The organism is Mycolicibacterium stellerae, assembly GCF_003719305.1.
GTDB classification, from domain to species: Bacteria; Actinomycetota; Actinomycetes; order Mycobacteriales; family Mycobacteriaceae; genus Mycobacterium; species Mycobacterium stellerae.
This window is the reverse complement of the sequence record NZ_RARC01000005.1, coordinates 225,971-277,166: the sequence shown is the minus strand read 5'-3', so window position 1 is coordinate 277,166 and position 51,196 is coordinate 225,971. Positions and strand designations below refer to the sequence as shown.

The 51,196-nt window shown below is 66.5% G+C and carries 56 protein-coding genes (1 of these 56 only partly in view); 29 read left to right on the top strand and 27 right to left on the bottom strand.

Annotation, left to right across the window (positions count from 1 at the left end):
• Nucleotides 1–162: 162 nt before the first annotated feature.
• On the bottom strand, nucleotides 163–1,044 hold the full coding sequence (locus D6M19_RS10010; RefSeq protein WP_164478416.1) for an alpha/beta fold hydrolase: 882 nt from the start codon (nucleotides 1,042–1,044) through the stop codon (nucleotides 163–165).
• Nucleotides 1,045–1,189: 145 nt separating this feature from the next.
• Here D6M19_RS10010 and D6M19_RS10005 point away from each other — a divergent pair, with 145 nt between their 5' ends.
• The gene (locus D6M19_RS10005; RefSeq protein ID WP_123025021.1) at nucleotides 1,190–1,834 is read left to right on the top strand and encodes a TetR/AcrR family transcriptional regulator; all 645 of its coding nucleotides are present in this window, start codon (nucleotides 1,190–1,192) and stop codon (nucleotides 1,832–1,834) included.
• Here D6M19_RS10005 and D6M19_RS10000 read toward each other — a convergent pair.
• Nucleotides 1,823–2,335, bottom strand: a complete 513-nt coding sequence (locus tag D6M19_RS10000) for a MarR family winged helix-turn-helix transcriptional regulator (RefSeq protein WP_123025020.1) — start codon at nucleotides 2,333–2,335, stop codon at nucleotides 1,823–1,825. The two genes, D6M19_RS10005 and D6M19_RS10000, sit on opposite strands and share 12 nt — an antisense overlap.
• A 77-nt stretch (nucleotides 2,336–2,412) precedes the next feature.
• Between D6M19_RS10000 and D6M19_RS09995 the strand changes: the two genes are divergently transcribed.
• Complete coding sequence (locus D6M19_RS09995; protein WP_123025019.1) at nucleotides 2,413–3,279, top strand: DMT family transporter; 867 nt, start codon at nucleotides 2,413–2,415, stop codon at nucleotides 3,277–3,279.
• A gap of 31 nt (nucleotides 3,280–3,310) precedes the next feature.
• Here D6M19_RS09995 and D6M19_RS09990 read toward each other — a convergent pair whose 3' ends face one another.
• The 7 genes from D6M19_RS09990 to chvE are packed head-to-tail and all read right to left on the bottom strand — an operon-like array spanning nucleotide 3,311 to nucleotide 10,558.
• Nucleotides 3,311–4,243 carry an aldose 1-epimerase family protein gene (locus D6M19_RS09990; protein ID WP_234834797.1) on the bottom strand — a complete coding sequence of 311 codons (933 nt, stop codon included), beginning with the start codon at nucleotides 4,241–4,243 and terminating at the stop codon, nucleotides 3,311–3,313.
• A 4-nt stretch (nucleotides 4,244–4,247) separates the two neighbouring features.
• Nucleotides 4,248–5,348 carry a galactokinase gene (locus tag D6M19_RS09985; protein WP_123025017.1) on the bottom strand — a complete coding sequence of 367 codons (1,101 nt, stop codon included), beginning with the start codon at nucleotides 5,346–5,348 and terminating at the stop codon, nucleotides 4,248–4,250.
• Between the two features lie 2 nt (nucleotides 5,349–5,350).
• On the bottom strand, nucleotides 5,351–6,436 hold the full coding sequence (gene galT / locus D6M19_RS09980; RefSeq protein WP_234834796.1) for a galactose-1-phosphate uridylyltransferase: 1,086 nt from the start codon (nucleotides 6,434–6,436) through the stop codon (nucleotides 5,351–5,353).
• A gap of 7 nt (nucleotides 6,437–6,443) precedes the next feature.
• Nucleotides 6,444–6,683, bottom strand: coding sequence for a DUF3263 domain-containing protein (locus D6M19_RS09975; protein ID WP_123025015.1), 240 nt, complete (start codon nucleotides 6,681–6,683; stop codon nucleotides 6,444–6,446).
• A 3-nt stretch (nucleotides 6,684–6,686) separates the two neighbouring features.
• The gene (gene mmsB / locus D6M19_RS09970; RefSeq protein WP_123025014.1) at nucleotides 6,687–7,922 is read right to left on the bottom strand and encodes a multiple monosaccharide ABC transporter permease; all 1,236 of its coding nucleotides are present in this window, start codon (nucleotides 7,920–7,922) and stop codon (nucleotides 6,687–6,689) included.
• Nucleotides 7,923–9,458 carry a multiple monosaccharide ABC transporter ATP-binding protein gene (gene mmsA, locus D6M19_RS09965; RefSeq protein WP_407665319.1) on the bottom strand — a complete coding sequence of 512 codons (1,536 nt, stop codon included), beginning with the start codon at nucleotides 9,456–9,458 and terminating at the stop codon, nucleotides 7,923–7,925.
• Nucleotides 9,459–9,460: 2 nt separating this feature from the next.
• Nucleotides 9,461–10,558: a multiple monosaccharide ABC transporter substrate-binding protein gene (gene chvE, locus D6M19_RS09960; protein WP_123025068.1), complete on the bottom strand. Its 1,098-nt coding sequence runs from the start codon at nucleotides 10,556–10,558 to the stop codon at nucleotides 9,461–9,463.
• A 269-nt stretch (nucleotides 10,559–10,827) separates the two neighbouring features.
• On the opposite strand from chvE, the gene D6M19_RS09955 reads away from it, so the two are divergent.
• From D6M19_RS09955 to D6M19_RS09910, 10 genes are all read left to right on the top strand, one after another.
• The gene (locus D6M19_RS09955) at nucleotides 10,828–11,814 is read left to right on the top strand and encodes an ABC transporter substrate-binding protein (RefSeq protein ID WP_123025013.1); all 987 of its coding nucleotides are present in this window, start codon (nucleotides 10,828–10,830) and stop codon (nucleotides 11,812–11,814) included.
• 78 nt (nucleotides 11,815–11,892) lie between these two features.
• A complete protein-coding gene (locus D6M19_RS09950; protein WP_164478415.1) occupies nucleotides 11,893–13,425 on the top strand; it encodes a sugar ABC transporter ATP-binding protein in 1,533 nt (510 codons plus the stop codon).
• A complete protein-coding gene (locus tag D6M19_RS09945) occupies nucleotides 13,422–14,540 on the top strand; it encodes an ABC transporter permease (RefSeq protein WP_123025012.1) in 1,119 nt (372 codons plus the stop codon). Before D6M19_RS09950 ends, D6M19_RS09945 begins: the two co-directional genes overlap by 4 nt.
• Nucleotides 14,537–15,538, top strand: a complete 1,002-nt coding sequence (locus D6M19_RS09940) for an ABC transporter permease subunit (RefSeq protein WP_123025011.1) — start codon at nucleotides 14,537–14,539, stop codon at nucleotides 15,536–15,538. Before D6M19_RS09945 ends, D6M19_RS09940 begins: the two co-directional genes overlap by 4 nt.
• Complete coding sequence (locus D6M19_RS09935) at nucleotides 15,535–16,563, top strand: LacI family DNA-binding transcriptional regulator (RefSeq protein WP_234834795.1); 1,029 nt, start codon at nucleotides 15,535–15,537, stop codon at nucleotides 16,561–16,563. The genes D6M19_RS09940 and D6M19_RS09935 overlap by 4 nt, the downstream gene beginning before the upstream one ends.
• Complete coding sequence (gene araB, locus D6M19_RS09930; RefSeq protein WP_123025010.1) at nucleotides 16,560–18,227, top strand: ribulokinase; 1,668 nt, start codon at nucleotides 16,560–16,562, stop codon at nucleotides 18,225–18,227. The genes D6M19_RS09935 and araB overlap by 4 nt, the downstream gene beginning before the upstream one ends.
• A complete protein-coding gene (locus D6M19_RS09925) occupies nucleotides 18,224–18,937 on the top strand; it encodes an L-ribulose-5-phosphate 4-epimerase (protein WP_123025009.1) in 714 nt (237 codons plus the stop codon). The genes araB and D6M19_RS09925 overlap by 4 nt, the downstream gene beginning before the upstream one ends.
• Complete coding sequence (araA, locus tag D6M19_RS09920) at nucleotides 18,934–20,445, top strand: L-arabinose isomerase (protein WP_123025008.1); 1,512 nt, start codon at nucleotides 18,934–18,936, stop codon at nucleotides 20,443–20,445. Before D6M19_RS09925 ends, araA begins: the two co-directional genes overlap by 4 nt.
• 15 nt (nucleotides 20,446–20,460) lie before the next feature.
• Nucleotides 20,461–21,471, top strand: coding sequence for a zinc-dependent alcohol dehydrogenase (locus tag D6M19_RS09915; protein WP_234834794.1), 1,011 nt, complete (start codon nucleotides 20,461–20,463; stop codon nucleotides 21,469–21,471).
• A gap of 158 nt (nucleotides 21,472–21,629) precedes the next feature.
• Entirely contained in the window at nucleotides 21,630–22,373 is a 744-nt protein-coding gene (locus tag D6M19_RS09910; protein WP_164478414.1) for a cutinase family protein, read from the top strand.
• A gap of 13 nt (nucleotides 22,374–22,386) precedes the next feature.
• Here the strand turns inward: D6M19_RS09910 and D6M19_RS09905 are convergent, their stop codons facing one another.
• Nucleotides 22,387–23,121, bottom strand: coding sequence for a carbon-nitrogen hydrolase family protein (locus tag D6M19_RS09905; RefSeq protein WP_123025064.1), 735 nt, complete (start codon nucleotides 23,119–23,121; stop codon nucleotides 22,387–22,389).
• Between the two features lie 123 nt (nucleotides 23,122–23,244).
• Between D6M19_RS09905 and D6M19_RS09900 the strand changes: the two genes are divergently transcribed.
• Both D6M19_RS09900 and D6M19_RS09895 read left to right on the top strand, forming a co-directional pair.
• Complete coding sequence (locus D6M19_RS09900) at nucleotides 23,245–23,499, top strand: antitoxin (RefSeq protein ID WP_123025006.1); 255 nt, start codon at nucleotides 23,245–23,247, stop codon at nucleotides 23,497–23,499.
• On the top strand, nucleotides 23,496–23,933 hold the full coding sequence (locus D6M19_RS09895; RefSeq protein ID WP_123025005.1) for a type II toxin-antitoxin system VapC family toxin: 438 nt from the start codon (nucleotides 23,496–23,498) through the stop codon (nucleotides 23,931–23,933). Before D6M19_RS09900 ends, D6M19_RS09895 begins: the two co-directional genes overlap by 4 nt.
• Nucleotides 23,934–23,937: 4 nt before the next feature.
• Here D6M19_RS09895 and D6M19_RS09890 read toward each other — a convergent pair whose 3' ends face one another.
• Genes D6M19_RS09890 through D6M19_RS09870 form a run of 5 tightly spaced genes read right to left on the bottom strand, consistent with a single transcriptional unit; the run spans nucleotide 23,938 to nucleotide 27,878 of the window.
• A complete protein-coding gene (locus D6M19_RS09890) occupies nucleotides 23,938–24,873 on the bottom strand; it encodes an SDR family NAD(P)-dependent oxidoreductase (RefSeq protein ID WP_123025004.1) in 936 nt (311 codons plus the stop codon).
• A gap of 23 nt (nucleotides 24,874–24,896) precedes the next feature.
• Nucleotides 24,897–25,553: a cysteine hydrolase family protein gene (locus tag D6M19_RS09885; RefSeq protein ID WP_123025003.1), complete on the bottom strand. Its 657-nt coding sequence runs from the start codon at nucleotides 25,551–25,553 to the stop codon at nucleotides 24,897–24,899.
• 57 nt (nucleotides 25,554–25,610) lie between these two features.
• A complete protein-coding gene (locus D6M19_RS09880; RefSeq protein WP_123025002.1) occupies nucleotides 25,611–26,597 on the bottom strand; it encodes a zinc-dependent alcohol dehydrogenase family protein in 987 nt (328 codons plus the stop codon).
• A 28-nt stretch (nucleotides 26,598–26,625) separates the two neighbouring features.
• Nucleotides 26,626–26,898, bottom strand: coding sequence for a hypothetical protein (locus tag D6M19_RS09875; protein WP_234834792.1), 273 nt, complete (start codon nucleotides 26,896–26,898; stop codon nucleotides 26,626–26,628).
• 11 nt (nucleotides 26,899–26,909) lie between these two features.
• Nucleotides 26,910–27,878, bottom strand: coding sequence for an NADP-dependent oxidoreductase (locus tag D6M19_RS09870; protein ID WP_123025001.1), 969 nt, complete (start codon nucleotides 27,876–27,878; stop codon nucleotides 26,910–26,912).
• A 101-nt stretch (nucleotides 27,879–27,979) separates the two neighbouring features.
• On the opposite strand from D6M19_RS09870, the gene D6M19_RS09865 reads away from it, so the two are divergent.
• Nucleotides 27,980–28,588 carry a TetR/AcrR family transcriptional regulator gene (locus D6M19_RS09865; protein WP_164478413.1) on the top strand — a complete coding sequence of 203 codons (609 nt, stop codon included), beginning with the start codon at nucleotides 27,980–27,982 and terminating at the stop codon, nucleotides 28,586–28,588.
• Nucleotides 28,589–28,615: 27 nt separating this feature from the next.
• Here the strand turns inward: D6M19_RS09865 and D6M19_RS09860 are convergent, their stop codons facing one another.
• The 5 genes from D6M19_RS09860 to D6M19_RS09840 form a co-directional block, all read right to left on the bottom strand.
• Entirely contained in the window at nucleotides 28,616–29,641 is a 1,026-nt protein-coding gene (locus tag D6M19_RS09860; RefSeq protein ID WP_123025063.1) for a fused (3R)-hydroxyacyl-ACP dehydratase subunits HadA/HadB, read from the bottom strand.
• A 97-nt stretch (nucleotides 29,642–29,738) separates the two neighbouring features.
• Nucleotides 29,739–30,173, bottom strand: coding sequence for a hypothetical protein (locus tag D6M19_RS09855; RefSeq protein WP_123024999.1), 435 nt, complete (start codon nucleotides 30,171–30,173; stop codon nucleotides 29,739–29,741).
• A gap of 189 nt (nucleotides 30,174–30,362) precedes the next feature.
• On the bottom strand, nucleotides 30,363–30,737 hold the full coding sequence (locus D6M19_RS09850; RefSeq protein ID WP_123024998.1) for a hypothetical protein: 375 nt from the start codon (nucleotides 30,735–30,737) through the stop codon (nucleotides 30,363–30,365).
• Nucleotides 30,738–30,751: 14 nt separating this feature from the next.
• Nucleotides 30,752–31,174: a nitroreductase family deazaflavin-dependent oxidoreductase gene (locus D6M19_RS09845; RefSeq protein WP_123024997.1), complete on the bottom strand. Its 423-nt coding sequence runs from the start codon at nucleotides 31,172–31,174 to the stop codon at nucleotides 30,752–30,754.
• A 35-nt stretch (nucleotides 31,175–31,209) separates the two neighbouring features.
• A complete protein-coding gene (locus tag D6M19_RS09840) occupies nucleotides 31,210–32,205 on the bottom strand; it encodes a glycoside hydrolase family 6 protein (protein ID WP_164478419.1) in 996 nt (331 codons plus the stop codon).
• Between the two features lie 138 nt (nucleotides 32,206–32,343).
• Here D6M19_RS09840 and D6M19_RS09835 point away from each other — a divergent pair, with 138 nt between their 5' ends.
• The 9 genes from D6M19_RS09835 (at nucleotide 32,344) to D6M19_RS09795 (ending at nucleotide 38,795) form a co-directional block, all read left to right on the top strand.
• On the top strand, nucleotides 32,344–33,558 hold the full coding sequence (locus D6M19_RS09835; RefSeq protein ID WP_123024995.1) for a metallophosphoesterase: 1,215 nt from the start codon (nucleotides 32,344–32,346) through the stop codon (nucleotides 33,556–33,558).
• Between the two features lie 46 nt (nucleotides 33,559–33,604).
• Entirely contained in the window at nucleotides 33,605–34,450 is an 846-nt protein-coding gene (locus D6M19_RS09830; protein WP_407665318.1) for an alpha/beta fold hydrolase, read from the top strand.
• A gap of 316 nt (nucleotides 34,451–34,766) precedes the next feature.
• A complete protein-coding gene (locus D6M19_RS09825; RefSeq protein ID WP_123024994.1) occupies nucleotides 34,767–35,174 on the top strand; it encodes a YciI family protein in 408 nt (135 codons plus the stop codon).
• Nucleotides 35,174–36,343 (top strand): RNA polymerase sigma factor, encoded by a 1,170-nt coding sequence (locus D6M19_RS09820; RefSeq protein ID WP_123024993.1) that lies wholly within the window; start codon nucleotides 35,174–35,176, stop codon nucleotides 36,341–36,343. The genes D6M19_RS09825 and D6M19_RS09820 overlap by 1 nt, the downstream gene beginning before the upstream one ends.
• A gap of 33 nt (nucleotides 36,344–36,376) precedes the next feature.
• Nucleotides 36,377–36,601, top strand: coding sequence for a hypothetical protein (locus D6M19_RS09815; RefSeq protein ID WP_123024992.1), 225 nt, complete (start codon nucleotides 36,377–36,379; stop codon nucleotides 36,599–36,601).
• Nucleotides 36,602–36,611: 10 nt separating this feature from the next.
• On the top strand, nucleotides 36,612–37,232 hold the full coding sequence (locus D6M19_RS09810; protein WP_123024991.1) for a thiaminase II/PqqC family protein: 621 nt from the start codon (nucleotides 36,612–36,614) through the stop codon (nucleotides 37,230–37,232).
• A 29-nt stretch (nucleotides 37,233–37,261) separates the two neighbouring features.
• A complete protein-coding gene (locus D6M19_RS09805; protein WP_123024990.1) occupies nucleotides 37,262–37,981 on the top strand; it encodes an NUDIX hydrolase in 720 nt (239 codons plus the stop codon).
• A 155-nt stretch (nucleotides 37,982–38,136) separates the two neighbouring features.
• Nucleotides 38,137–38,322, top strand: coding sequence for a hypothetical protein (locus D6M19_RS09800; protein WP_164478412.1), 186 nt, complete (start codon nucleotides 38,137–38,139; stop codon nucleotides 38,320–38,322).
• 50 nt (nucleotides 38,323–38,372) lie between these two features.
• Nucleotides 38,373–38,795, top strand: a complete 423-nt coding sequence (locus D6M19_RS09795) for a PPOX class F420-dependent oxidoreductase (RefSeq protein WP_123024988.1) — start codon at nucleotides 38,373–38,375, stop codon at nucleotides 38,793–38,795.
• On the opposite strand, the gene helR is transcribed toward D6M19_RS09795, so the two are convergent.
• The 4 genes from helR to D6M19_RS09775 form a co-directional block, all read right to left on the bottom strand.
• Complete coding sequence (gene helR / locus D6M19_RS09790) at nucleotides 38,792–40,987, bottom strand: RNA polymerase recycling motor ATPase HelR (RefSeq protein ID WP_206428491.1); 2,196 nt, start codon at nucleotides 40,985–40,987, stop codon at nucleotides 38,792–38,794. The two genes, D6M19_RS09795 and helR, sit on opposite strands and share 4 nt — an antisense overlap.
• A gap of 159 nt (nucleotides 40,988–41,146) precedes the next feature.
• A complete protein-coding gene (locus tag D6M19_RS09785) occupies nucleotides 41,147–42,034 on the bottom strand; it encodes a ferredoxin family protein (protein ID WP_123024987.1) in 888 nt (295 codons plus the stop codon).
• Nucleotides 42,034–43,239 carry a cupin domain-containing protein gene (locus tag D6M19_RS09780; protein ID WP_123024986.1) on the bottom strand — a complete coding sequence of 402 codons (1,206 nt, stop codon included), beginning with the start codon at nucleotides 43,237–43,239 and terminating at the stop codon, nucleotides 42,034–42,036. The genes D6M19_RS09785 and D6M19_RS09780 overlap by 1 nt, the downstream gene beginning before the upstream one ends.
• Nucleotides 43,240–43,248: 9 nt before the next feature.
• Entirely contained in the window at nucleotides 43,249–43,491 is a 243-nt protein-coding gene (locus D6M19_RS09775) for a BatC protein (RefSeq protein WP_123024985.1), read from the bottom strand.
• Nucleotides 43,492–43,688: 197 nt separating this feature from the next.
• Here D6M19_RS09775 and D6M19_RS09770 point away from each other — a divergent pair, with 197 nt between their 5' ends.
• Genes D6M19_RS09770 through D6M19_RS09760 form a run of 3 tightly spaced genes read left to right on the top strand, consistent with a single transcriptional unit; the run spans nucleotide 43,689 to nucleotide 46,481 of the window.
• Nucleotides 43,689–44,075 carry a hypothetical protein gene (locus tag D6M19_RS09770; RefSeq protein WP_327389785.1) on the top strand — a complete coding sequence of 129 codons (387 nt, stop codon included), beginning with the start codon at nucleotides 43,689–43,691 and terminating at the stop codon, nucleotides 44,073–44,075.
• A 51-nt stretch (nucleotides 44,076–44,126) separates the two neighbouring features.
• Nucleotides 44,127–45,314 carry a hypothetical protein gene (locus tag D6M19_RS09765; protein WP_123024984.1) on the top strand — a complete coding sequence of 396 codons (1,188 nt, stop codon included), beginning with the start codon at nucleotides 44,127–44,129 and terminating at the stop codon, nucleotides 45,312–45,314.
• Between the two features lie 3 nt (nucleotides 45,315–45,317).
• Entirely contained in the window at nucleotides 45,318–46,481 is a 1,164-nt protein-coding gene (locus D6M19_RS09760) for a metallophosphoesterase (RefSeq protein WP_123024983.1), read from the top strand.
• A 165-nt stretch (nucleotides 46,482–46,646) separates the two neighbouring features.
• On the opposite strand, the gene D6M19_RS09755 is transcribed toward D6M19_RS09760, so the two are convergent.
• Complete coding sequence (locus D6M19_RS09755) at nucleotides 46,647–47,603, bottom strand: DNA polymerase domain-containing protein (protein WP_123024982.1); 957 nt, start codon at nucleotides 47,601–47,603, stop codon at nucleotides 46,647–46,649.
• A 28-nt stretch (nucleotides 47,604–47,631) separates the two neighbouring features.
• Between D6M19_RS09755 and D6M19_RS09750 the strand changes: the two genes are divergently transcribed.
• The gene (locus D6M19_RS09750; RefSeq protein WP_234834791.1) at nucleotides 47,632–48,522 is read left to right on the top strand and encodes an EamA family transporter; all 891 of its coding nucleotides are present in this window, start codon (nucleotides 47,632–47,634) and stop codon (nucleotides 48,520–48,522) included.
• 35 nt (nucleotides 48,523–48,557) lie between these two features.
• Nucleotides 48,558–49,211 (top strand): hypothetical protein, encoded by a 654-nt coding sequence (locus D6M19_RS09745; RefSeq protein ID WP_123024981.1) that lies wholly within the window; start codon nucleotides 48,558–48,560, stop codon nucleotides 49,209–49,211.
• A 3-nt stretch (nucleotides 49,212–49,214) separates the two neighbouring features.
• Here the strand turns inward: D6M19_RS09745 and D6M19_RS09740 are convergent, their stop codons facing one another.
• On the bottom strand, nucleotides 49,215–49,982 hold the full coding sequence (locus D6M19_RS09740) for a maleylpyruvate isomerase family mycothiol-dependent enzyme (RefSeq protein ID WP_123024980.1): 768 nt from the start codon (nucleotides 49,980–49,982) through the stop codon (nucleotides 49,215–49,217).
• Between the two features lie 23 nt (nucleotides 49,983–50,005).
• Nucleotides 50,006–51,196, bottom strand: partial view of an RNA polymerase sigma factor gene (locus D6M19_RS34550; RefSeq protein WP_206428490.1) — the 3' portion only. 315 nt of this gene lie beyond the right edge of the window; only the last 1,191 of its 1,506 coding nucleotides appear in the window; its start codon lies off the right edge, out of view — the gene reads right to left on this strand; its stop codon occupies nucleotides 50,006–50,008.

Below are 51,196 nucleotides of genomic sequence, written 5' to 3'. Positions count from 1 at the left end.
CTACCAGCTCAGCCTCGGTGTGGTGAGCTCGGGGATGTGTATAAGAGCCAGCAGGTGGACAGTTGACTGGCGTGGCCCGGGATGTGGAACCGCTATCCCGGGCCACGCCGTCCTGGCGAGCAGGGGCGGTCGGTAGAAGCTGCGAAGGCGCCGGGAGCGGGATCAGACGGCGATACGGATCGCCGCCGCCACCGCGGCAGGCGCCTCGACGTGTGGAAAGTGACCCACGGCTTGCAGTTCGGTCACCCGGGCGTTGGGCAGCAGTTCAATCGCTCGTTCCAGAACATGACGCCCCGACACCGGGTCGTCGAGCCCCCACACCAGATGCATCGGACCCTTCCACGCTGCCAGCGCAGCCTCCCAACGTCGATGATGACGTGCGCGCTCGGCGTTGTAGCGAATGTGCAGATGCGCGAGCCGGTGTCCGTTGTCCAGGGACACGCCGTGCCAGAGCTCGCCGAACTCCTCATCGGTGAGCTTCGACGTCCCCCACACAGCATCCAGCCCAGAGCGAAGCGTGCCTGCGGTGATCCGCTGGGCGAGCACCCCGCCGAGAATCGGTGTGGCCAGCAGCTTTTGAAGCCGCGTGGGTCGGTAGGCGCTGAAGACGATCCCGCAGTTGAGCACGGTCAGGCTGTTGACGGCGAAGGGAAGCCGGCCGGCGAGTGCACGGTCGAGCAGTTCCTGTCCGACTATGCCGCCGTAGTCGTGGACGACCAGGTCGACCGCGGCCAGGCCGAGGAACGCTGCGAGGTCCTCGACGATGTCGGCGGACTCGGCGACGGAGTACCGGTAGGGCTTCGGTTTGTCGGAGGCGCCGTAGCCGAGAAAATCGAGCGTGACCACGTCGTGATCACGGGCCAACTCGGTTGCCACGGCCGCGTAATCGTAGGACCACGTGGGAAAGCCGTGGAGCAGCAGGACCGCGGGCCCGTCCCCGCGCCTGCGAAACGCCAGCCGATGCCCGCCGCGGCTGATCAACGTCTCACACTGGGCGATCCACTCCCGCGCCGGCGGAAGGTCGGCACGTGGGCCGCGGTTCACGGTCGCCGCCGCAGGCCGCGCGGAATCGTCATGAGGTGTCCATTCACATATGCATTCGGATTCAGTTGTGTATGAGAATGCAGGTGTGTAACCCTTAGTGTCAAGCGTGAAGGTGCACGGTACCGGCCTGGCAGGAGGGTGATCCATGGCTCGACTCACCCGCCTCGAACAACGAGAAGAGACCCGTCGACGTCTCATCGAGGCCGCAGGCACCGTGTTCTGCCGCATGGGTTTCGAGGCCTCGCCCATCGATGTCATCGCCGAGGAGGCCGGCTTCTCGCGAGGGGCGTTCTACTCCAACTTCGACTCGAAGGACGAGCTCTTCGTCGACCTGCTCAGCCGCCACCTTGATGCCGAAATCGAGACGCTCAGCCGCGCCCTCGGCCGGATCAAATCCGCACCCGACCTTGCCCCGGCGATCGAGCGGCGATACCGAGTCCTTGGCGAGGACAGCAGTTGGTGCCTGCTCACCACCGAGTTCCAGCTGTACGCGATGCGCGGCGGCCGCAAGGCCGACCAGTTCGCGACGATGTACGAGTCCTACCGAAAGCGTCTCGGTGAACTGATCGAGGTCCACTTCGATCGCCTCGGAATCGTCTCCACCCTCACCCCCTATGAATTCGGCGTCGCGCAGGTGGCGCTGTCACACGGCCTCGCGCTGCAACGGGCCGCCAACAAGCGGCTGGACACCACGTTGCCGGCGCGCGCGCTCGCGACCTTCGTGCGCGGCGCCATCGCCGACGGCAGGCGCAGCGACCACGAAGCCAATGTCGGTGGCTCAGCCCGTTGACCGGGATGCCTCGGCCGGACAGTTCTGACAGACGCCGCGGTCGCACAGTCTGCACAGGCGACGCATCGCATCGACATCGTTGATCGTCCTGCCAAGGATCGGTTCGACCAGGACGGCGATCCTGTGTACATCGTCGTCCGACAACGCCGCAAGATAGTCGGCGAGGGCCGCTTCTCGACTTGCAGCCAGCCGCCGTTCGGCCGCGCGACCTGACGGTGTGGGAGCCAGCAGCACGGTACGGCCAACGCCGTGCTGACGCTCGATCCAACCCTTGTCGACGAGTCGATCGACCAAACGCACCGTGCCGGGATGGGTGAGGCCGAGCACCCGGCGCAACTCATCGATGCTCAAGCCGGGGTCGGCGACGACGGCAACCAGGGCGGCGGGGCCGCTTCCCGCCAGTCCCGTGGCTTGCTCGACCGCGGCGCGGACGAGGTCGGTGACGGCGATGGCCGCGGCGCCCACGACGTTGCGGTCTCGCCTACTCTGATCGATATGCATGACTCATATTACTTGATGGGCGGGGCGCGCCATCAGCCATTTCGAGTGCGTGTCGCCGCACCGATTGAAGTCTCCCGATGACGATCCTGCTCTCACTGGTGTCCTCTTTGGCCTGGGGCGTTGCCGACTACCTGGGCGGCAAGATGTCGCGAGGCCGACCGACCGTGTTGGTTGTTTTGGTCTCCCAGACCGCAGGTCTGCTGGTAGCTCTTCTCGTCGCTGTTGCCGTCGGGACATTTGCCGCGCCGACGGGATACGTGCCGTGGGCAGTCGGTGCAGGTGCCGCCGGCGCATCGGCGGTGTTGCTCTTCTACCGGGCGTTGGCGATCGGCACGATGGGGATCGTCGCCCCCGTCGCCGCGCTCGGCGTCATCATCCCCGTCGTTATCGGAATGGTTGGCGGCGCTGTGCCATCAGCGCTGTGCATCGCTGGTATCGGGGTCGCCATTGCCGGCGTGGTCATCACCGCGCGGCCCGCTGACAACGCGGCACAGGCGCAACGACCCGGCCGTTCGATCCTGCTGGCCGTCGGTGCGGCCGCCGGATTCGGTCTGCTCCAATACGCGATTGCCGGCGGCTCCCAATACTCGACGGTGATGACGATGCTCGTCATGCGCTGTGCGTCCGTCCCTGTGCTGGCCCTTGCGGGTGTTCTCGCGCTGCGCTCGCAACAGCGCAGACAGCACAGCGTCGCAGCGAGCTTCCCGCCGCGCGTTGTCGCACTGATCGTCGTCATCGGCATCTTCGACGTCAGCGCCAACCTGATGTTCGCGGTCGCCAGTGTCTCTGGCGCACTTCCCGTGGTTGCGGTACTGGGATCGCTCTATCCTGCCGCCACCATGCTGTTGGCGCGCACCGTCGATCACGAGCGACTGTCAAGACTGCAGAATGCCGGAGTCGCAGCCGCCATCACCGGTGTCGCCATGATCGCGGCGGGCTCATAGGTCTGCGCTACCGCTGTGGACCGACCGGCTCCTACCCTCCCGACTCGCTGTAGCGAATCGCCCACGACGCCGACATGGCGTCGCCGGGCGCTAGCCAACGGAGCCCGACACCGCTGTTGAGCGCGTCGGCCGGGGCGGTCATCGGCTCGAGTGCGACGGCGGTCACGCAGCCGTCGTTGCCGGGGAATTCGCGCGTGATGAAGGCATGGACAAAGCCGAAACCCCTGTCAGCCCACAGCGAGACGGAGCGCCCGTCGGGAGCGTGCAGCGTGTGGACGCTGCCGCCGTCTGCGGGTGTCAAGCCCGACCACGCGTCGTCGAGGTCGAGGTCTGCGATGACGCGACCACTACGCAGGTCCCATTCGGTTCCTTGCACTGCGGTAAGGCCGATCGGTATGCGCTGCTCGTCTAAGTCGATGTGGTGCGAGCCGTTCACCGTCAAGGTAAGCGTCTCGGTCGGGACGCCGCCGATCGCCAGGAAGGGATGCGCGCCGATAGCGACTGGCGCACAGGTCGATCCGGTGTTGCGAACCGTGTGCGTCGTCATCAGGCCGTCGGCCACCAATTGGTAGCAGACGAAGGTGTCGAGCTCGAAGGGATAGCCGCTCTGCTGCAGGACCGGTGCGCCGAGGGTGATCGAGGAGTCCGAGTGCGCAACGGGCTGGTAGGCGGTATCGCGAAGCAGTCCATGAAGCGCGCTTCGATGGCGGGGGTCGGTGATGTCGAGGTGAAGTGTGCGCCCGTCGTGAACCCACCGGCCGTCGCGCACCCGGTTGGGCCATGGGACCAGTACTGTGCCGTAGCTGAACGGTGCCGAGTCGTGGTCGTCGAGACCGGCGGTGATCTCGACACCTCCGATGGAGAGCTGCCGAAGGGCGGCGCCAACCTGGGCGATCGTCCCGCGTACCCATCGGCCGGCGGCCCGCAGGGCAAGCTCGTACTGACTTCCCAAGGCGTCAGGCACGCGGCTAACCGCCAGCGCCGCGGCCGGCACGAGTGCGGGCGATTGTCGGCTCGCGGTGGCCCGACCGTCGCATCGATGCGCGCACGGCATCGCTAGTGGCGTCCGCCCGATCGGCGTCGACAAGGGCGATCACACAGCCACCGAAGCCACCCCCCGTCATCCGAGCCCCCAGTGCGCCTGCCTGGACGGCGCTTTCGGCGATCAGATCAATGTGGGGGGTGGTGATCTCGAAGTCATCGCGCATCGACGCGTGCGAGACGGACAATAGTCGGCCAACCTCGGTGAAGTCGCAAACCTGCAGCGCCTCAACGGTGTTGAGAACCCGCGCGTTCTCGGCGATGATGTGCCGGGCACGGCGGGCGTCCTCGGGATCCGGCACAGCCGCCAGCACCTGGGTGCCCTGGTCCTGCACGTCGCGCAGCGAGGAAACGCCCAACGCCGCGGCAGCACGCTCACACGAAGCGCGGCGGGCGGCGTATTCGCCGCCGGCATGCCGATGCGCGGCATGAGAATTTACGAGCAGCAGTGCGACACCGCTGTCATCGGGGTCGAACGGTATCGAGCGGACCGTGAGGTCGCGAAAGTCGATCAACTGCGCCCGCTGCTGCTCGGCAAAGAGAACCGACAGCTGATCCAACAAACCCGTTGGGGCCCCGACATATTCGTTCTCGGCGCGTTGAGCGATCCTGGCCTGCTCGACCCGGTCCACCGTCTGATCGGTGGCGGCGAGAATCGCGCCGAGCACGGCGCACTCCAGTGCCGCAGACGACGCGAGCCCCGACCCCGTCTCGACGCCGCGCGCGATCGCCATCGCGCCGCCAGGGACGCGGTGACCCGCACGCTGCAGCGCCCACACCACTCCTGCCACGTAGGCGGCCCAACCGGTGACCTCGCCGGGAACCGTGTTCAGCGATAGCCGAACCGGTGCTGTCTCGCGGTCGCTGCGCACGACGAGTGAGTCGCCGTCATCGGGTTGGTAGGACACCTCTGTGCGTTCGGGCAGCGCGATGGGCAGCGCAAAGCCAAAGTTGTAATCGGTGTGTTCTCCGATGAGGTTGACCCGGCCAGGAGCGCAGTACCTGACTGTGCGTCCGGTGTCTGACATCGTCACAGTTCCCGTAGCCGATCGGCGACGGCCTCGGGTGTGGTGTCGGTGATGAACGCCCCCATCGCCGATTCCGAACCTGCCAGATACTTCAGCTTGGTGGCGCTGCGCCGTATCGAGAACAGCTCGACGTGGAAGTACCCCTCGCGTTGCGCGTCGTCGTCGGTGTACTGATGCAATGCCGAGATATAGGGCAGCGGCGCCGCATACATCCGGTCGAACCTGCGCAGGATATCGCGATAGATCTGCGCGAAGCTGTCGAGTTCTGCGTCGTCGAGATCGGTCAGGTTGTGCACGAACCTGTTTGGGTAGATGTGCACCTCGACCGGCCACCGTGCCGCGAACGGCACGAAGGCGGTGAAGGCGTCGTTACGTGCGACGATCCGGCGACCATCGTCAACCTCTTCGGCGAGAATTCGCGCAAACATATTGGTGCCGTCGCGCATTCGATGCGCGTCGGCTTCTCGTAACATCGCAGTCGTGCGTGGCGTCAGGTGCGGGTAGCCGTAGATCTGACCGTGCGGGTGGGTCAGCGTTACACCGATTTCCTCGCCCCTGTTCTCGAAGCAGAAGACCTGCTCGATCTCGGGCCGGGCCATCAACTCGGCGGTGCGGTGCCGCCATGCCTCAACGACAAGCCGGGCGTGCGCGTCGCCGAGGTCTGCGAAAGACCCCGTGTGGTCGCTGGAGAACGCGATGACTTCGCAGCGACCGTTGGCTGGTGCACACACAAAGCCGTCGGTTGGCACGGGACCGGCAGCCGTTTCGGCGTCGCCGGACAGGCTGGGAAAGCGGTTCTCGAACACCACCACGTCGTAGTCGGGTGCCGGCACCTCGCTGGTCAGCCCGGACGGACCCGGGCACAGCGGACAGTCGGCCGAAGCCGGCTTGTATGTGCGGTCTTGCCGCAGCGCGGCGATGATCACCCACTCGCCGGTCTGACGGTCGAAGCGCAGTTGCGTCTGTGCACCGGATTGGGCGGGCAATGCTCGACGATCGCTGCTTGGTGCGGGAATTCGTCCGGGCAACGAGAAGAAGAGCAGTTCGCGAGCGTCGGCCAACGACCACCGCATCGGTGTGGTCTTCATTTCCAGGCTATTCAAGCGCATTGGCGCTTGGCGCGCTCGAGCGAGGCGCGGGACTCCCCACCCGCAACCAGGGCTGCCGAAGCTCGCGATCACGCCGAGCGTTCTCAGCCGAGATGATGAGGTCGACGCGTTCGGCAAACTGGTTGGGTGTCAACCCGAACTCCGCGATTACCTCATCAGAGGGTGGGCCGCCATACGGCGCCCAGCTGCGGACGAAGTCGAGGATGTCGCGGTCGAAACGGTCCATCCGTCAGGCTCCGCCCTTCTTCTTGTTGTAGACGTCGAAGCCGACGGCGGCGAGCAGAACCAGTCCCTTGATCACCTGCTGCACGTCACTGCCGATGCCGATGAGTGACATCCCGTTGTTCAGCACGCCGAGGACGAACCCGCCGATGATGGCGCCCAACACCGTCCCGACACCACCGTTGGCCGACGCACCACCGATGAACGCCGCGGCGATTGCCTCCAGCTCCATGCCGATACCGGCCTGCGGCGTGGCCGAGTTGAGCCGCGCCGCGAAAAGCAGACCGGCCAGTGCCGACAGCAGGCCCATGTTGACGAAGACAAGGAACGTGACCCGTTTCGTCTTCACGCCGGACAGCCGTGCGGCCGCGACGTTCCCACCGACCGCGTACACCTGTCGGCCGAAGACGGTGCTGCGCATCACGAAGGCGTAGATCACGAACGCCACGGCAAGGATGATTCCGACCACAGGCACGCCGCGATAGCTGGCCAGCAACAGCGTGAAGGCCGCAAGTGCAGCGACGATGGCGGCACATTTGAACACGAACCAGCCCAGCGGCGAGACGTCGAAACCGTAGCGGGACTGGGTCCTTCGCTGGCGCACCTGCTGCCAGACGGCCGCCACCATGACAACCACACCCAGGATGACGGTGGGCCAGTGATAGAGCCCGGTGCCGCCGATCTCGGGCAGGAACCCGCTGCTGACCTGGCTGAAACTGCGTGGGAAGGGCGCGATGGATTGGCCCTCGAGCAGGTACTGGGTGGCGCCGCGGAACACCAGCATGCCCGCCAGCGTGACGATGAACGACGGAATGCCGACGTAGGCGATCCAGAAGCCCTGCCACGCACCGATCAACGCGCCGAGTAGAAGGCAGAGCACTAGCGCGACCGGCCACGGCATGTCGTGGCGGATCATCAGCACCGCCGACATCGCCCCGATGAACCCGGCGATGGAGCCCACCGACAGATCGATGTGACCCGAGATGATCACGATGACCATCCCGATCGCCAGGATCAGGATGTAGCCGTTCTGCTGGACGATGTTGGTGACGTTCAGCGGCTTGAGCAGGATCCCACTGGTCCAGACCTGGAACAGGATCACGATCACGGCGAGAGCGGCCACCATGCCGTACTGCCGGAAGTTGCCCTGCAATACCGCACGCAAGCGCCGTCCCGGCGGCGTGGGTGGCTGTGCCGGTGGCGGCGCACTCGATGCGGTGTTCACCGTTCCGGTGGTGGTCATCTAGCTGCGTCCCTTCATCATGTAGCGCATCAGCGTCTCCTGCTTTGCGTCCTCGCGGGCGACCTCACCGGTGAGACGACCCTCATTGAGGGTGTAGATGCGGTCGCACAGACCTATCAGCTCGGGTAGTTCCGACGAGATGACGATCACCGCTTTCCCTTGGGCGGCAAGGGCATTGATGATCGTGTAGATCTCGTACTTGGCGCCGACGTCGATCCCGCGGGTGGGCTCGTCGAGAATCAGCACATCAGGGTCGGCGAAGATCCACTTGCTCAACACCACCTTCTGCTGGTTGCCGCCGGAAAGGTTGCCCGTGGTCGCCCGCACCGACGAGGCCTTGATCTGCATGTCTTTACGGAACCGCTCGGCGACGACTGTCTCCTCGTGCTCGTTGATGATCGACGCCCGGCTGACCTTGGGCAGCGAAGCGATCGTCACGCTGCGCGCGATGTCGTCGATCAGGTTCAAGCCGTAGTGCTTTCGATCCTCGGTGGCGTAGGCGATGCGGTGTGTGATGGCCTCGGGCACCGTCCGCGTGTGAATTTCTTTGCCGTCCTTGAAAACCTTTCCGCGGGCTTTCTTTCCGTAACTGCGCCCGAAGACGCTCATCGCGAGCTCCGTCCGGCCCGCGCCCATCAGCCCGGCCAGCCCGACGACCTCGCCGCGCCGCACGTTGATCGAAACCCCGTCGACCACCTTGCGCTGCTGGTCGAGTGGATGAAAGACGGTCCAGTCCTCGATGGCGAAGGTGACATCACCGATCGGGTGGTCGGTCCGCTCGGGGAAACGGTCGACCATGTCGCGCCCGACCATGCCGCGGATGATGTGCTCCTCGGTGAGTTCGGGTCCGACCGGCCGGGTTTCGATGGTCTTACCGTCACGCAAGATGGTGATGTTGTCGGCGACCCGCATCACCTCATTTAGCTTGTGCGAGATGATGATGCACGTCAGGCCCTGGTCGCGGAGTTCCACGATCAGGTCGAGCAGATGCCTGCTGTCCTCGTCGTTGAGCGCGGCGGTCGGCTCATCGAGGATCAGCAGTTTCACCTTCTTGGATAGCGCCTTGGCGATCTCGACCAGCTGTTGCTTGCCGACGCCGATATCGGCGATCCGGGTACGCGGGCTTTCGGACAGGCCAACGCGGTCGAGCAGCTGCGCGGCGTGGGTCATGGTTTCGTGCCAGCTGATCACCCCCGCCGATGCGTGCTCGTTGCCCAGGAAGATGTTCTCCGCGATCGAAAGCACCGGTACCAGCGCCAGCTCCTGGTGGATGATGCCGATGCCACGGCGCTCGCTGGCCCTGATGTCCTTGAAGTCGCCGGGCTGTCCGTCGAAAACGATCTCGCCTTCGTAGCTGCCATGTGGATAGATGCCGCTGAGGACCTTCATCAGCGTCGACTTTCCGGCACCGTTCTCACCGCAGATCGCGTGGATCTCGCCGGGGCGCACCAAGAGGTTGACCTCGTCGAGTGCCGTGACACCCGCGAACCTCTTGGTGATACCCCGCATTTCGAGCAGCGGTGCGGTTTCGGACACCGTCACGCCAACTGCCCGGCGTTGTAGTACCCCGAGTCGATCAGCACCTTCTGGTAGTTGGTGATGTCCACGCTGACCGGCTGCAGCAGGAACGCGGGCACGACCTTCACCCCGTTTTCGTAGGTCTTGGTGTCGTTGACCTCTGGTGTGCCGCCGGTGAGCAGCGAGTCGGCCATCTGTACGGCGGCCTTGGCGAGCTCACGGGTGTCCTTGAAGACGGTCTGCGTCTGCTCGCCGGCGATGATCGATTTCACCGACGCCAGCTCGGCGTCCTGGCCGGTGACGATGGGCAGCGGGTTGGTCGGCGTGCCGTAGCCGGCGCTCTTCAACGCCGAGATGATGCCCAGCGACATCCCGTCGTACGGGGAGAGGACCGCGTCCACCCGGCCGCTGGTGTAGGCCTTGCTGAGCAGGTTGTCCATCCGCGACTGAGCCAGCCCGCCGTCCCAGCGCAGCGTGGCGACCTGGTCGAAGCTGGTCTGCCCACTCTTGACGACGAGCTTGCCGCTGTCGAGGTAGGGCTGCAGCACGCTCATCGCGCCGTTGAAGAAGAACGTCGCGTTGTTGTCGTCGGGCGACCCGGCGAACAGCTCGATGTTGAAGGGGCCCTTGCCCTGTGCAAGGCCGAGCTTGTCGACGATGTACGTCGCCTGCAGCACGCCGACCTTGAAGTTGTCGAACGTCGCGTAGTAGTCCACATTCTGCGAGCCGCGGATCAGCCGGTCATAGCTGACCACCGGAATCTTGGCATCCGCCGCACGCTGCAGGGTGTCGGTCAGCGATGAGCTGTCGATGGGCGCGATGACCAATACCTTCACGCCCTTGGTGATCATGTTCTCGATCTGCGACACCTGATTTTGCACCACGTCGTCGCCGTACTGCAGGTCGGTTTCGTAGCCGAGCGCTTTGAACTGTTCGGCCATGTTGTTGCCGTCGGCCACCCACCGTTCGGACGATTTCGTCGGCATCGCGATGCCGACCGTCCCGGTGCGGTCGCCGCTGCTGCCGGTCGTCTCCGTCGTCGAGCGGCCGCAGCCTGCACTTGTAAGCGCGGCCACGATGGCGAGCGCGGCCACTATCCAAACAAAGCCTTTGCGCATGAGGTCCTCCATTGATTGTGCTTCGCACCGCGGTCGCAGAGCTGGCGATGTGAGCGCTAACATCGACGATCTTGTGACGCGGCTCACGCTTTGTCAAGACGCTGCGATCGCGAATGTGAGCGCTAACAAATTGTTGACACCCGCCGAATGTGAGCGTTAACATCCCCATCGTGTAACGCCGGTCACATCGTCTCCCGCACTATCGCGGCCTGCCGAAGCACGCCGGCACGGGGTCAACTCGGCAAGCCGAGACATCGAAGGAGTGGTTCGTGAAAAGAATTCTGACCGCGGTGCTCAGCGTCGCAACGGCAGGCGTACTCGCAGCGTGTGGCAGTGGACCGGCACCGTCGGGCGACTCCGGCGGAGGCTCCGCGGGGGGCCAGATCACCATGGGTTTCTCCCAGGTGGGCGCCGAGAGTGGGTGGCGCACCGCCAACACGAAGTCGATCCAGGAAGCGGCGAAGGCCGCCGACATCGATCTGAAATTCTCCGACGCCAACGGCGAACAGGAGAATCAGATCTCGGCGATCCGCTCGTTCGTGCAGCAGCGGGTTGACGTCATCGCGTTCAGCCCGGTGGTTCGGACCGGCTGGGACGCCGTGCTCCTGGAGGCCAAGAACGCCGGAATCCCGGTCATCCTCACCGACCGCGCCGTCGACACCCAGGAGAAGGATGTGTACAAGACCTTCCTCGGCGCGGACTTCGTTCAAGAGGGCCAGACCGCAGGCGAATGGGTGGTCAAGCAGTATGCGTCGGCTCCGGGCCCCGTCAACATCGTTCAGCTCGAGGGCACGACCGGTGCTGACCCGGCGATCGACCGCAACACCGGATTCGCCAAGGCGATCGCTGCGAACCCGAACCTCAAGGTGATCGCGTCCCAGAGCGGCGACTTCACCCGCTCCGGTGGCAAGCAGGTCATGGAGGCGTTCCTCAAGGCCAACCCGAAGATCGACCTGGTCTTCGCGCAGAACGACGACATGGGCCTCGGCGCGATGGAGGCCATCGAAGCGGCAGGTCTGAAGCCGGGGACAGACATCAAGATCGTCGCCGTCGACGCCACCCACGACGGCATGCAAGCACTCGCCGACGGCAAGTTCAACTACATCGTCGAGTGCAACCCGCTGCTTGGGCCGCAACTCATGGACCTGGCCAAGAAGGTGGTCGCAGGCGAGCAGGTGCCGCCGCGGGTAGTCACCCCCGATGAGGCATTCGATCAGCAGCAGGCGAAAGCGGTTCTCCCGGAACGGAAGTACTGACCTCTTGACTGTCGATGCCGCCCGGACCGCGACCCCTCAAACGTCCGGGCGGCGTCGGCCCTCACCGAAAGATCCGCCATGACAACACCGGTTCCCGGCCCGCGTGACAGCGCAGTGGTCGACATGCGGGACGTCACCATTGACTTTCCTGGTGTCAAGGCGCTCGACGGCGTGGACTTCCGGTTGCTGCCTGGCGAGATCCACGCGCTGATGGGGGAGAACGGCGCAGGCAAGTCGACCTTGATCAAGGCGCTCACCGGCGTGTACGAGATCGACGCGGGGAGCATCACGGTCGACGGGGTCGAACAAAGGTTCAGCGGCCCAAGGCAGGCGCAGGACGCAGGCATCAGCACCGTCTACCAAGAGGTCAACCTGTGCGCCAATCTGACTGTGGCGGAAAACATTCTGCTTGGCCGCGAACCCCGTCGCTTCGGTCGGATCGACTACCGCGCGATGAACCGGCGCGCCGGGGAACTGCTCGGCGAGCTTGACCTGACCATCGACCCCCGGTCCACGCTTGGGGCGCATCCGATCGCCATCCAGCAGCTCGTCGCGATCGCCCGTGCGACCGCCGTCTCCGCCCGGGTGCTGATCCTCGACGAGCCGACGTCCAGCCTCGACGCCGACGAGGTGGCCGAACTGTTCCGGGTGATGCGCCGCCTGCGGGAGGGTGGCGCAGCCATTCTGTTCGTGTCGCATTTTCTCGAGCAGGTGTATGAGATCTCGGATCGAATGACGGTGCTACGCAACGGCCGCCTGGTCGGCGAGTACCCGACGGCGGCGCTGGACCGGGTTCAACTGATAGCGGCGATGCTCGGACACGAGCTGGACCTGCTGGAGGAGATCGGGAACACGGCCGCCGCCAGCGCACCGACGACACACCAAACCGTGCTGAGCGCCAAGGGCATCGGCAGAAGGCCGCGACTGCAACCGATGGATCTCGACGTACACCGCGGCGAGGTGGTGGGGCTGGCCGGACTGCTCGGCTCAGGCCGAACAGAGTTGGCGCGCCTACTGTTCGGCGCCGACCGGGCGACCAGCGGACGGATGCTGGTCAATGGAAAACCGGCCGCGATGCGCTCGCCCCGCGCAGCCATCGGCAAGGGGCTCGCCTTCTCCTCGGAGGACCGCAAGGGTGAGGGCATCATCGGCGAGCTCAGCGTGCGTGACAACCTGGTGCTCGCATTGCAGGCGCGGCGCGGTTTCGCCCGCCCACTGTCGAAGAAGACCACCGACGATCTGGTGACGCGCTACATGGACGCCCTCGACATCCGGCCCCGCAAGCCGGGCACGGTGGTCAAGAACCTCAGCGGCGGCAACCAGCAGAAGGTGCTGCTGGCGCGTTGGCTGATCACCGAACCTCAGCTGTTCATCCTCGATGAACCCACCCGCGGCATCGACGTCGGCGCCAAGGCGCAGATCCAGAAGCTCGTCGCCGATCTGGCCAAGGACGGCATGGGTGTGGTGTTCATCTCCGCAGAACTCGACGAGGTAGCCCGCATCAGCGACCGCATCGCCGTCCTGCGTGACGGGCACTGCGTCGCGCAGGTGGGTTCCGACCGAACGGTCAAGGAACTGACCGCCCTCATCGCCGCGGGCGGAACGCGATGACAAAAAAGCTGGGCGCGTCGCCGTTGATCTGGCCGATGCTGGCGCTCGTGGCATTGCTGGTCGTCAATGTCATTGTGACACCGAGCTTTCTGAGCATCCGCGTGCAGGACGGCCACCTCTTCGGCAGCCTCATCGACATCTTGCGCAACGGTGCGCCCACCATGTTGGTGGCACTCGGCATGACGTTGGTGATCGCGTCGCGTGGAATCGACCTGTCCGTCGGGGCCGTCGTGGCTGTCAGCGGTGCGCTGGCCTGTGCCCACATCGCCGCCTCACCCGACCCGGCAGGCGCCGGCACCGTCGTCACCGCGATGGGCATCGCACTGGGTGCGGCCGTCGGTCTTGGCCTGTGGAACGGAATGCTGGTCTCGGTGTTCGGGGTTCAACCGATCATCGCCACCCTGGTCCTGATGACCGCCGGTCGTGGTGTCGCACTGCTGATCACCGATGGCCAGATCGTGACCGTCACCAGCGCCCCGTTCAAGATCCTCGGCGCGGGTTTCGCTTTGGGGTTGCCCGTGGCGATCCTGGTGAGCCTGACCGTGTTCGCACTGGTGGGTCTGCTGACTCGACGCACGGCGCTGGGCATGCTGCTGGAATCGGTCGGCATCAACCCGGAGGCCAGCAGGCTGGCCGGAGTGCGGTACCGCACCATCGTGTTCGCCGTGTACGTCTTCTGCGCGCTCTGCGCCGGAATCGCCGGGCTGATGATCGCGTCGAACATCTCAGCGGCCGACGCCAACAACGCCGGCCTGTGGATCGAGATGGACGCCATCCTCGCCGTTGTCATCGGCGGAACATCGCTGCTGGGTGGACGATTCAGCTTGACAGGGACCATCCTCGGCGCCCTGATCATCCAGACCCTGACCACGACCGTGTACACCGCGGGCATCACACCGGAGACGACGCTGGTATTCAAGGCGCTTGTGGTGATCGCCGTCTGTCTGCTGCAGGCGCCGAAGTTCCGCGCCATGCTGTCAAGTGGGCGCCACCACCGGGTTGCCGCACCGCCGGTGAATTCGGCTGTTGCGCCGTCTGATTCGGATCCAGCGGGTGTGCCCGCACCCGTGCCGACGGCTGCGGCATCGGCGACGGAGGAAGTGAGGACCCCATGAGCATCGAGCTCGCCACCCTGCCAAGGGTGGACACCGGCGGACTCCTGCGGCGGGTACACGGGCGCTACCTGTCGCCGACCGCGTCCCTGGTGCTGTTCTTGGTGTTGTTCGGGGTAGTCGTTGCCCGCTACGAGTTCGCCAGCCCCACACAGGTGTTCTTGAACCTGTTGGTGGACAACGCACATCTGATTGTGCTCGCCGTCGGTATGAGCTTCGTCATCCTCACCGGTGGCATCGATCTGTCTGTCGGGTCGGTGGTCGCGTTGTCCACCGTCATCGTCGCCACCGCCTTGAAGGCGGGCTGGCCGATGCCGCTGGCGGTGGGCGTCGTACTGGTGGTCGGCCCGGTTCTCGGGCTGCTGATGGGTTTGGTCATCGAGTACTTCGATGTCCAGCCCTTCATCGCCACGCTGGCCGGGATGTTCCTCGCCCGCGGTCTGTGCTACGTGATCAGTGTCGACACACTGCCGATCGCCGATCCGTTGCTGCGCCAGTTCGGTCTCAACTACGTCTACCTCTATGAGGACAAGTTCATCCGCTGGACCGTGGTGGTGGCGCTGGTGGCGGTCGTCGTCGCGGTGTACGTGTTGCACCAGAGCCGGTTCGGTCGCACCGTGTACGCCGTCGGCGGCAATCGGCAGTCGGCACAGCTGATGGGGCTCAACGCCTCTCGAGCACGCGTCTCGGTCTATGCGATCAGCGGGTTCTGCGCCGCGCTTGCGGGTCTCCTGCTGGCCGTCCAGAAGCTGTCCGGCTACAGCCTCAACGGTATCGGGCTGGAACTCGACGCGATCGCCGCTGCGGTGATCGGGGGTGTCCTGCTCTCCGGCGGGGTGGGGTTCGTCCTCGGCTCGCTGATCGGCGTGCTGGTGCTTGGCACCATCCAGACGTTCGTCACGGCTGAGAACCTCGACTCGTACTGGACCCGCATCATGACCGGGATCCTGCTGCTGATTTTCGTGTTGGTTCAGCGACTACTGGTGAGGAAGCCCGGATGAGCAGCCATCCCCTACAGCCGATGACGCCGAAGCCGGTGATGGCCGACGTGGCGCGGCTGGCCGGCGTGAGCCACCAGACCGTTTCGCGGGTGATCAACGGCTCGGCGAGTATTCGTCCCGCCACCAAGGCCCGGGTCGAGCGTGCCATCGCGGAACTCGGCTACCGGCCCAACACGGCGGCGCGAGCGCTGGTGACACGGCGGTCGGGAATCATCGGGATAGTCGGCACCAGCAGCGGACTGTACGGCCCGTCGAGTATCCAGCGGTCGGTGCAGGAGGCCGCAAGGGCCGCGGGTTACTTCTCCAGCCTGGTGCCGCTGGCAGAGGTGACCGAGGAGGAACTGCGCGACGCCCTGGAACACCTTGCGCGCCAATCGGTGGAGGCGGTCGTGATGATCGCCGCCCAAGAGGATGCCCTGGCCGTTGTGCATTCCGCCGATGCCGGCCTGCCGCTGATCGTGGTCGAGGGGGATCTGTCCGGACGCGGCCTCAGCGTCGGCGTCGACCAGATCGACGGCGCCCGTCAGGCCACCCAGCACCTGATCGATCTCGGGCATCACGCCGTAGACCATGTCTCGGGTCCGATGAGCTTTACCGAGGCCAAAGGTCGTCGCACCGGCTACGAGCAGGCGATGCGGGCCGCGGGCCTTCACCCCCGGGAGCACTGGGAGGGGGACTGGACCCCTGCGCGCGGGTACGAGATCGGCCGCGAGCTGGCCCGCCGCGGTGAAGCGTCCGCGGTGTTCGTGGCCAACGACCAGATGGCCATCGGCGTGCTGCACGCATTCGCCGAAGCAGGCCTTGCCGTCCCCGACGACATCAGCGTGGTGGGATTCGACGACATCCCCGAGGCCGGCTACCTCAACCCCGCGCTCACCACCGTCCGGCAGGACTTCCAGGCGGTCGGCCGCAAGGCCATCGATCTCGTCACCGCCACCCTGGGCGGGTTGACCACCGATGTGCCGCTGCTGGCCCCCGAACTCATCGTCCGTGACAGCACGGCACCGCACGAGGAGACCCGATGACAAGCGAAAAGTACACGGTGGGAGTTGATTTCGGCACCCTGTCCGGACGCGCGCTGGTGGTGCGGGTCAGCGACGGGCACCAGCTCGCCAGCGCCGAGCATGCCTACGAGCACGGCGTCATCACCGATTCGGTGCCGGGCAGCACCGTGCGCCTTCCTCCGCAGTGGGCGCTGCAGGTGCCCGAGGATTACCTGGACGTGTTGCGCACCGCCGTTCCCGAGGCCGTCGAGAAGTCGGGCGTCGATCCCGCCGACATCATCGGAATCGGTACCGACTTCACCGCCTGCACCATGGTGCCGGTGCGCCGGGACGGGACGCCGCTGTGCCAGCTGGGCGAGTTCGGCAGCCATCCGCACGCGTACGGCAAGTTGTGGCGGCACCATTCACCGCAACCGCAAGCCGACCGCATCAATGCCGTTGCGGCCCAACGCGGTGAGCCATGGCTGCCGCGATACGGCGGCCTGATCTCCAGCGAGTGGGAATTCGCCAAGGCACTCGAGATATTCGACGAGGATCCGCAGGTGTACCAGGCGATGGATCACTTTGTGGAGGCCGCCGACTGGATCGTGTGGCAGCTGTGCGGCACCTACGTCCGCAACGCGTGCAGCGCAGGGTACAAAGGCATCCGGCAAGACGGCCGATACCCGTCGCGGGAATTTCTCACCGAGGTGCGGCCGGGATTCGCCGACTTCGTGACCGAGAAGCTGGACGCCCCGATCGGAGCGCTTGGCGCGCGTGCCGGATCGCTGACGGCGCAGGCCGCCCAATGGACCGGTCTTCCCGAGGGGATCGCGATCGCGGTGGGTAACGTCGACGCGCATGTGACCGTGGCCGCGGCCGACGCACTGGAGCCGGGACACCTGGTCGCGATTATGGGGACCTCGACCTGCCACGTGATGAATTCCACTGTGCTGCGGGAGGTCCCCGGCATGTGCGGGGTGGTCGACGGCGGCATCTCCGAGGGCAGCTGGGGATATGAGGCCGGGCAATCAGGTGTCGGCGATATCTTCGGCTGGTTCGTCGAGAACTGCGTGCCCGAGCGCTATCACGTCGAGGCCCGACGGCGCGGCATCTCGCTTCACGACCATCTCACCGAGTTGGCCAGCACTCAGGAGCCGGGGCAACACGGCCTGGTGGCACTGGATTGGCACAGCGGAAACCGATCCGTGCTGGTCGACCACGAGCTCTCCGGCGTCATGATCGGGCAGACACTGCAAACCACGTGTGTCGATATGTACCGGGCGCTGTTGGAGGCGACCGCGTTCGGCACCCGGATGATCGTCGAGACGTTTGTCAGCAGCGGTGTCCAGGTCGACGAGTTGGTGGTGGCGGGGGGCCTGCTGAAAAACCGGCTCCTCATGCAGATCTACGCCGACGCCGTGGGTTTGCCGCTGTCAACCGTGCCGTCGACCCAGGCCCCCGCGTTGGGCTCGGCAATTCATGCCGCGGTCGCCGCGGGCGCCTTCAGCGACGTCCGCGCCGCGGCCAAACAGATGGGTAACCGAACCCGCAACGCCTACCTGCCGATTGCGCACCATGTCGCCGCCTATGACCGGCTCTACCGCGAATACGTCGCGGCATACGACTGGTTCGGCCGTGGCAACGACATGATGCGTCGGCTTCGGCGCATCGAAGCACCCGAGCCGGTTGGAGCAACGCAATGACGATCACTTCCGACATCAACCAGGTCGTTGCACAACTGCGCCAACAGGTTTGCGACCTGCACGCTGTGCTCACCCACTATGAGCTGGTCATCTGGACCGCAGGCAACGTGTCGGCCAGGGTGCCCGACCGCGACCTGATGGTGATCAAGCCCTCGGGCGCCGAGTACGCCTCGATGAGGGCGGACGACATGGTGGTCTGCGATCTGTACGGCAACCTGGTCGACGGGGCGCTGGCTCCGTCCTCGGATACCGCCGCCCACGCCTACGTGTATCGGCACATGCCCGAGGTGGGGGGCGTGGTGCACACCCACTCCACCTACGCCACCGCGTGGGCGGCCCGCGGCGAACCTATCCCCTGCGTGCTCACGATGATCGCCGACGAGTTCGGTGGTGACATCCCGGTGGGCCCCTTTGCTCTCATCGGCGACGACTCGATCGGTCGCGGAATTGTCGAGACGTTGCGGGACAGCAGATCTCGCGCGGTGCTGATGCGCAACCACGGACCGTTCACCATCGGTCGCACCGCGCGCGACGCCGTCAAAGCTGCGGTGATGGTCGAGGACGTGGCACGCACCGTGCACATCAGCCGTCAACTCGGTTCCCCATCGACCATCGACGAGGCCGATGTGGCCGCATTGTTCGACCGGTACCAGAACGTGTACGGCCAGACCGGCCAGCACGCCGACGACCTCCAGGAGAATCAGCGATGATCGCGTCCCGTCTTGTAACCAGCCAGGTGTGGTTGATCACGGGCAGCCAATCGATGTATGGGCCCGACATTCTGGACCAGGTCGCCGACCAGTCACGTCAGATCGCCGAGATGCTCGACGGCAGCGCCGAGATCCCGGTCGAGGTGCGCTGGCTTCCGGTGGTCACCGACTCCGACCAGATCGCGCGGGTGCTCAGTGAAGCCAACGCATCCGACGAGTGCATCGGCGTGATCGCGTGGATGCACACGTTCTCGCCTGCCAAGATGTGGATTCGCGGGCTCAAATCGCTGAGTAAGCCGCTGCTGCATCTGCATACACAGTTCGGTGTCGAGTTGCCATGGGACTCCATCGACATGAACTTCATGAACCTCAATCAAGCTGCGCACGGTGACCGCGAATTCGGCTATATCCAGTCGCGACTGTCCACCTCCCGCAAGACGATCGCCGGACACATCAGCGACCCGCGGACACGCCTGCGGATCGGGTGGTGGGTGCGCGCAGCGCTGGGTGTCGCGGCGTTGTCCACGCTCAAGCTCGTGCGGTTCGGGGACAACATGCGTGGTGTCGCCGTCACCGAGGGGGACAAGGTGGAGGCGGAGGCACATTTCGGCGCATCGGTCGACAGTTACGGTGTCAACGATCTGGTCGAGGTTGTCGAACGGGTTCGGCAGGCAGACATCGACAAACTGGTCCGCGAATATGAGCACACCTACCGCGTCGACCCCGAACTTCTGCCAGGCGGTAACCGGCACGCCTCACTGCGGCACGGCGCCCAAATCGAACTCGGGTTACGAAAGTTTCTGGTGGATGGCGGATTTCACGCCTTCACCACGAACTTCGAAGACCTCGGCGGACTCCGTCAACTGCCGGGGTTGGCTGTGCAGAGGTTGATGGCCGACGGCTACGGGTTCGGTGGCGAGGGCGACTGGAAGACGGCGCTGATGTTGCGCACCGTGAAGGTGATGGCCGAGGGGCTGCCTGGCGGCACCTCGTTCATGGAGGATTACACCTACGACCTGACCCCCGGTCACGAGCGCATCCTCGGTGCGCACATGCTCGAGGTCTGCCCGAGCATTGCTGCCGACACCCCGACGCTGGAAGTGCACCCGCTGTCGATCGGCGATCGAGACGATCCCGTGCGGTTGCGCTTCACCGCCGCGCCCGCCGACGCGGTCATCATCGGAATCAGCGACATGGGCAGTCGATTCCGGTTGGTGGCCAACGAAGTTCGCGTCGTCGAACCGTCAGCAGAACTACCGAACCTGCCGGTGGCCTGTGCGGTGTGGGAGCCGATGCCGACATGGTCGACCTCGACCGAGGCGTGGCTGATGGCAGGTGCGCCGCACCACACCGTGCTGACAACGGCGATCGGCACCGAGGTCGTCGACGACTTCGCCATGATGACCGACACCGAGCTTCTGGTCATCGACGAGACCACCACTGTCCGCGGTTTTCAGCACGAGCTGAAGTGGAACGACGTGTATCACCATGTCGCCGCGGGACTCTGATCGGGGGCTGAACTGATGCTCGCCGCGCGCCTGTACGCGGTCGGGGACTTGCGGGTGGCAGCCGAACCCGACCCTGGCGCAGCGACGCCCGGTTGGTCGCTGCTTGCGGTGACCTCGGTGGGCATCTGCGGCTCCGACCTGCACTGGTTCACCGACGGTGGCATCGGCGAGAGCCGGATCGAACACCCCGTCGTGCCAGGACACGAGTTCGCGGCGAAGGCGATCACCGGCCCGTACGCGGGTCAACGCGTCGCCGTCGACCCGGCCATCGCGTGCGGCGCGTGCGAAATGTGTCGGGTGGGCCATCACAACCTCTGCCCGACAGTCCAATTCGCCGGGCATGGGACGCTCGACGGGGCGCTTCAGGAGTTCCTGTTGTGGCCGGATCACCTGTTGCATCCGTTGCCCGACGCGCTCAGCGACGATGCGGGCGCGCTGCTCGAACCTTTGGGTGTGGCTATCCACGCGGTGGACATCAGTCACATGCAGCCGGGGGCGGACGTGCTGGTGGTAGGGGCCGGGCCGATCGGCTTGCTCGCGCTGCAGGTGGCGATTCGCAGGGGGGCGTCGCGGGTTTTCATGACCGAGCCGCTCGCGCACCGGCGGGCCAGCGCGTCGCGCTGCGGAGCACATGCGGTGTGGTCGCCAGAGCAGGCGGCCGACGGGGTTCTCGACGCCACAGAAGGACGCGGCGTCGATGTCGTCATCGAGCTGGCCGGAAACGACGCCGGGATCGGCACCGCCGTGACGGCGGTCCGGCCGGGTGGTCGAGTGGCGCTCGCCGGCATCCCGTCGGAGGACGCATCGGCGTTTCCGGCCGCCGCGGCGCGACGCAAGGGCTTGACGTTTGCGATGGTGCGGCGAATGAAGGATACGTACCCGCGTGCGATCGCACTGGCCGGCGCCGGTGTCGACCTCGATCTGTTGGTCACCGAACGGCATCCCCTCATCGAGGCTGCCAAGGCCTTCGGCTCGGCCGCTGGACGTCATGGTGACAAGGTCGTGGTGGCGGTCTCGAGCAGTTGAGTCGCTGCGGCGGCCGCCACAGTACTCCCACAGCCGGTGCGCTGGAGTCTTCCAGGTAGCAGGTAGCGCCGATGGCGGTTGGCGTCGATGTGGGACGGCCAACGGCGATGCGATGGTCCTTGAAGCCGATTACCACACCGAGCCAAGGGGACTTGACCATGAACGACAGCACCGCACCTCGTAACGCAGCCAATTCCCGGACCATGCGCCGGCTGGCCGCCGCGCTTCTGCCCGTCGGGGCGACGCTCGCGTTGGCAAGCGCTGCTCCGGCGGCTGCCGCGTCGGACGCATCCTGCCCGGGGGTCGAGGTGGTGTTCGCGAGGGGCACGTGGGAAGCACCGGGCGTCGGCGCCACCGGACAGGCGTTCATCGATGCCCTGAACGCCCGGCTGGGGGCCCAACCCGTCGCCGTCTACGGGGTGGACTACCCGGCCTCGCTGGACTTCCAGGCCGCCGAGGGCGGAGTTGCGGACGCCAGCAACGAGATCGAGTCCATCGCGGCGAGCTGCCCCGACACCAAGATCGTCCTTGGCGGCTACTCGCAGGGTGCCGCGGTGGCGGCCTACACCACCGCGGACAGCATCCCGGCCGGCCTCACCCTGCCCCCGGACATTACCGGCCCCATGCCGCAGAAGATCGCCTCTCACATCGCGGCCGTCGCCCTGTTCGGCACACCGGACCCCTGGTTCCTGAATCTGGTCGACCATGACGCACCGCCGATCGCCGTCGGAAATCTCTACGCCGGCAAAACGATTCAAATGTGCGCGCAGGGCGACCCGGTGTGCTTCCCCGGCGGCCTCGACCGCTCGGCGCACAGCTCGTACAAGGACAACGGAATGGCCGACCAAGCCGCCGTCTTCGTCGCGAACGCACTGTCCTCCACAGCCCAAGCGCAATCCTGAGCGATCGCGAACGCTAAACCTGGTCGGGGACCTCTTGTGCGGGTTTGCGTTTGAGTATGGCGCGGGCGATCTGAGAGGGCTCGAGGCCTGCCCGGGCGATCAGCGACGATTCTGCTGACCAGATCGCTGAGTGGCCTGCGGTGGTGACATAGCCTGCGCCGGTCGGGCCTGCGAAGCTGGCCATCGCCACCGGAGCACGGCAGGTCGCAGCGATGTTGCGTGCGCGGCGTTGCTGCTCGGCAAGTTCCCAGTAGTGATGAACGACACCGCAAGCGTAGAGGTCCACACCGAGTTGTGCTGTCCCACTGACGTGTTCGTCGATGCCGGTGTCGCGGCATATCCCCAGACCGATACGCCACCCGTTGAGGTTGATCGCTTGCGGCCCCGGTCCTGGCCAGAACCGTGCCTGCTCGCCTGCGCCGATGTAGGTCTTGCGGTAGACCACGCTGGGACCGGTGGAGTCGACTAGCACGGTCGCGATGTAGTGGCGTCCGTTGGACTCCACGGGAGCGCCTACCAAAGCGGTGGAACCCGTTGCCGCGCAGATTGATGTCAGCGGTTCCATGACGGCACCGGCGACATCGATCGGCGATGCAGCCAGCTGGTAACCAGTCAGGGACAGCTTCGGGAATACCACCAGACGCGCGTGGGACTGATCAATCAGCGCGACGTGGGCATCGACGTTGGCGGTCACCGCGCCCGCGGCAATATGTGGCTGCGCCACTGCGACAGACAATTCCGCATCCACCCGGCCCATTATCGCTGCTGCTTGCCCGTCGGTGCCGAGGTGCGCCAGACCGCCATCGCGGCGATGCGTGACGATGGCAGTTTGATAGCATGCTGTCATATACTCTGATGCTATGCTGTCAGCATGCGCACGACGGTAACACTCGACGACGACACGCTCGCCGTGGTCAGGCGCCGGATGGCCGAAAAGGGGACGTCCTTCAAGCAAGCCCTCAATGACGCGATCCGCGAAGGTGCAGCGCGCAGACCCGCACCAGCAACATTCGTAACGCGCACAGCCGATCTCGGTGTCCCGTCGGTGAGTTTGGATCGCGCCCTGCAGCTGGCCGCCGAACTCGAAGACGAAGAGCTCGTTCGCCGTCAGCGGCGCGGAGCATGAGGATCGTCGACGCCAATGTCTTGTTGTATGCGGTGAACTCGGCCAGTGAGCACCACGACGCGAGCCGGCGTTGGCTCGACGGCGCCCTGTCGGGTGCCGATATCGTCGGGTTGGCATGGGTGCCGCTACTGGCCTTCGCTCGGCTCACCACAAAGCACGGACTCTTCCCGTCTCCGCTCAGCGCACAGGACGCGATGGCTCAGATCCGAGACTGGTGTGGGGCGCCGAGCGCGACGCTCGTCCACCCGACCGCCCGACACGCCGACGTGTTCTCCGACTTGCTGTCGCCGGTAGGAGCCGGCGGCAATCTTGTCAACGACGCCCACCTGGCCGCACTCGCAATCGAGCACCGCGCGAGCGTCGTCACCTACGACAGCGATTTCGGCAGATTCGATGGCCTGCGTTGGCACACACCGGACTCGCTGCTTTCCTGATCCCCTACCCGCTCAGCAGCGGGTCGATGAGCCCAACTCCGATGTCCCATAGCCGTGCGGCGTTGTCGTGGTCCAGCGCGTAGGGCGCGACGCCGCCGCTGAAATCCTGGGGGCGCTGTGTGACGATCGGTGATTCGTTGCAGTCCTCGAAGTAGCGGCCGCCGATACCGTCGACCAGTGGCGACGCGGCCAGCAGTACTGAGGTCGCAGCACCCTGCTCTATCGTCTTTCGGTGCTGCACGGGAGTTCTCAGGCCCCCGGTGTGCTTCTGAAGTCCGGTGGCGATCGCGCCGGGATTGAGTGCGTTGGCGACGATGCCGTCTCGGCGCCAGCGTTCGGTCACCCCAACGCTCAGTAGCACGTCAGCTGTTTTGGATTGCCCGTATGCCGTCAACGGGTCGTAGGGTCGGAAACGATAGTCGAGGTCGTCGAATACGACCGGCGACAACAGATGTCCACTGGAACTCACCGACACAACACGAGCGCCACCGGCGGCCCTGAGCGCCCGGTGCAGACCGAGCGTGAGAGCGAAGTGACCGAGGTAGTTGGTGGCGAACTGCATCTCCCGGCCCTGCTCGGTGCGCGACAGTTCGGGCAGCGCCATGATGCCGGCATTGTTGATCAGCATGTGCACCGGTGCTAGGCCGTATCGGGCAGCGAAGTCGCGGACGGAAACGAGATCGGCGACATCGAGCGTGGCAGCCTCGACATTGGGGTTTCCGGTGGATTCGGTGATCTGGGCGGTGATCTGGCGCCCCGCGTCAAGCCGGCGAACACCAAGGACGACGTCTGCGCCTGCCGCCGCAAGAGTGCGCGCGGTCTCGACCCCGATGCCGGACGTGGCACCGGTGATGATCGCGCGCCGGCCGGACAGGTCGATACCCGCAAGGACGTCGGCCGCCGTTGACCTGAATCCGAACGGGGTGGTGATAAGCGTCATCGAATTCTGTTGCCCCACAACGATTACCCCGCGGCGCGCATTGCGGTCACGACATCCTCGGTCAAGACCACCCCGTGGGCCAGGAATGCATAGTTGACCAGCGCGGCCCGGTACCCGTCCCCCCACTCGGGGTGGCGTGGTCCTGCGACCGCGTCGCGCACGACGTATACCTCGAAGCCCTGCTCGAGCAGATCGCGAAGGTGCGATTCCACGCACATGTTCGCGAGCATGCCGCCCAGAAGAATCTTGTTGATCCGCCGCTTGCGTAACTGCAGAACCAGGTCGTTGGTCTGCGAGCCGAACACCTTGTGGGGACTGACGACAACCGTCGCCGGGTCGTTGATATATGGCTTGAACTCCTCGAGCCAATCGGCTCCCGATCCGGTCAGCCCGTCGAGGTTAAGGGGTCCGGGACGGTCGAAGGTACCCGTGCGCAGCTCGTCGGCTTCCAGTGCGCCGTTGAACAACCATCCATGATCGGTGGGATAGAAGTAGTGCGGCGAGATGAACATGGAAAACCCTGCGGCCTTGGCGGCCTTGAAGATCTCGAGCATATGCTCGACGGTTCCGTTCTCGGTGACGCTGGCGCCGGTGGCCGCCCAGTTGATCCCGGTGGGACTCAGCACGTCGTTCTGAGGATCGATGAACACTACGGCGGTGTCGTCTCGGTTCCAATTCATCGGCTTACCTCTCTGGGGTTTGGCAGAGCATGCGGTTTGGGGGTGCGCTCGAGCGTGTCAGCCGTCCGGGAGCACCACCACTTTCCCTGTAGCAGTGCCATTTTCGACGGCCTCATATGCAGCATTGACGTCGTCGAGCGCAAAGGACTCGGAGTGCAGTCGCGGGATAAGCCGTCCTCCGTCGGCCAGCGTGGCGGCTTCGGCGACGATGCGGCCGTGGTGTTCGCGACGGCGGCCGGTCAACAGGGGCATCAAGGTGAAGACGCCCGAATAGGTGGCGCCACGAAACGACAAGGGCGCCAGGCTGTGAGTGCCCCAGCCCAACGCGCTTACGACGTGGCCGCTGTAACGCTTGACCGCGGTGAACGAGGCGTCGAGCGTGGCGCCACCGACGTTGTCGACGACGATGTCGAAGCCGTCGCCGCCGGTGTATCTGTCGACATACTCCTCGACGGTGCTCGCCGTGTAGTCGATCGGGGTCGCGCCGGCATGGCGGATCACCTCCTGGCTCGACGGGCTCCCGGTGGCGAACACCTGCGCTCCGCGGGCGATGGCGAGTTGAACAGCGAGGAATCCGACCCCGCCCGCGCCACCGTGGATCAACACCCGCTGGCCCGCAACGACTCCGGCGCGGTCGACGAGTCCCTCCCAAGAGGTGATGAAGCCAAGCGGAAGCGCCGCGGTCTGCATCATCGACAGGCTCTCGGGCTTGTGCGCGATCAACCGCGTATCGACTGCAGCCAGTTCGGCCAGCGTGCCTTGCAGGCCGCCGACTCCGCCGGTCATGCCGAATACCTCGTCGCCGATGCGGAATCGGTCGACCTGTGCCCCCACTGCTTGCACCACCCCGGCCAGGTCGATGCCCAGCACGGCCGGCGGCGCCATCTCCGCGTGCGCAGCGACGCCTCGACGGATCTTGGTGTCGAGTGGGTTGACCCCGCTTGCCATGACTCGCACAAGGACTTCACCGGGGCCAGGGGTCGGATCTGGGACCTCGCCGATCTCCAGCGGGGCGTTGTATGCGGTCAGCATTGCAGCGCGCATGAAGTCTCCTCGAAATCAGTTGTCATCTTCACGCAGCGGTGTAAGCACCGCTGGCTATCCGGTCAATCGACACGATGATGGGTTCGACGTGGGCTTCTGATTCTCGGCCGCCGGCCAGGACCAACTGGGCGGCTTGGATGTTGCCGTTGGCGGCGGGACTTGTGATCAGCACGTCGCCGTCGGTTCCGTTGATTTCCCAGCGGTGGTCACCTGCCCGCGACAGGCCGCCGCGGTGAAAGACCGATGCCACGGCCCCGCTGTTCAATGCCGCCGTCACCGCTACCAGGATCGGGGGGTTCATGATGATCTCCTTCAGTCGAAGAGGAGGACGAGACGGCCACGGACGCCGCCCTTTTCGAGGGTGTGGTGCGCAACGGCCGCATCTGCGGCGGGGAAGGTCTGTGCGACGCGCATGCTGATCCTGCCCTGCTCGGCAAGCACCCGTAGGCCGTCGAGCTTCTCGGTCGCGTGGGTGTAGTCGGGCACCCACACGTCGCGGATCGTGATGCCGCGTTCGGGATGCAGCGTCGAGGTGCCCCGCTCGCCGGGTCGACGGACGACCGCGATCTGTCCGTTGTCACGCAGCGCGGGCAACACCTCGTCGCCTTGAAGTGCGGCGTCGATGACTGCCGCGACACCATCCGGGTAGAGCTGCCGAATCCGTTCTCCCACACCGCGTCCCCGCGCGACGATCGCATCGGCGCCGAGCATATCGATCAGCTGCTGGTCGGCAGGCGCGGCATCGGCGATCACCCGGAGACCGTCGGTCTTCGCCAGCTGTATGACGTAACCGCCGACCGCGCCTGCGGCACCGGTGACCGCGAGGGTTTCACCCGGCCTCAGCTTCAATACATCGAGCGCCCGGCGGGCGGTGAGCCCGTTCATCGGCAACGTGGCCGCCTCCGCGTGGCTGCTACCGGCGGGTGCGAGGGTGACCTGGTCGGCGTTGACGACGACGTATTCGGCGTATGCGCCGCCGGAGTCGTCGATCGGCATCACGATCGCCATGACGCGGTCCCCGATCTGGACGTCGGTGTGTGCGTCGGGGCCGATTTCGTCGACGATCCCGGCAACCTCCATGCCAGGGCGGTAGGGCGGCGACAACGTGCTGGCACGCAAGGCACCATCGATGTCGCCGATCCGCAGCAGCGCGTCGGCGGGGTTGACTGTGGCGGCATGCACCCTGATGCGGACTCGGCCGGGGCCTGCGTGGGGCTCGCCGATCTCGATCTGCCGCAGCACTTCGGGACCGCCGTACTCAGTGACCACTACTGCTCTCACGACCGGACCTCCTATACGGGGATGACTCCCCACTTGGTGGATCGTAGACTAAACGGGGAGCCATCCCCGAATATTCCGCCCGCGAAGAATGGAGGCTGGTCGTGCGAGCTGATGCCCGCCGCAACCGGGCTGCCGCGCTGGCCGCCGCCGAAGCGGTGTATGCCGAGCAGGGTGTGCAGGTGTCGCTGAACGAAATAGCGCACCGCGCCGATATCGGCAACGCGACGCTGTACCGGCATTTTCCGACGCGGGAGTTGCTGTTGTCGGAGGTCTACGCGGGGCATCTCGAGCGCTACTGCGCCATCGCCGAGGATGCCGTACACGCCGAGGATCCGGTGACCGCGTTGCGGGACTGCGTCACGGCCACCTGCGCGCTGCAGGCGACGAACCGCGGCCTGGCCGATCTGTTGGCGTCGCTGCGGCCGCTGTCACCACACGTCGAACAGCTGCGAGCCCGACACTATCGCGCCATCGCAAAGGTGTTTCGGCGTGCGGTGCGCAGCGGCAAGGTGCGCAAGGACGCGTCGCCCGTCGACCTCGCCGTCCTGCTCATCGCCAACGCCGGCCTCATCCATCGGACCGTCGATGACGCTCCCCGGGCCAGCGCCCGGTTGAGCGCGCTGTGGCTGGCAGGCGTGATCTCCCACGGGCATGTCGAAGCGCCGCCTGCGCCCACCGAATCCGAGATCCGTCGAGCGCTGAACCGCTGAGGCCCACGAAACAGTCTCGCCGAAGTGTCAGCGGAAGCGAACGTCGGCCGTCGCCAACCCGAAGATCTTGCGGCCGGCCGACTTCGCGGCGACGAGGACGACGCCGGTGCGGGTCGCCGGGTCCAGCGACTTGACCCGGCCGGTGAACTCGATGTCTGCACCCTCGGCCGCCGACACGATCGCGGGCGCAGACAGCCGCACCGCATACCGGGTCACCGCACCGGGGTCACCCGACCATGCCGAGGCGAACCCGGCACCCAGGCCCATGGTGAGCATTCCGTGGGCGATCACATCGGGCAGCCCGGCCAGCTTGGCGATCGCCTCATCCCAGTGAATCGGGTTGGCGTCGCCCGCCACGCCGGAATAGTTCACCAGGTCGCCGCGGGACAGTCGGGTGTGGCGCACGGGTAGCTCGTCGCCGACCTTCACGTCATCGATGGACGGCGTCCCCGGAGTGCGGGTCGAGCCGCCCTCGGCGAGCCGAACCTTGCCCTCGGGACGCACCGTCTTGTGGTATTCGGACTCGCCGATTCCGAAGATGTCCACGTCGTGCATCATCATGTGCTGCACCGCCGTCTTGATCGCCGGATCGACGTCCTCGGCGGTGAGGCCGACGACGGTGGTGTGCAGGGTGTGCACCCGCTCGCCGGCCGCATCGGTGAAGGTGTTGGTCACGGTGATCAGGTCTCTACCGGCGATCCTGCGCACCGACGTCAGCTCGACATCGATGTGCAGTTCGTCGCCTGCCACGATCGGGCGGTGCTGCTCGAAGACCTCTTCGGTCTGCATATAGGTGTCGTAGCCGACGACCACCTGTTCGAACATGCGGCGATTGCAGGTCATGCCCGGGGTCGACGTGAAGGTCAGCGGCGCCACCAGGTCCGAATAGCCCAGCTCGGCCGCGGCGGCGACGTCCCAGTGCGCGGGGTGGTAGTCCTGCACCGCGCGGGCGTACTCGCGCAGCTTCTCCCGGCCGACCAGGTAGGTGCCGTCCATCTGGTACCAATGGCCGACCCGCGCTTGGAGCGGCGACGTTTCTGCTGCTGCCGTCATGATGTGCTCAACTTTTCTGTCGGCTTGTTCGCTGAGGCCGACCACAGAACACTAGCCAACGGCGGTACCGGCCACGGGAGCGGTTATCCGCGGTCGGTCATGCCGTCGCGTCGACCCGCGAGGTGTGCTTCGCCGCGACCGTCAGCACCGCGACCAGGCCAGCCGCCGCCGCGACGTAGAACCAACCAAGGGGCGCCTGTGACCGTTCGGGCAGCCAGGCCATCAACCCCGTCGCGAGCGTTGCGGGAAAACACACCCATCGCCAACCCTTGGTCAGAGGGTCGAGGACACCGATGCTGATCAACGCCAGCGCGGCGCCTGCGGGTACCACCACAAGAGCCATGCCGAGCACGTAGGCGGTCACGGTGTTCTGCACCAGGGTGTTGGACGCCGCGAACTGTTCGGCGATCTTGGGCAGTGCCGGGGTGTAGATGTCGAAGGCGACCTGTTCGAGGGGGCTGACCAGAAGCAGAACGCCGATGATTCGCCGGGCAGCGGTAGTGCTCCACTCGCGAAGGGCTTGGTCTGTCATTTGGCGCCGGCGTTCGACCTGGCGCCGCGAAAACTACTGCGCAGCAATGATATTGGCATCGTACTCTCCGTACTTCGTTGTCCACCGATGGGTGGTGTGGCGTCGAAATTACGGAGGCCGGGGACTGGTGTCGTTGCTTGTGCGCACGACCCGGTTAAGCTGCGAAGCGCCCACTTGTGCGCATTGTGCTCACGCGGTTGTGCGGGCCAGTGCGCGAACGGCCCGCAGGTCGGTGACTGTGGCGGCTGCCAGGAGCGTGCTGAAGACGCGCGCGTTTCGACGCGACGCGCCATCCTTGGCGCGTCGCAGAGTGAACGCCCCTGTCGCTACGTTGCTCACCGCGCGTGCTGCCAGCCAGGGCCACTGCGGACGGCCGAACATCAAACCCGGCGACAGCGCAAGGTCGAGAACTCCCACAAGTTGAGCATCGCGTTTCGACGTCAGACCGATGAGCGGACCCAGGCGGGTTGGGGCGTACAGCAGGGCGCTACCGGCGATCGCGGTGACAATTCCGGCCGTCGTCGAGAGGGCCTGGGCAGATGTCTTGCGGGTGGATGCCGTCATGATGTCCAGTCTGACTACTCCAGAACGAAAACCGGAATCAGGCGGTCGGTCTTGGTCTGGTAGTCGGCGTAGGGCGGGTAGGCCTGCACCGCCAGCTCCCACCAATGCGCACGCTCGGCGCCGTCCACTTCGCGCGCGGTCAGTTCGGTGACCTTGTCGCCATCCTGCACGGTCACCCGCGGATGGGCTAGGACGTTGTGATACCAGGAGGGGTGCTGCGGGTCGCCGCCCTTGGAGGCGACCATGGCGTAGCGGCCGTTCTCCTCAACGCGCATCAGCGGCACATAGCGCTTCTTGCCGGACTTTGCACCCGTGGTGGTGAACAGGACGACGGGTCGGTCCAATATCTCGACACCGTCGGTGGTGCCCTGCTCCAGAATTCGTTCGGTTTGCTCGCGCACCCAGTCGGTCGGGCTCAGTTCGGCATGCTCAGTCATGCTTGGCCGCAACGTCGAGATGCCGGGTCGTATTCCTACCGGCCGGCGTTGCGCGCCAGTTCGATGGCGAAGGAGTTCACGAAGCGGCCCGCGCCGGGGCCGCCGTTGCACGAGCCGTCGGACTCGCCTGGACGTTTGACCCACAGGAAGGCGTCGACGTTGCCGTTGCCGGTGTCCGTCGTCGGCGCGGCTCCCAGCGCCCGTCCACTGGGGTTGCACCAGTACAGCTCGCCGTCAGCCGGGCCCGCGCCGTTGCGCGACGTGTCGATCACGTACGGCTTACCGCCGGTCATTCCCGAAATCGCGTCGCCGTACCCCATGGACTCTTCGGTGGTGAAGAAGTTCGCGGTGTTGAGGCTGAAGCCCCGTGCCTTGCCAACACCGACATCGTTGAGCCTGCCCGCCATGTCTTCGGCGCCCACCCAGCGCGAGTGCCCCGCGTCGATGTACACGGCCGTGGCCGGGTTGGCGGTCAGCGTGTCGACGGCGTAGCGCATCAAATCGAAGCGTTCCTGGCGCTGGTCTCCCGACAGACAGTCGGCCATCGCGAGTGCATCCGGTTCGAGGATGACCGTCGCGGGTCCGCCGCCGATGGCCGCTGCGACGCCGTCGATCCACCCCTTGTAGGACGCGGCCGACCCGAACCCGCCTGCGGCGAAGCTCCCGCAGTCGCGATGCGGGATGCCGTAGAGCGCCAGCACCGGCATGGTGCCTGCAGCCTGGGCGTCGGCGATGTACTTCGCGTCCACGGCGGGAGTGGACAGATTGTCCATCCAGTACGCCGTCGGCGTGTTGGCGATGGCGTCCAACTCGGGACTGCGTGGATCGACCCCGTCCGCCGCGGCCCGCGCCTTCGACGATGGGTTGACGTACAAAGGCAATCCGGCCAGCGGGTTCCCGTCACTTGCCAGGCGCACTGCCGGGGCGGGTCCGTCGTCGACCGTGATGACAGAACAACCGATGCCTGCGACGGCCGCGACCGCCAGGACGGGGGAGATCCATCGCGCGACAGCGCCAACAGCTGAGGAGATCACGCCAAAAACATAGATGCCACAACGCAAAGAGCGCCAATCGTCCACGACAGAAGACGGCGCGATTGGTGCGACCGATCGACTGCTCAAGACGTCGGTAACGTCGTCGATGAAACCAAGCAGATTGATCGAGGGCCGATGACAGAAACCCCGGCAGACGTACTCGAATCCGCCGACTCGCCGGAACCGTCCCGGCGGCACTGGCGGCGGCTGGCCTTCGTGCTCGCCGTCACGCTGCTGCTGTTCGGTGTGCCGTGGTGGACGCTGCTGGCGGCGGGCGCGGACTGGCCAATGCCCGTTTACGTCATTGGCACGTTCCTCTTCGCGGCGGCCTTCGTCGCCATGCCGTGGTTGATGATGCTGGGTCACGGCCGTCGACATCTCGACCGGGCCGCGGCCGCGGGCGATGGGATGCTCGGCGCCGCATGGGTGCTGTTCGTGTGGTCGGTGCTCGGCCAAATGTTGCGGGTCGTGTTGCTCATCGCGGGCGTACCGGACCCAGCGCGCTCACGGGTGGTCGCGGCAGCGGTGACGGCCGTGGTGGTGGTGCTGCTGGTGTGGGGTTACGCCGAGGCGATGCGCGTTCCGCGGGTCAGGACCCTCGACGTCGCCATCGACCGACTCGGGCGCGGGCTGGACGGTCTGCGCGTGGTGGTCATCACCGACACGCACTACGGCCCGATCGACCGGACACGGTGGTCGGCCGCCGTGGCGGCGCGGGTGAACACACTCGACGCCGATGTCGTATGCCATGTCGGCGACATCGCCGACGGGACGGTCGCCGTGCGGGAGGCGCAAACCAGCCCGCTTGCTGCGGTGAACGCAACGGCCGCGCGCGTATACGTCACCGGCAACCACGAGTACTTCAGCGAAGCCCAGGGCTGGCTGGATTACATGGAGAGCATCGGCTGGACCGCCTTGCACAACCGGCACTTGATCGTGGAGAACGGCGGTGACCAGCTCATAGTCGCCGGAGTGGACGACGCAACTGCGAAGGGATCGGGTCTGAGCGGGCACGGCGCCAACCTGGAGGCCGCCCTCGCAGGAGCCGACCGCACACTGCCGGTCCTTTTACTCGCGCATCAACCCAAGCAGGTCGCCCATGCCGAGCGCGCGGGAATCGACCTTCAAGTCTCGGGCCACACCCACGGCGGCCAGATCTGGCCGTTCAACTTCCTGGTCCGGCTGGAACAACCGGTGGTCCAAGGCCTGAGCCGGCACGGCGATCGGACACAGCTGTACACGAGCCGCGGTACAGGATTCTGGGGCCCGCCCTTCCGGGTGTTCGCGCCCAGCGAGATCACCTTGCTCACCCTGCGTTGCACACCTGCCAGCGAAGTTACCCGCCGGTAGAGTGGTCCTCGGGGAACGGAGGGCTTTCGTGATCGAACACAAATCGATGGAGATCCACGGCGAGCGGCTGGCCTATTACGACGAAGGCCGCGGCGAAGCGATCCTGCTTGTGCACGGCATGGCGGGCAGCTCTCAGACGTGGCGGGAGATCCTGCCTCGACTCGCCAAGAATTACCGGGTGATCGCGCCCGACCTGCTGGGGCACGGACAATCGGCGAAGCCGAGAACCGATTATTCGCTGGGTGCATTCGCGGTCGGGCTGCGCGACCTGCTCGATGAACTCGGGGTGGACTCCGCGACCGTTGTCGGCCATTCGCTCGGCGGCGGAATCGCGATGCAGTTCCTCTACCAGCACCCCGACTACTGTCGACGGCTCATCCTCATCAGCAGCGGCGGGTTGGGTCAGGATGTCGGCTGGATCCTTCGGTTGCTCTCCGCGCCGGGGGCCGAGCTGGTGATGCCCTTGATTGCGCCGAAACTTGTTCTGCGGGCTGGTGATTCGGTCAAGTCGTGGCTGTCGTCGATGGGTTTGCGCTCGCCGCGCGGCGCGGAGATATGGAGCTCGTATTCGTCGTTCTCCGATGCTGCCACGCGTGAATCGTTCCTACGGACGCTGCGCTCGGTCGTCGACTACCGCGGACAATCGGTCAGCGCACTGAACCGGCTGCAGCTCAAGGCCGATCTGCCGACGCTGGCCATTTGGGGCGAAGACGACACCATCATCCCGGTCGATCACGCGTATGCCGCGATGGAGGCGCGGCCGGACTGCCGCGTCGAGGTGCTACCGGGCGTGGGTCATTTCGCCCATGTCGAAGCCCCCACCCAGGTCGTCGACCTCATCGACGACTTCATCACCACGACGAGCGCGAGGGTTTCAACACACGGCGGTTGATCGTCGCGTGCATGTTTCACGTCGCCTCTCAGCGGGCACAGGGCGTTGACTGTGCCGGCGCCGGATATCCGCGTCGGCGACGGAACGGAGATGAGATGACGGAGCCAACTGGTGCAGATGTTCCCATCGACGATGTGCTGACGCCCGCCACCCCGGGAGCCCAGGCATTGCCTACCGAGGCCGAGGAAGAGGCTGAGGAAGAGCGTAAGGAGTAGTGGGCCGCGGGCCCACAGTCCCGCGATGTCGAAAACGGCGTGACGGCTCCGTCCTACGGATGAGTGACCAACTAGGGTCGCGAACCTGAAGGGAGAACCTCATGGCCAAGTACCTGTTCCTGAAGCACTACCGGGGCGCACCGGCGGCGGTCAACGACGTGCCGATGGACCAGTGGACGCCCGACGAGATCGACGCGCACATCCAGTACATGGAGGACTTCGCGGACCGGCTTCGAGATAGCGGCGAGTACGTCGACAGCCAGGCCCTGGCCTCCGAGGGTGCCTGGGTCCGCTACGGCGGACAGGGCAAGCCGCCGGTGACCGACGGGCCGTTCGCCGAGACCAAGGATCTGATTGCGGGCTTCATGATCGTTGACGTCGCGTCGTATGCGCGCGCCGTGGAGCTGGCAGGTGAATTGTCGGCGGCGCCGGGTGCGGGAGGCAGGCCGATCCACGAGTGGCTCGAAGTGCGGCCGTTCATGGGCGCTCCGACGAGCATCACTGAGTGATGGCCGTCGACGCGGTCGACGAGGCGCAGCTGCGGGATCTGATCCCCGCGGTGTTGGCGGCCCTCGTCCACCGCGGGGCGGACTTCGCGACCGCCGAGGACGCCGTGCAGGAGGCGCTGGTGCGGGCCGTCGAGTCGTGGCCTCACCAGCGGCCCGACGACCCCAGAGGCTGGCTGATCACCACAGCGTGGCGACGCCTCATCGATCTGACACGATCCGACACCGCGCGGCGCCGCCGCGAGAGCCTGGTGTCCGACGAGCCGCCGCCGGGACCGGCCGCGGCTGTCGATGACACGCTGCATCTCTACTTTCTCTGCGCGCACCCGAGCTTGACCGCCCCGTCGGCCGTCGCCCTGACGCTGCCGGCCGTCGGGGGCCTCACCACCCGCCAGATCGCGCAGGCCTACCTCGTGCCCGAGGCGACGATGGCGCAGCGGATCAGCCGGGCCAAGCGCACCGTCGGCGATGTCCGGCTGGACGAGCCCGGCGACCTGCGCACCGTGCTGAAGGTGCTGTACCTGGTGTTCAACGAGGGCTACAGCGGCGACGTCGACCTCGCCGCGGAGGCGATCCGGCTGGCCCGGCAGCTGGCCGCGTCCGCCGACGACGAGGAGGTCGCGGGCCTTCTTGCCCTCTTCCTGCTCCACCACGCCAGACGGCCGGCCCGCACCCGCGCCGACGGCAGCCTCGTGCCGCTCGCCGATCAGGACCGCAGCCTGTGGCGCCGCGACATGATCGCCGAGGGGGTGGCCGTGCTGCAGGCCGCCCTGGCCCGCGACCGGCTGGGCGAGTATCAGGCGCAGGCCGCGATCGCCGCCCTGCACGGCGACGCGCAGACGGCCGACGAGACCGACTGGCCGCAGATCGTGGAGTGGTACGACGAGCTCGTCTTGCTCACCGACAGCCCGGTCGTACGGCTCAACCGCGCCGTCGCCGTAGGCGAGGCAGACGGACCGCAGGCCGGGTTGGCGGCGCTCGCCGAGCTCGACCCCACGCTGCCGCGGTACACGGCATCGGCGGCTTACCTTCACGAGCGGGCAGGTGACCTCACCACCGCTGCGGAGCTGTATGTCGCTGCCGCCGCGCAGGCGCAGAACCTCGCGGAGCGCAACCACCTCACGCTGCAGGCGGCGACCCTGCGCCACAGACTCCAGGGCGGCAGCGGCTGATAACGTACCCGTGCGACACAGGAGGTACGTCCCATGACGGCAATCGTCGAGCGCGAAGAGGTGTCTGACCTCGCGGCACAAGCCGGTTGGCAGCACAGGGACGCCGACCGTAGCGATTACTACCTGCGCAGGCCGGAGCGCGTCCACATCGTCTGGCAGGGCAGCCACGCCATCAGCGGTGGCGTGTTGTATCGGGACGGCATCTTGATGTCCCTGACCAGGGATCTCGATACCGTGCGGAGCTGGTTGAAGCGCTGACCGGTTTGATATGACGCTGTCTGCGCAGTTGTGGTCGGATAGCGCCGACGTGGCCGCCGACGTACTCGCGCACCCATTCGTCCGCGGCATCGGCGACGGCTCGTTGCCGAGGGAACTTTTCGCGGGCTACCTCGCGCAAGACGCCTTCTTCCTCGAATCCTTCGCTCGCGCATACGCTTTGGCTCTCGCGCGCAGCAAGGACACCGCAACATTGCTCACCTTGGCCGACCTCCTCGCCGGTGTTCGGCAGGAGCTCGGACTGCACGCCTCCTACGCAAGCTCCTGGGGTATCGACATGGCCCGAGTGGAGCCGTTGCCTGCGACGTTGGCCTACACCGAATTTCTGCTGGCGACAGCCTGTACCCAGGATCTGGGCGTGATCTACGCGGCGATGACACCGTGCATGCGGTTGTATGCCTGGGTCGGGTCGTCTCTCGATGCGGACATTGCGGGGCCCTACGCGCAGTGGGTGGCTACCTACGCCGATCCGGAGTTCGAAGCGACGGCGGCGGCCCTGGAACGGCTCCTCGACGACCAGGCCGACGACACCGCCGCTGCCCGCACCGCGTACCGGCGGGCGATGCGTCTGGAGCTGGAGTTCTTCGAAGCCGCGTTCACCCGCGGCGATTGATCCGACGAGCCTCGTCCTATGGTCGAGCGGTGACGATCACGTATGACGACGCGCTGCGCGACCGGATTCGGCTGAACCTGGCGGCCCACGACCGTCGCGCGGTTGCCGACCAGACGAAGCGGCACGCGGCCGTCGCTGTGGTGCTCGTCGACTCCGACGCCGGAGACGACAGGGTCGATCCGGTCAATGTCGACGACTGGAACGACGGGCGCGAGATCGTGCTCGAAGGACTCGACGGCCGGATGGTCGACGTGGCAGGCGGTGCCGCTTTCCTGTTGTGCCGCAGAGCAACTCGCCTGTCGTCGCATGCCGCCCAGTGGGCGCTCCCCGGTGGCCGCCTCGACCAGGGCGAAACGGTCGTCGACGCCGCGCTGCGGGAACTGGACGAAGAAGTCGGTGTCAGGCTGACAGAAGCCGACGTGCTTGGGCTACTCGACGACTATCCGACACGGTCTGGCTACGTCATCACCCCGGTGGTGATCTGGGGCGGCGGGCGACTCGATCCGAGCCCGGCGCCCGACGAAGTGGTTGCGGTCTACCGCGTCGGGTTGCATCAACTCCAGCGCCACGACTCCCCGCGCTTCATCACCATCCCGGAAAGCCCGCGGCCGGTCGTGCAGATTCCGCTGGGAAACGACCTCATTCATGCGCCGACAGGTGCCGTGCTGTTGCAACTGCGATGGCTGGGACTGGAGGGGCGCAACGACCGGGTCGACGATCTGGAGCAGCCGGTTTTCGCCTGGAAATAGGAATAGGCGCAAAGCGCAGCAGGTTTACAAATCTGTATAGAGGGCACTTCTTAGCTACTTCACGGGTGGCGCTGACGGTCTCGCTCAGGTTCGCCGGGCACGATCGACGTGAATATCCGAGAACGACGCCATATTCGCACAAGGTGGTGGTGACGATGAGCGCGACGGCCGCAGCCGCCAACGTCGTCTTCCTCGAAACGCATCCCGGGTGGCGCGCATCGCGAACCCGGTCGGACGCGCTCGTGGCCGCGATGCGCAGACACCCGTCCTACCAGGGTGAGCTGCCGGAGTCCGGGGAAGAACGCAAGCCCGCCCAGGTGCTGCACATCCACGCACGCTGAAGCCGTTGCGAGCTTGACCTCAACGATTGTTGAGGTCCTAGCGTGGATTCATGACTTTCAAGCCGCACGAAATCGATTACCTGAACAACGCTGACCTAGGCAGATTGGCCACCGTCCAACGGAACGGGACCCCGCAAGCCAGCCCGGTCGGGTTCACTTACAACGCCGAACTGGGCACCATCGACATCGTCGGATACAACATGGCCAAGAGCCAGAAGTACCGAAACATCGCCGTCAACCCGAAGGTCGCGTTCGTCGTCGACGACATCGCCTCGAAGACACCGTGGCGTGTTCGTTGCCTGGAGATTCGCGGCATCGCGCAGCAGGCGACGGCACCGCGCGCCACCGGCGCCGCGGGAGACACCCTCGACGCCGCCATCATCAGGATCACCCCGACGCGCATCATCAGCTTCGGTATCGACGACACCGACACCCCACCCCACGAACTCAAGGCCGACAGTCGCGACGTCTAGCCCGCCACCTCGGCGAGACCGCTCAACGCCTGCGGCAACGGCTCGCGATGCAGGACGCCGAGGCGCTGCGTAGCGCGGGTGAGGGCGACATACAGCTCGGCAGCGCCGCGCGGTCCCGCCGCCAGGATCCGTTCCGGTTCCACAACGAGCACCGCGTCGAATTCCAGACCCTTGGTTTCTGAAGCCGGCACCGCACCCGGCACACCGGGTGGGCCGATGACGACACTCGTGCCTTCGCGCCCGGCTTCCTCGCGGACGAATTCTTCGACGGCAGCGGGTAATTCGTCCTCGGTGACCTGTCGCGACCACGGCCTCACACCGGTCGCGCGGACCGAATCCGGCGGCTGGACGTCCGGCGCGAACTCGGCGAGCAGTGCGGCGGCGACGGACATGATCTCTGCGGGAGTGCGGTAGTTCACCGATAGCGACCGGTAAACCCACCGGTCTGGCACGTAGGGATCCAAAACCGTGTCCCACGATGTCGCTCCGGCCGCCGACCGGCGCTGGGCGAGATCGCCGACCACGGTGAAGGACCGGCTCGGGCAGCGTCGCATCAGCACTCGCCAATCCATTTCGGACAATTCCTGCGCCTCGTCGACGACGACGTGCCGGTAGGTCCAGTCCCTGTCCGCGGCCGCACGTTCGGCGAGTTCCCTGGTGTCGCGCACGACGAAGCGGTCCGCCAAATCCTCGGCGTAGAGCAGGTCGGTGGCCAGCAGGTGGTCCTCGTCGGACATCAGGTCTTCGCGGCTGAGCATCATGTCGAGCACCTCCTCGGCGTACTTGGCCTCCGCCTTGCGCTCCCGCTCCGCGGAATCGTCGGCGGGCTTGTCGGGGCCCAACAGGTCGACCAGTTCGTCGAGCAATGGCACATCCGACACCGTCCACGCGTCGCCATCGGCACGAGACAGCGCCGCGTCCGCGCCAGCCGCCGACAGGCGCTCGGGCGAGCGGTACAGCGCGGCCAGCAGCGATTCCGGGGTGAGTATCGGCCAGAGCTCATCGATCGCCGCCGTAAAGGAAGCGTTGTCCGCGAGGTCCCGGGTGAGGTCGCTGCGCATCTGCTCCCACGCCTTCTTATCTTCCCGCGTCAGCCAGCCGCGCCCGATACGCGCTATCGCTCGTTCGGTCAGCACATACGTGACGATGTCGATGAACACGGCGCGAGCCTCGTTGTGCGGGCGCCGGCTGCCTTGCGCCTCTTCCCTCGCCCACTGCGCTGTCTCTGCGTCGATAGCCACCGTGACATCGGCCAAGTTGACCGGAATCGGATTCTCCGGCAGCCGTTGCCGATCGGCGACCGCCGCCGCGAGCACGTCGACCATCTTGCGCGAGCCCTTGAGCCGCGCGACCTCCGGCGTGTCCTCGTCGCTCACATGCAGACCGGGCACCAGGTCCCCGGTGGTCACAAACACCACGTCGGTTTCGCCGAGCGACGGCAGGACGCGGCCTATGTGGTTGAGGAACGCCGAATTGGGCCCGACCACCAGCACGCCGTGGTTCTCGATCCGCTTGCGTTGGGTGTAGAGCAGGTAGGCGACCCGGTGCAGCGCCACCACGGTCTTCCCGGTGCCGGGGCCTCCTTCGATCACCAGCACGCCGGGGTGGTCGAGCCGGATGATCTCGTCCTGTTCGGCCTGGATGGTTGCCACGATGTCGCGCATCCCGTCACCGCGCGGTGCGTTGACCGCCGCGAGCAGGGCGGCGTCGGTGCGGTCTCCCTGCTCGGCACCGTCGGGTCGGCCGAGGACCTCATCGGTGAATTCGATGATCCGACGGCCGCGTGTGTGGAACTGCCTGCGGCGCCGCATGTTCTCCGGGTGGGCACCGGTAGCCGTGTAGAACGGGCGCGCCGCCGGCGCTCGCCAATCGACCAACAACGGTTCGTATTCGTTGTCCTTGTCGAAGATGCCGATCCGGCCGACGTATGAGCGGTCGCCGGCAAGGGAGTCCAGTCGCCCGAAGCACAACCCGTTGTCTGCGATGCCGAGCCGCCGCATCTCCTTGGCCAGCGCGCGCACCTCGGAATCCCGTTGCACGAGCGTCCCGCCGTCCTTCTTGTCGATCGGACCCCGCAACGCCGCGGCGTAGCCGCCCTTCACTCGCGCCCGTTCAGCGTCGAGTCGCCGGTATAGCTCGGTCACGTACTCCTGTTCGGACCGCAGCTCGCTCTCATACTCTCCAGTTGTCACATGCCCCCATATGCCGCGCGTCTTCGCCTGTGCCTGGGCCTGCGGCCGCAGGTAAGGGACGATTGTGAGCCATCACCCGGGCCTTGCCGCAAGTCCCCTAGTGCGATATAGATTGAAAGTGGAAGGGAAATCGATCCCTTCCTTTCTGTCGGGCCGGTCCTACGCGGCTCTTATCGAGTTCAGCACGAAAACCCGGACGCTGCCTTCGACTCGTGCGTCACATTGCGACAGTAACGGCTCGGTCATCTCCTCGGTCAGAACAACCTCGATCTCGCCGGGGTCGCCGCGCAGCACCACGCGGATAATGCCCTCTCCCCGCTCGACAGCCAGCGGTGACAGGCTCGCGATGCGGTCGTCGCCGTAGGCCTCGCGTGCGAAGTACTGGGCGGCCTGCACGGCATGCGGTAGCGAGGTTCGCCCGCGGAGATACCGGTTGTCGATTCGCCCCTCGAGATACAGGCGAACCAGCCCCGCCGAGTCGGTCGAGTCGACCCGCCCGTAGCACAGTCCCTCCGGCAGCACCAGCATCGTCGCGGCGAACCGATCACCACCCAAATGTGAACACTCCCAAGTGTATTCGGGGTACTGCTCCGCGATCGTCTTGCAGGCGCTGCGGCCTCGCACGGCACAGCACTGATCGTGTTTGCCATGTGCGCAGACCGCCACGACGGGATCGGTCGACGGCGACCCGTCGCCTCCATCGAGAGCGAGATCAAGATATTCGCGGGGGTTGCTGACCTCGCCGCCGTACAGCGCTTCGCTACCCGGTTCGGAATGCGCAATGAACCAACGCCATCGCGGTGTGGTCGACCGCCGACCGTGACGGCGAATCGCCGCGATCCGCATCTTCGCCTTCTCGAAACGGCCGACGATGGCGCGGCCGAGTTGGGGATCGATGATGTTCGGAGAATTGAGAAACGCCGAATGGCCCCAAGCCCCAGGCAATTCGAGCAGAACCCAGGAGAAGCCAGCCGAGGCGGTGCCGTAAATCGGATCGGCACGCGACAGCGACTGGTCGCTGCACGGCACCCTTCCCGCAGCCGTCATCAGTTGACCGGCACGACGACAGCTTCTCGCAGCAGCCTGCGGATCAGCACGGTCCCGTCGGCGTGGTCGAGTCCCGGCAAGCTATCGGCGTCGGCCACCCGCCCATGGTGTAGCGCCGCGACGGCATCCGCACACGACATCGGAAGCGTCAGCACCTTGTCCGGCAACCGCAGCACAACACGTCCACCCGAATGGTCGATCGTGGCGACCAGTCCATGGCGCCACCGAACCCGCGTCGTATCTGCCCGTTCGCCTGCGAGAAGCGACGCCAGCGGCCGGATCGCGACGGGTCGTGTCCGGTCAGCGTGCCGCCGCACCAACCGCGATGCCGCGCCGGCGCTCAGCGTGGACGCGTCGTCGCGCAACGTCTCGACCATTTCGGCCATCACCTTGCTCACCGCCGCGATGATCTCATCCCGATCGGTCGGGTCGGCGCCCATCGGCAGCGACTCCCTGAACGCGGCAGAGGTCCCCAACTCGTCGATCACCGTCCTTGCCACGTCGACAGCGGTCAGCGGAGAGACACCGACCGTCAGATGGATCGAGGTGGTTTCCAGCGCCTGCGCCGAATGGATCCAGCCACGTGGCAGATACAGCGCGTCGCCCTCCGAGAGCACGGTGTCTATGACCGGGTCGTCGGTCACCCGGTTCGCGATCGCGGCCCGGTGTTGCGTCCACGGTTGCGACGGCAGCGGGTGGACGTGGACGGGTTCGTGGACGATCCAGCGCTTCTGCCCGGACGCCTGCAGGACGAAGACGTCGTGGACGTCGTAGTGCGGGTCGAAGCCGCGACTGGTGGGCGGCGTGATGTAGGCGTTCGCCTGCACCGGATGACCCAGTTCGTCGACTGCCTGCCGGACGAAGTCGATGACAGGCGGCCAAAGCCGGTGCAGGCCCTGCAGGACAATCGTTGCCCCGGCGGCGAACTGGGCCAGCACCTTGGCCGAGTCCACCTGGTCACCCATCTCCGCGCCGAATCCGGCGGGACCGAGGTAGCAGTCCTTGGCCAAGACGTCGCCTTCGTTGGCCAACCGGATGAACGGCGCACGCACCCCGCGCTCGGCGATCAACTCGTCGACCGTGTCGGGCGAGAGCAGGTCGCCGAAATCGCGGGGGAGTGCGGCTGACGGGCTGAGCAGCGGTCTACGACCCCAGTACTCGGTGGCGAATGTCTGGGGGTCGGTTGCGATGAAGCGGCTCAGCACGGAATGCGGTCAGGCCGTACCGTCGGCCCCGCCGTCATGTCCTTCGGGATTCGAGCCCCCATCGGCCGGGCCTTCGCCTGCGGTTCCGTCGGCTCCGCCGTCGTGGCCTTCGGGATTCGAGCCGCCGTCGGCCGGGCCTTCGGCTGCGGTTCCGTCGGCTCCGCCGTCGTGGCCTTCGGGGTTGGAGCCGCCGTCGGCAGTTCCCTCTCCTCCGCCGCCCGCTGTGGTGATGTCGTCGTCGTTGAGCGCCATGCTCGGTCCTTTCTATCGGGGTAGCCGCTCGAATGGAGCCTTCGCGGCTACGTGGGCTCGGAATTACCGCGGAACAACCAAACGAAACGGATTGCGGGGAGTTGCCCGCGGTCATAGCTGGCGCATAGTCGGCGGAAAGTCGCCGCCCATCAACGCCTCATACCGTAACGGGCACCTTCGATCCATCAGGAGACAACGTGATCCGCTATGAAATCCGCACGGCCGCCGTCGCGGCCGCAGGTGCGGCGCTGATGTCGGCCGTGGTGGCCTGCTCATCAGGCGCCTCGACCGGCGACCAAACCACGGCGGCGCCGTCGACGTCGGCGGCGTCGTCATCGTCGGCGCAAACCCCCGGCGACCCCGATGCGTTCATGAAATGCATGACCGACAACGGAGTGCCCGCTCCGCCCGGAGGCGGCCCGGGAGGTCCCGTCGGCCCGCCACCCGACGGTGCTGTACCGCCGGGAGGCCCGCCAGCCGGCGGAGGCGCCATGCCCGCACCGCCGGGGGTCGATCAGCAGACATGGGACAACGCGCAGCAGGCGTGCGCGTCGCTGGCGCCCGCGCCACCGTCGGGCGGCTGACGGGCACCGCTTGCGCTGAGGTTTTCCGCCACGACGCGCTAGTGTCCGGATGTGGTCGTCGTTGCGGTACGCACAGGCGTCGGCGCCGTCGCGATGGCGGCTCTGACGGTCGCCGCCGCTGCGTGTTCCGACGGGTCCGGCTCTGATCGGGCGGTCACCGATATGACGACGACGGTCGCCGCGCCTCAACCGAGCACCCGGCCATCCTGCGTGACGGAGGTCCCCGCAGCCTGGCAGAAGGCAATCGACGCGAGCGCCGTCAAGACCGGCGGCATCTCGAATGTGCCGATGGCCGTCGGTCGGCGTGGCGAGGTCGCCGTGTCACGCGACAACGGCGACACCCGCGACCTCTTGCTGATTGATTCCGACAAGTCCGTCAACGAGATCTATGCGGTACCCGAGCCCAACCGGAATTCGATCGGGGCGGTGGCGCTCGACGATCGTTGGGTCGTCGTCGGCGTCGAGTACTCGCCGCGCGGCGCCAACGGCATCATTCCCACGATCATGCGTATCGATGTGGTCGACCGGCAGGGCGGCGCGACCAGGACCGTCGTGGACAGCCCCGCCGAGGACCGCACGTCCGGGGGGAAGACGATCGATTCGGTCACCCTGTTCGGCGGCAAGGTGTACTGGATCACGAGGGACACCTTCGCAGGCGACGCCGGGAGGATTCAGTCCTACGACCTCAACACCGGTGCGGTGACCGATGTGGCATCCGGCGACATGCGCAACGTGCGGACCACTGCAGCGGGCCTGGCCTGGGACGTCGCGTGGGATCAGAACACCGGCGCGAGGGCCGAACTCAAGATTCCCGACGCATTACCGCCCGCGGTCGCAGGGGCGGTGGGCACCGGCCGGGATCAGATGACGCTCGTGACCGACGGCAACGCCTACGCGTGGTCCACCGGAAGGGACCAGGGTGAGCCGGGACTCGCGTACTGGTCACCGAACTCCGGCCTGGTGCACATCACTGGGAATACGCCGCCGGGAAGGTTTCAGGCGCTGCCGCTTTCAGTCGTCGGACCGTATGTGGTGATCGAGCGAGGACGCCCCGGCGATAATTTCGACACCTTTGCCACCGTCATCGACACGCGGTCTGGCGCACTCACCTATCTTCGCCCGTCGGTCGGCGGCGCGGACGGCGGCACCATCGCGGTTGGCATTGGGGCGACGATGAAGGAGCCCCCTACCAGCGCAGGCGTTCTCCGCGTGGACGCACTACCGCCGCTCACCTGCTGACGCATGTTCATCGCCATCCTGGGCACGGTCCTCGGACTGATGCACCTGTACGTGTGGAAGCGGCTGATCAAGGACACGACCATGGGCCGCGCGCGATGGGTGCTCACCGGTGTTCTCGTGGCCCTGCTGCTGCTGCTATTGGCGACGCTGCTTTTGCCGAGAGTTCTCGGTTGGCGGGAGCCGGCGTGGCTCGCGTGGTCCGGGTATGTCTGGTTTGGTCTGATCGCCTATCTGTTTCTCACGCTGCTGGTGACAGAACCGGTCCGTATTGCGTTGCGCCGCTGGGTGAAGCGCCGCCGGCCGGACGTGACCGAGCCGGACGAACCCTCGATGAACCGGCGGGTGTTCCTCGCCAGGACAACCGCGGCCGCGACGGGCGTTGCGGCTGTGGGCCTGGTCGGTTTCGGCATGGCCAAAGCGCTCGGTCCACCCGACCTGCTTCGGGTCCCGGTGCGACTGCGCCGGCTCGATCCGACTTTCGACGGTTTCCGCATTGCCCTGGTGTCCGACATCCATCTCGGCCCGTTGGCGGGGCGTGCACACACCGAACGCATCGTCGCGATGATCAACGAGACCGAGCCGGATCTCGTCGCGATCGTCGGCGACCTGGTGGACGGAACGGTCGAGGAGCTCGGCTCCGCGGCGGAACCGTTGCAGGACTTGGTGTCTCGGGAAGGTTCCTTCTTCGTCACCGGCAACCACGAGTATTTCCTCGATGACACGGCGTCGTGGCTACATGAGCTGGAGCGGCTCGGCGTGCAGCCGCTGCAAAACGAGAACACGGCGATCCGGCGCGGCGCAGCGGCATTCGTTCTGGCCGGCGTCAACGATGTCGCCGGTGAGCAGCGGTCAGACCCACCCGACTTCGACCGCGCTCTGTCCGGGGTGGACGCGTCGCGACCGACGATTCTGCTTGCCCATCAACCGGTTCAGGTGACCGAGGCCTCCGCGCGTGGCGTGGATCTCCAGCTGTCCGGCCACACCCACGGTGGCCAGATGTGGCCGTTTCACTACATCGTCCGCGCCGTGCAACCCTCGCTGGCCGGGCTATCGACCGTGGAGGGGACCCAGCTGTATGTCACCCGGGGCGCCGGCCTCTGGGGCCCGCCCGTACGGGTCGGTGCGCCGCCCGACATCACCGTCGTTTCGCTGGAGGTCGGTGGGTAACCGGTGTTGCTCTCGATGGGCCGCGGTCCCCAATGCCCGGCTTCGAGCGAATTTTTCGCTGGCACCGAAAGGGTTTCGATTACAGCGAATATGTCGCTGCGAGGCGGGCACACCAACGGTCAAAACTTCGGCGCGGCGTCCGAGATCAGGCGAGGGCGTCCGGTGTCACCCCTCACGACGCCGGGCGCGGGCGCGGCGCTTGCCTTCGTGCATAGCGGCCACCCGGGCGACGGGGATGGTGTGGCCCTGCTCGATCAAACCGGTTGGCAGTCTTTGTGGTTCGGGCATTGACTCCGCCCAGGGATCACGCCCGCCCAGCGCATCGATCGCCGAATGCACGGTGAAGTCGGCGGGGTTGACGGCATCCAAGTCCGACCAGTCAAGAGGAAATGAGACCGGCACGCCGGGTCGAAGGCGCGGACTGTAGGCGGCCGCGACGGTGGCCCCGCCTGCGCGGGTGGAGTCCACGAACACCTTGCCGCCACGGTCGTCGACGATGAACGCGGTCGTGGCCACGGTGGGGTCGAGCGCCTCCGCTCTCGCCGCGACCGCCCGGGTTGCCGCGGCCACATCGTCGACGGGCGCGGAGTCATCGATGGGCACGAAGACGTGAATTCCCTTCGCGCCGCTCGTCTTCACCGCCCCCGATAGGCCGGTATCGGCCAGTGCCTGACGGACCAGATGCGCGACGGCCACCACGGCGCCGAAGTCGTCGTCGCCGGGCGGGTCGAGATCGAGAACCATATGTGTGGGCCGATAGATGTTGTCGGCAAGCCCCAGCGTGGGGTGGTACTCGACCGCGCGCTGGTTGGCGAACCACAGCAAGGTGCGGCGATCGTCGCACAACGCGTAGTGCACCTCCCGCTTCGACGCCTCGGCCCAGATGGGGACGGTCTTCACCCAGTCCGGGGTGTACTTCGGCACGTTTTTCTGCATGAACGGCGCCTGCCCGCGCAGGATTCGAAGCACGGTGAGCGGCCGGCCGGCCAGCCCCGGCAGCATCCGGTCGGCGACGGCGTCGAGGTAGTCCACCAGGTCACGCTTGGTGGCACGCGCGTCCGGGCTCAGCGGTTCGTCGAGATTGGTGAGTTTCACCCCGTCGCGCTCGCCGTCGGTGCTCACAAATCCACCCTAGGCCGACGAAGTATGGTTGCCACTCATCCGATCTCAATCGCTGCTGCCGGGATGGTCGATCCCGATCGTCTTCGTGGTCGGGGCCATCTCTCAGTACGTCGGCGCCGCCATCGGTGTCTTCCTGTTCGAGACGACCGAGCCGGCAACGGTCGCCTGGCTGCGCGCGGCCGCCGCAGCGGTCGCGTTGCTCGCGTGGCGGCGGCCGTGGCGTCGTCGATGGAACCGCAGACAAGCCGGTGTCGCGTTGATGTTCGGGCTGGTGACCATCGCGATGAACATCGCCATCTACGAGGCGATCTCGCGGATCCCGCTCGGCACCGCGGTCGCGATCGAGTTTCTCGGCCCGACAGCGGTGGCGGCACTCGGCTCACGGCGACGACGTGACTTCGCCGCCGTCGGGCTGGCCTGCGCCGGTGTTCTGCTGCTGGCGGGGGTGGAGTTCGACGCCAACCTGATCGGCGTGCTTTTCGCGCTGGTGTCGGCGGCGATGTGGGCCGGCTACATCCTGCTCGGCAAGCGGGTCGCCGACACCGGCGACGGACTCGATTCGCTGGCTGTCGGGATGGCATTGGCTGCGGTCATCCTCGCGCCCGCCATCCTCGCCCCCCAGGCGCACATCGACGCGTCGGTTTTCGCCGACTCCCGGACGTGGCTGCTCGGCCTCTGCATCGGGCTGCTGTCCACCGCCATCCCCTACGCGCTGGATCAACTCGTCTTCGTCCAGATCGGCAGCGCCAAGTTCGCGTTGCTGCTGGCCCTCCTGCCGGTGACGGCGACGCTGATCGGCCTCGTGATGCTGCGACAGACGCCGACGATCCTGGAAATCGTCGGCATCGCACTCGTCGTCGTCGCACTGCTGCTGTCCGCCCGGGAGTCGACAGACGGGCAGCCGGAGACTCCTCCGTAGCCGCCCATGGCAACCGTCGGTGGCATCCTGGCGGAGTGGGCTTGCTCATCGTGCGTCTGGTGGAGCTGCTGATTGTGATCGTGCCGGTGATCGGCTTGATCTACGGCGGCTTCAAGGCGGTGTCCAAGGTCCGCGAACGCATCGACGATGTCCCGGCGGGTGAGGCGCCTGCGCTGGAACGGACCAACAAGTCGGCGCAGCGGCAGGCGATCGAGCGGACGGTGCGCGAGCACGACCGCACCGACACCCGCTGGCTCGACTACGAGATGGACGTCAGCAAGCTGCTCGACTATCCGCTGATGACCGATATGCGCGATCCGTTCACGCAGCGGTTCCACCGCGCCAAGCTGCGGGCCGATCTGCTGCGTCCCGCCGCGCCGGGCGATCTGCTCGACGACAGCGGCGCCGCTCGCGATTACCGTGACGCCGTCGAGGAGTACGTGACGGCGTTCGATGTCGCGGAAGCCGAAGCGATCCGCAAGCGCCGCAACGACTTCTCCAGGGAGCAACAGCAGCGGCTCTCCCGTGCACACGGCGCGCTGCGCATCGCGACGGACACCGCCGCGACACCGCAGGAACGGGAGCGCGCCTTCGACGTTGCCCGACGAGAACTCGACGGTCTCATCGTGCTGCCGGAGCGCACCCGCGCCGCGATCGAGCGAGGAATCGCGGGCGAACTCGACAGCTGACCGCTACGGCATGCCCTGGGCGATCAGCGCGTCGAGCGCTGCCAGGGATGCGGGGTCTCCAGCGATGCCCACGGTGCCGCCACGGGTCCACGCCCACAGCGCAAGATCCTCCACCGATCCGGTGACGACGGCTGTCGGCTCGCCCGCCGTCGCACGTGCCGCCCGCGGTGCGGTCTCCCCGTTGGATGCGGTCCACGACCCGATCTCGACGAGCCACCGTGCCTCGGTGCCGTTCGCGACGAGTTCGATAACGCTGTCTACGCGGTAGGTGGCGCCGCCGGGCATCCAGCCCCACATCACATCGACGGCGTGGTCGAGGGCGCCCGACGCGACGTCGTCGGCGATGGCGCCAACCGGCGCACCCGCCGTCAACTCGGCGTCGACGCGGTGCATCGTCGCCTCATAGGTCTGCATCCGCCTGGTGAAGCCGACGGTCTGGTCGGGCGGCCACCACGACCAGCACGGCTCGGCGTCTTCACGCTGGGCGAGCTCGTGCAGTAGCGCGGCCGTCGCGCTCGCCCGCAGCGCCACCAGATCGGCCATCGCCGAAGGACGTTCGGGCTTGGCCTGCTCGACGGCGGGCAGTTCGGCTCCAGACAGCACCCGCTGCCCCAGCACCCCGGCCCAGAAGTAATGAACCTCGGTCAGGTGCCACAGCAGATCGCCGGCCGTCCAGTCCGGGCAGGTGGGGCAGCGCGCCGCCGGATCGGATGAGGCGAGCACGTCGGAAAATCGTTGCGCTTCGGCGTCGATGATCGCGATGCGGTCCATCGACCCAGCATGCCCGTGTGCCGTCAGCGCGGTGGGTCGGGTTCCGAATTCAACCCGGGGACCGAACGGATCACCCTGCGCTGCGTCGGCTTCGAAGGCGGCGGATTGATTGCGCGCCGGTTTGGTTGCTCCGCAGCGGGCGACGGCGGAACACCCGCGATTCGGGCAGGCGGCTGCGCGCGTTGGTCACGCGGCGCGATGGCGTCGTTCGGCAGATCCGCTGGCGTGCGAGGGTCGGGCACGCCCGGTTCGGGCGGCTGGGCCGGTGTCGGCTCTTGGAACGCCGGCGGTTCCGGGGCGACCTCCCGCGGCGGCGGAGCCTCTGATGTCGCGGTCGCCGACGGCAGCTCCGCGACAGGGGGCACCGACAGCGACGTCGTCGCCGTCGGCGGCGACGGTATCGGGCTGCTCGGCGTCTGGCTCGCAGTTTCGCTCGGCGTCGTGTTGACCGCCTGGGACGCGGTTTCCTTGATATCGGCAGGGGCGATGTTGACGTTCTTGTGCTGCTGCCAGGTGATCGCCAGCCCGAGCGAAGCGGCGACGACCGCCGCGAGCAACCCGATGGCCAGCAGCCCACGGCGGGTCCGCTTGCCGGGCTGCCGCGCGACGGGCTCGACGGGCCCGACAGGCCCGACGGGGATCGGCGCAGTCGGCCCGGCTGCGGGGCTATCGGCGACGGGCTCAGCCACTTCTGCCTCGATCGGACCTGTCGACGGCGCGAGTCGAATCCCGTCGAGGGTCCGTTCGCGCAGGGCCGCGGGCGCAGGGATGAACGCAGGCGTTGCGCCGAGCAGCGCCACGGGGCTCACCAGCCGCTGCCGGTCGTTGTGGCAGATTGCGCAGGATTCGATGTGGCGGGCGATGCGCTTGCGCATCAACACGGTGAAGTGGCCGTCCCAGCCGTCCAGAATCGCGGTCAGCTCGGGGCATCCCGCGCCGGTATTTCGGATGCGCCGGGCCACCAGCAGCGCGCCGAGCGAACGCTCGACGGTGTCGCGCAGGCGCTGCACCATCTTGGTGGCGTTGGCCGGGCTGACGCACAGCGCTTCGGCGAGGTCGGGCCCGTCAAGGCCGTGCCGGTAGGTCAATTCCAGGATCGACCGGTCGCGGTCGGACAGCCCGCCCGCCGCGTCGGAGATCAGGTCGGCGAGTTCGGTGCGTGCGGCCAGGGTTTCCGGGCCAGGCTCGTCAGACACGGTTTCAGGCAGTTCGTC

Bases quoted from the DNA above. Each gene is read 5' to 3' on its own strand.
- D6M19_RS09835 (WP_123024995.1), top strand. From the start codon at position 32,344: ATGACAGAAACCCCGGCAGACGTACTCGAATCCGCCGACTCGCCGGAA.
- D6M19_RS09800 (WP_164478412.1), top strand. From the start codon at position 38,137: ATGAGCGCGACGGCCGCAGCCGCCAACGTCGTCTTCCTCGAAACGCAT.
- D6M19_RS09855 (WP_123024999.1), bottom strand. From the start codon at position 30,173: ATGACAGACCAAGCCCTTCGCGAGTGGAGCACTACCGCTGCCCGGCGA.
- D6M19_RS10005 (WP_123025021.1), top strand. From the start codon at position 1,190: ATGGCTCGACTCACCCGCCTCGAACAACGAGAAGAGACCCGTCGACGT.
- D6M19_RS09825 (WP_123024994.1), top strand. From the start codon at position 34,767: ATGGCCAAGTACCTGTTCCTGAAGCACTACCGGGGCGCACCGGCGGCG.
- D6M19_RS09985 (WP_123025017.1), bottom strand. From the start codon at position 5,348: ATGTCAGACACCGGACGCACAGTCAGGTACTGCGCTCCTGGCCGGGTC.
- D6M19_RS09940 (WP_123025011.1), top strand. From the start codon at position 14,537: ATGAGCATCGAGCTCGCCACCCTGCCAAGGGTGGACACCGGCGGACTC.
- D6M19_RS09975 (WP_123025015.1), bottom strand. From the start codon at position 6,683: ATGGACCGTTTCGACCGCGACATCCTCGACTTCGTCCGCAGCTGGGCG.
- D6M19_RS09895 (WP_123025005.1), top strand. From the start codon at position 23,496: ATGAGGATCGTCGACGCCAATGTCTTGTTGTATGCGGTGAACTCGGCC.
- D6M19_RS09815 (WP_123024992.1), top strand. From the start codon at position 36,377: ATGACGGCAATCGTCGAGCGCGAAGAGGTGTCTGACCTCGCGGCACAA.
- D6M19_RS09850 (WP_123024998.1), bottom strand. From the start codon at position 30,737: ATGACGGCATCCACCCGCAAGACATCTGCCCAGGCCCTCTCGACGACG.
- D6M19_RS09935 (WP_234834795.1), top strand. From the start codon at position 15,535: ATGAGCAGCCATCCCCTACAGCCGATGACGCCGAAGCCGGTGATGGCC.
- D6M19_RS09900 (WP_123025006.1), top strand. From the start codon at position 23,245: ATGCGCACGACGGTAACACTCGACGACGACACGCTCGCCGTGGTCAGG.
- araA (WP_123025008.1), top strand. From the start codon at position 18,934: ATGATCGCGTCCCGTCTTGTAACCAGCCAGGTGTGGTTGATCACGGGC.
- D6M19_RS09795 (WP_123024988.1), top strand. From the start codon at position 38,373: ATGACTTTCAAGCCGCACGAAATCGATTACCTGAACAACGCTGACCTA.
- D6M19_RS09810 (WP_123024991.1), top strand. From the start codon at position 36,612: ATGACGCTGTCTGCGCAGTTGTGGTCGGATAGCGCCGACGTGGCCGCC.
- galT (WP_234834796.1), bottom strand. From the start codon at position 6,436: ATGAAGACCACACCGATGCGGTGGTCGTTGGCCGACGCTCGCGAACTG.
- D6M19_RS09830 (WP_407665318.1), top strand. From the start codon at position 33,605: ATGGAGATCCACGGCGAGCGGCTGGCCTATTACGACGAAGGCCGCGGC.
- D6M19_RS09860 (WP_123025063.1), bottom strand. From the start codon at position 29,641: ATGACGGCAGCAGCAGAAACGTCGCCGCTCCAAGCGCGGGTCGGCCAT.
- D6M19_RS09950 (WP_164478415.1), top strand. From the start codon at position 11,893: ATGACAACACCGGTTCCCGGCCCGCGTGACAGCGCAGTGGTCGACATG.
- D6M19_RS09915 (WP_234834794.1), top strand. From the start codon at position 20,461: ATGCTCGCCGCGCGCCTGTACGCGGTCGGGGACTTGCGGGTGGCAGCC.
- D6M19_RS09775 (WP_123024985.1), bottom strand. From the start codon at position 43,491: ATGGCGCTCAACGACGACGACATCACCACAGCGGGCGGCGGAGGAGAG.
- D6M19_RS09925 (WP_123025009.1), top strand. From the start codon at position 18,224: ATGACGATCACTTCCGACATCAACCAGGTCGTTGCACAACTGCGCCAA.
- D6M19_RS09760 (WP_123024983.1), top strand. From the start codon at position 45,318: ATGTTCATCGCCATCCTGGGCACGGTCCTCGGACTGATGCACCTGTAC.
- D6M19_RS09890 (WP_123025004.1), bottom strand. From the start codon at position 24,873: ATGACGCTTATCACCACCCCGTTCGGATTCAGGTCAACGGCGGCCGAC.
- D6M19_RS09845 (WP_123024997.1), bottom strand. From the start codon at position 31,174: ATGACTGAGCATGCCGAACTGAGCCCGACCGACTGGGTGCGCGAGCAA.
- D6M19_RS09880 (WP_123025002.1), bottom strand. From the start codon at position 26,597: ATGCGCGCTGCAATGCTGACCGCATACAACGCCCCGCTGGAGATCGGC.
- chvE (WP_123025068.1), bottom strand. From the start codon at position 10,558: ATGCGCAAAGGCTTTGTTTGGATAGTGGCCGCGCTCGCCATCGTGGCC.
- araB (WP_123025010.1), top strand. From the start codon at position 16,560: ATGACAAGCGAAAAGTACACGGTGGGAGTTGATTTCGGCACCCTGTCC.
- D6M19_RS09910 (WP_164478414.1), top strand. From the start codon at position 21,630: ATGAACGACAGCACCGCACCTCGTAACGCAGCCAATTCCCGGACCATG.
- D6M19_RS09785 (WP_123024987.1), bottom strand. From the start codon at position 42,034: ATGACGGCTGCGGGAAGGGTGCCGTGCAGCGACCAGTCGCTGTCGCGT.
- D6M19_RS09820 (WP_123024993.1), top strand. From the start codon at position 35,174: ATGGCCGTCGACGCGGTCGACGAGGCGCAGCTGCGGGATCTGATCCCC.
- D6M19_RS09945 (WP_123025012.1), top strand. From the start codon at position 13,422: ATGACAAAAAAGCTGGGCGCGTCGCCGTTGATCTGGCCGATGCTGGCG.
- D6M19_RS09740 (WP_123024980.1), bottom strand. From the start codon at position 49,982: ATGGACCGCATCGCGATCATCGACGCCGAAGCGCAACGATTTTCCGAC.
- D6M19_RS10000 (WP_123025020.1), bottom strand. From the start codon at position 2,335: ATGCATATCGATCAGAGTAGGCGAGACCGCAACGTCGTGGGCGCCGCG.
- D6M19_RS09875 (WP_234834792.1), bottom strand. From the start codon at position 26,898: ATGAACCCCCCGATCCTGGTAGCGGTGACGGCGGCATTGAACAGCGGG.
- mmsB (WP_123025014.1), bottom strand. From the start codon at position 7,922: ATGACCACCACCGGAACGGTGAACACCGCATCGAGTGCGCCGCCACCG.
- D6M19_RS09995 (WP_123025019.1), top strand. From the start codon at position 2,413: ATGACGATCCTGCTCTCACTGGTGTCCTCTTTGGCCTGGGGCGTTGCC.
- D6M19_RS09885 (WP_123025003.1), bottom strand. From the start codon at position 25,553: ATGAATTGGAACCGAGACGACACCGCCGTAGTGTTCATCGATCCTCAG.